At 62.8% G+C, this 57671-nt stretch carries 47 protein-coding genes (1 of these 47 running past the window's edge); 28 read left to right on the top strand and 19 right to left on the bottom strand.

All coding sequences use genetic code 11. The features are described from left to right. Positions 1 to 53: 53 nt before the first annotated feature. From A477_RS0110040 to A477_RS0110060, 5 genes are all read right to left on the bottom strand, one after another. Positions 54 to 482, bottom strand: a complete 429-nt coding sequence (locus tag A477_RS0110040) for an OsmC family protein (protein WP_026005506.1) — start codon at positions 480 to 482, stop codon at positions 54 to 56. 158 nt (positions 483 to 640) lie between these two features. Next, the gene (locus A477_RS0110045; RefSeq protein WP_017198875.1) at positions 641 to 994 is read right to left on the bottom strand and encodes a hypothetical protein; all 354 of its coding nucleotides are present in this window, start codon (positions 992 to 994) and stop codon (positions 641 to 643) included. A gap of 158 nt (positions 995 to 1152) precedes the next feature. Then, entirely contained in the window at positions 1153 to 2910 is a 1758-nt protein-coding gene (gene sucB, locus A477_RS0110050; protein WP_026005507.1) for a 2-oxoglutarate dehydrogenase, E2 component, dihydrolipoamide succinyltransferase, read from the bottom strand. Between the two features lie 111 nt (positions 2911 to 3021). Beyond that, on the bottom strand, positions 3022 to 4404 hold the full coding sequence (gene lpdA, locus A477_RS0110055) for a dihydrolipoyl dehydrogenase (protein WP_026005508.1): 1383 nt from the start codon (positions 4402 to 4404) through the stop codon (positions 3022 to 3024). Positions 4405 to 4700: 296 nt separating this feature from the next. After that, entirely contained in the window at positions 4701 to 6224 is a 1524-nt protein-coding gene (locus A477_RS0110060) for a leucyl aminopeptidase (RefSeq protein WP_017198877.1), read from the bottom strand. Positions 6225 to 6575: 351 nt separating this feature from the next. Here A477_RS0110060 and A477_RS0110065 point away from each other — a divergent pair, with 351 nt between their 5' ends. From A477_RS0110065 to A477_RS0110080, 4 genes are all read left to right on the top strand, one after another. Then, positions 6576 to 7514, top strand: coding sequence for a proteasome assembly chaperone family protein (locus tag A477_RS0110065; protein ID WP_026005509.1), 939 nt, complete (start codon positions 6576 to 6578; stop codon positions 7512 to 7514). 35 nt (positions 7515 to 7549) lie between these two features. Further along, positions 7550 to 8905 (top strand): MFS transporter, encoded by a 1356-nt coding sequence (locus tag A477_RS0110070; RefSeq protein WP_017198879.1) that lies wholly within the window; start codon positions 7550 to 7552, stop codon positions 8903 to 8905. Between the two features lie 83 nt (positions 8906 to 8988). Further along, entirely contained in the window at positions 8989 to 10242 is a 1254-nt protein-coding gene (locus tag A477_RS0110075; RefSeq protein WP_017198880.1) for a DUF4192 domain-containing protein, read from the top strand. 245 nt (positions 10243 to 10487) lie between these two features. Further along, on the top strand, positions 10488 to 11801 hold the full coding sequence (locus tag A477_RS0110080) for an RNA polymerase sigma factor (RefSeq protein ID WP_017198881.1): 1314 nt from the start codon (positions 10488 to 10490) through the stop codon (positions 11799 to 11801). A 239-nt stretch (positions 11802 to 12040) separates the two neighbouring features. Here A477_RS0110080 and A477_RS0110085 read toward each other — a convergent pair whose 3' ends face one another. Beyond that, complete coding sequence (locus A477_RS0110085; protein WP_018778705.1) at positions 12041 to 12262, bottom strand: DUF7455 domain-containing protein; 222 nt, start codon at positions 12260 to 12262, stop codon at positions 12041 to 12043. A gap of 254 nt (positions 12263 to 12516) precedes the next feature. On the opposite strand from A477_RS0110085, the gene A477_RS0110090 reads away from it, so the two are divergent. After that, positions 12517 to 14625: a DNA gyrase/topoisomerase IV subunit B gene (locus tag A477_RS0110090; RefSeq protein ID WP_017198883.1), complete on the top strand. Its 2109-nt coding sequence runs from the start codon at positions 12517 to 12519 to the stop codon at positions 14623 to 14625. Here the strand turns inward: A477_RS0110090 and A477_RS0110095 are convergent. Continuing rightward, the gene (locus A477_RS0110095; protein ID WP_044568668.1) at positions 14622 to 15839 is read right to left on the bottom strand and encodes an MFS transporter; all 1218 of its coding nucleotides are present in this window, start codon (positions 15837 to 15839) and stop codon (positions 14622 to 14624) included. The two genes, A477_RS0110090 and A477_RS0110095, sit on opposite strands and share 4 nt — an antisense overlap. 28 nt (positions 15840 to 15867) lie before the next feature. Between A477_RS0110095 and A477_RS0110100 the strand changes: the two genes are divergently transcribed. Continuing rightward, the gene (locus A477_RS0110100) at positions 15868 to 16404 is read left to right on the top strand and encodes a Chromate resistance protein ChrB (RefSeq protein WP_017198885.1); all 537 of its coding nucleotides are present in this window, start codon (positions 15868 to 15870) and stop codon (positions 16402 to 16404) included. Positions 16405 to 16417: 13 nt separating this feature from the next. Here A477_RS0110100 and A477_RS0110105 read toward each other — a convergent pair whose 3' ends face one another. Both A477_RS0110105 and A477_RS0110110 read right to left on the bottom strand, forming a co-directional pair. After that, positions 16418 to 17440, bottom strand: coding sequence for a M56 family metallopeptidase (locus A477_RS0110105; protein ID WP_017198886.1), 1023 nt, complete (start codon positions 17438 to 17440; stop codon positions 16418 to 16420). A 5-nt stretch (positions 17441 to 17445) separates the two neighbouring features. Continuing rightward, the gene (locus A477_RS0110110) at positions 17446 to 17832 is read right to left on the bottom strand and encodes a BlaI/MecI/CopY family transcriptional regulator (RefSeq protein ID WP_011774471.1); all 387 of its coding nucleotides are present in this window, start codon (positions 17830 to 17832) and stop codon (positions 17446 to 17448) included. A gap of 278 nt (positions 17833 to 18110) precedes the next feature. Between A477_RS0110110 and A477_RS0110115 the strand changes: the two genes are divergently transcribed. The 4 genes from A477_RS0110115 to A477_RS0110130 are packed head-to-tail and all read left to right on the top strand — an operon-like array spanning position 18111 to position 25281. Beyond that, positions 18111 to 19709: a cytochrome ubiquinol oxidase subunit I gene (locus tag A477_RS0110115; RefSeq protein WP_017198887.1), complete on the top strand. Its 1599-nt coding sequence runs from the start codon at positions 18111 to 18113 to the stop codon at positions 19707 to 19709. A gap of 18 nt (positions 19710 to 19727) precedes the next feature. Next, positions 19728 to 20810, top strand: a complete 1083-nt coding sequence (cydB, locus tag A477_RS0110120) for a cytochrome d ubiquinol oxidase subunit II (RefSeq protein WP_017198888.1) — start codon at positions 19728 to 19730, stop codon at positions 20808 to 20810. A gap of 7 nt (positions 20811 to 20817) precedes the next feature. Further along, on the top strand, positions 20818 to 24261 hold the full coding sequence (cydD, locus tag A477_RS0110125; RefSeq protein WP_017198889.1) for a thiol reductant ABC exporter subunit CydD: 3444 nt from the start codon (positions 20818 to 20820) through the stop codon (positions 24259 to 24261). Between the two features lie 9 nt (positions 24262 to 24270). Then, the gene (locus A477_RS0110130; protein ID WP_017198890.1) at positions 24271 to 25281 is read left to right on the top strand and encodes a GNAT family N-acetyltransferase; all 1011 of its coding nucleotides are present in this window, start codon (positions 24271 to 24273) and stop codon (positions 25279 to 25281) included. A gap of 3 nt (positions 25282 to 25284) precedes the next feature. Here the strand turns inward: A477_RS0110130 and A477_RS0110135 are convergent, their stop codons facing one another. Beyond that, complete coding sequence (locus A477_RS0110135; protein ID WP_017198891.1) at positions 25285 to 25803, bottom strand: DinB family protein; 519 nt, start codon at positions 25801 to 25803, stop codon at positions 25285 to 25287. Positions 25804 to 25933: 130 nt separating this feature from the next. On the opposite strand from A477_RS0110135, the gene A477_RS0110140 reads away from it, so the two are divergent. Beyond that, positions 25934 to 26317, top strand: a complete 384-nt coding sequence (locus tag A477_RS0110140; protein WP_017198892.1) for a VOC family protein — start codon at positions 25934 to 25936, stop codon at positions 26315 to 26317. Positions 26318 to 26426: 109 nt separating this feature from the next. Here the strand turns inward: A477_RS0110140 and A477_RS0110145 are convergent, their stop codons facing one another. Then, positions 26427 to 28952: a DNA gyrase/topoisomerase IV subunit A gene (locus A477_RS0110145; RefSeq protein WP_017198893.1), complete on the bottom strand. Its 2526-nt coding sequence runs from the start codon at positions 28950 to 28952 to the stop codon at positions 26427 to 26429. Positions 28953 to 29006: 54 nt separating this feature from the next. Here A477_RS0110145 and A477_RS0110150 point away from each other — a divergent pair, with 54 nt between their 5' ends. Genes A477_RS0110150 through A477_RS0110165 form a run of 4 tightly spaced genes read left to right on the top strand, consistent with a single transcriptional unit; the run spans position 29007 to position 34457 of the window. Beyond that, complete coding sequence (locus A477_RS0110150) at positions 29007 to 31694, top strand: bifunctional acetate--CoA ligase family protein/GNAT family N-acetyltransferase (protein ID WP_017198894.1); 2688 nt, start codon at positions 29007 to 29009, stop codon at positions 31692 to 31694. Positions 31695 to 31751: 57 nt separating this feature from the next. Further along, positions 31752 to 32477: a DUF5998 family protein gene (locus tag A477_RS0110155; RefSeq protein WP_017198895.1), complete on the top strand. Its 726-nt coding sequence runs from the start codon at positions 31752 to 31754 to the stop codon at positions 32475 to 32477. Then, a complete protein-coding gene (locus A477_RS0110160; RefSeq protein WP_017198896.1) occupies positions 32474 to 33703 on the top strand; it encodes an alkaline phosphatase family protein in 1230 nt (409 codons plus the stop codon). The genes A477_RS0110155 and A477_RS0110160 overlap by 4 nt, the downstream gene beginning before the upstream one ends. Continuing rightward, positions 33696 to 34457: a thymidine kinase gene (locus A477_RS0110165; protein ID WP_017198897.1), complete on the top strand. Its 762-nt coding sequence runs from the start codon at positions 33696 to 33698 to the stop codon at positions 34455 to 34457. Before A477_RS0110160 ends, A477_RS0110165 begins: the two co-directional genes overlap by 8 nt. A gap of 54 nt (positions 34458 to 34511) precedes the next feature. On the opposite strand, the gene sepH is transcribed toward A477_RS0110165, so the two are convergent. Continuing rightward, entirely contained in the window at positions 34512 to 35852 is a 1341-nt protein-coding gene (sepH, locus tag A477_RS0110170; RefSeq protein WP_026005510.1) for a septation protein SepH, read from the bottom strand. A 316-nt stretch (positions 35853 to 36168) separates the two neighbouring features. Here sepH and A477_RS0110175 point away from each other — a divergent pair, with 316 nt between their 5' ends. Continuing rightward, positions 36169 to 36468, top strand: a complete 300-nt coding sequence (locus A477_RS0110175) for a DUF4193 domain-containing protein (protein ID WP_017198899.1) — start codon at positions 36169 to 36171, stop codon at positions 36466 to 36468. 16 nt (positions 36469 to 36484) lie between these two features. On the opposite strand, the gene A477_RS0110180 is transcribed toward A477_RS0110175, so the two are convergent. After that, positions 36485 to 36982: a DUF3093 domain-containing protein gene (locus tag A477_RS0110180; protein ID WP_044568675.1), complete on the bottom strand. Its 498-nt coding sequence runs from the start codon at positions 36980 to 36982 to the stop codon at positions 36485 to 36487. Positions 36983 to 37067: 85 nt separating this feature from the next. On the opposite strand from A477_RS0110180, the gene dut reads away from it, so the two are divergent. The 4 genes from dut (at position 37068) to A477_RS0110200 (ending at position 39654) form a co-directional block, all read left to right on the top strand. Then, positions 37068 to 37607 (top strand): dUTP diphosphatase, encoded by a 540-nt coding sequence (dut, locus tag A477_RS0110185; protein ID WP_026005511.1) that lies wholly within the window; start codon positions 37068 to 37070, stop codon positions 37605 to 37607. 115 nt (positions 37608 to 37722) lie between these two features. Further along, the gene (locus A477_RS0110190; protein WP_017198901.1) at positions 37723 to 38481 is read left to right on the top strand and encodes a DUF3710 domain-containing protein; all 759 of its coding nucleotides are present in this window, start codon (positions 37723 to 37725) and stop codon (positions 38479 to 38481) included. A gap of 103 nt (positions 38482 to 38584) precedes the next feature. Further along, positions 38585 to 38845, top strand: a complete 261-nt coding sequence (locus A477_RS23495; protein ID WP_017198902.1) for a hypothetical protein — start codon at positions 38585 to 38587, stop codon at positions 38843 to 38845. Continuing rightward, complete coding sequence (locus tag A477_RS0110200) at positions 38842 to 39654, top strand: DUF3159 domain-containing protein (protein ID WP_017198903.1); 813 nt, start codon at positions 38842 to 38844, stop codon at positions 39652 to 39654. The genes A477_RS23495 and A477_RS0110200 overlap by 4 nt, the downstream gene beginning before the upstream one ends. On the opposite strand, the gene A477_RS0110205 is transcribed toward A477_RS0110200, so the two are convergent. Continuing rightward, complete coding sequence (locus A477_RS0110205; RefSeq protein WP_017198904.1) at positions 39621 to 40358, bottom strand: potassium channel family protein; 738 nt, start codon at positions 40356 to 40358, stop codon at positions 39621 to 39623. The two genes, A477_RS0110200 and A477_RS0110205, sit on opposite strands and share 34 nt — an antisense overlap. Further along, on the bottom strand, positions 40358 to 41029 hold the full coding sequence (locus tag A477_RS0110210; RefSeq protein ID WP_017198905.1) for a potassium channel family protein: 672 nt from the start codon (positions 41027 to 41029) through the stop codon (positions 40358 to 40360). The genes A477_RS0110205 and A477_RS0110210 overlap by 1 nt, the downstream gene beginning before the upstream one ends. A 115-nt stretch (positions 41030 to 41144) precedes the next feature. On the opposite strand from A477_RS0110210, the gene A477_RS0110215 reads away from it, so the two are divergent. The 8 genes from A477_RS0110215 to A477_RS0110250 all read left to right on the top strand — a co-directional run bounded on the left by A477_RS0110215 (position 41145) and on the right by A477_RS0110250 (position 52113). After that, positions 41145 to 43121 (top strand): APC family permease, encoded by a 1977-nt coding sequence (locus A477_RS0110215; RefSeq protein WP_017198906.1) that lies wholly within the window; start codon positions 41145 to 41147, stop codon positions 43119 to 43121. Continuing rightward, positions 43118 to 44485, top strand: coding sequence for a class I SAM-dependent RNA methyltransferase (locus A477_RS0110220; protein ID WP_017198907.1), 1368 nt, complete (start codon positions 43118 to 43120; stop codon positions 44483 to 44485). The genes A477_RS0110215 and A477_RS0110220 overlap by 4 nt, the downstream gene beginning before the upstream one ends. A gap of 244 nt (positions 44486 to 44729) precedes the next feature. Continuing rightward, complete coding sequence (gene acnA / locus A477_RS0110225; RefSeq protein WP_017198908.1) at positions 44730 to 47537, top strand: aconitate hydratase AcnA; 2808 nt, start codon at positions 44730 to 44732, stop codon at positions 47535 to 47537. A gap of 187 nt (positions 47538 to 47724) precedes the next feature. Further along, positions 47725 to 49698, top strand: a complete 1974-nt coding sequence (dxs, locus tag A477_RS0110230) for a 1-deoxy-D-xylulose-5-phosphate synthase (RefSeq protein ID WP_017198909.1) — start codon at positions 47725 to 47727, stop codon at positions 49696 to 49698. Beyond that, positions 49695 to 50264: a DUF402 domain-containing protein gene (locus tag A477_RS0110235; protein ID WP_017198910.1), complete on the top strand. Its 570-nt coding sequence runs from the start codon at positions 49695 to 49697 to the stop codon at positions 50262 to 50264. Before dxs ends, A477_RS0110235 begins: the two co-directional genes overlap by 4 nt. Continuing rightward, positions 50261 to 50821 (top strand): hypothetical protein, encoded by a 561-nt coding sequence (locus tag A477_RS0110240; RefSeq protein WP_017198911.1) that lies wholly within the window; start codon positions 50261 to 50263, stop codon positions 50819 to 50821. The genes A477_RS0110235 and A477_RS0110240 overlap by 4 nt, the downstream gene beginning before the upstream one ends. A gap of 31 nt (positions 50822 to 50852) precedes the next feature. Next, a complete protein-coding gene (locus tag A477_RS0110245) occupies positions 50853 to 51071 on the top strand; it encodes a helix-hairpin-helix domain-containing protein (protein ID WP_017198912.1) in 219 nt (72 codons plus the stop codon). A gap of 64 nt (positions 51072 to 51135) precedes the next feature. Next, positions 51136 to 52113 (top strand): aldo/keto reductase, encoded by a 978-nt coding sequence (locus tag A477_RS0110250; RefSeq protein WP_017198913.1) that lies wholly within the window; start codon positions 51136 to 51138, stop codon positions 52111 to 52113. Positions 52114 to 52228: 115 nt separating this feature from the next. Here A477_RS0110250 and A477_RS0110255 read toward each other — a convergent pair whose 3' ends face one another. The 4 genes from A477_RS0110255 to A477_RS0110270 all read right to left on the bottom strand — a co-directional run. Continuing rightward, the gene (locus A477_RS0110255; RefSeq protein WP_017198914.1) at positions 52229 to 54373 is read right to left on the bottom strand and encodes a 3-hydroxyacyl-CoA dehydrogenase NAD-binding domain-containing protein; all 2145 of its coding nucleotides are present in this window, start codon (positions 54371 to 54373) and stop codon (positions 52229 to 52231) included. Next, the gene (locus tag A477_RS0110260; RefSeq protein WP_017198915.1) at positions 54370 to 55656 is read right to left on the bottom strand and encodes a thiolase family protein; all 1287 of its coding nucleotides are present in this window, start codon (positions 55654 to 55656) and stop codon (positions 54370 to 54372) included. Before A477_RS0110260 ends, A477_RS0110255 begins: the two co-directional genes overlap by 4 nt. Before the next feature lie 197 nt (positions 55657 to 55853). After that, on the bottom strand, positions 55854 to 57215 hold the full coding sequence (locus tag A477_RS0110265; RefSeq protein WP_017198916.1) for an HRDC domain-containing protein: 1362 nt from the start codon (positions 57213 to 57215) through the stop codon (positions 55854 to 55856). 80 nt (positions 57216 to 57295) lie between these two features. Continuing rightward, a protein-coding gene (locus A477_RS0110270) for a DUF3000 domain-containing protein (RefSeq protein ID WP_017198917.1) crosses the window boundary here: on the bottom strand, positions 57296 to 57671 show its 3' portion. It continues 284 nt past the right edge of the window; 376 of the gene's 660 nt are visible here — the last part of the coding sequence; the start codon falls outside the window, past its right edge; the stop codon is at positions 57296 to 57298.

Raw genomic sequence — 57671 nt, forward strand, 5'->3', positions numbered from 1 at the left:
CCCCGCCACTTCCTCAGGGAGTGGCGGGGCTCTTCTGCGCTTTGAAGCTGGTATTACTGCGCGAGCGTGGCATCCAAGGTGATCTCGATGCTGGCCAGAGCGCCGGAGACGGGGCAGCCCGTTTTTGCGTCTTCCGAAATACGGCGGAAGTCCTCTTCGGACAGGCCCGGAACCTTCGCGGTCATGGTCAGGTGGCTGCCAGTGATGCCTGTGCCGGGAACGAAGGTAACGTCAGCTTTGGTCTGAACTTCTTCAGCCGTGAATCCTTCGCCGGCAAGAGCGTGGCTGAAAGCCATGGAGAAGCAAGCGGAGTGGGCAGCGGCAATCAGCTCTTCGGGGCTGGTTTTGCCTCCGGACTGCTCCGTGCGTGCCTTCCATGTGACATCGAACGTGCCCAGTCCTGAACTGTCCAGCGTAGTGTTGCCGGCGCCTTCAATCAGGTTGCCGTTCCAAACCGTGTGTGCGGTGCGTGTTGCTGCCATGTCCACTCCTTGGGGTCGTTGTGAGTCGGCAACCAGCCGTCGGCAGGTGCCATCGGATCAATCCTATGGATTTGCCTGCCGGACCGCACCGCCATTCCGCTGACAGTGGATTGTGACCCTGGACTGGCGAAATGGATACCGAAGTACCCGGGCCAGTTCTAGTTCCACAGCGTGGCGATAGCGATGTTGATCAAAGCCAGGCCACCAACGCCGTGGGCCAGGCCCGTTGACACCGGTTCGCCCTTCTTCACTTTGCGCGTTCCGATAACTGCGAGAACGGCTACTGCCACGCCGATGGCGAACTTCACGCCGAGCTTGAAATAGTTTGGATCGGCATCGGGCAGCAAGGGAATCACACCCATCATGGCGATGCCCGTGAGGAGCTGGAGGAAGGCGCCGTCACGCTGGCGCGGGTGGACGGTTGGTTCCTTGAGGGTGGCGATCCAGTAGCCCACAATCATGGCTGCGCCGACGATGTGCAAGAACACCAGAATGTTGAAGAGAATACTCATGGCCCAAGCTTATCCAGTGGGTTCTACGTCCCGTAGCAAAGCCACGCGGACACGGCTAGGTGCGTTGATGCCTGTGGCCAGGCAAAGCAGAAGGGCAGGCTACCGGTTTCCCGGCAACCTGCCCTTCTGCTTCCAGGCGTGCTTAGTGACGCAGGGTCCTAGAGACCGAGGTCTGCTTCGAAAGCGCCTTCTTCAAGGCGGGCCTTGAGGGTCTGCAGGAAGCGGCCGGCGTCCGCGCCGTCCACCAAGCGGTGGTCGTACGTGAGCGACAGGTACATCATGGAGCGGATAGCGATCGAGTCGTCGCCGTTTTCGTCGGCAACCACGACGGCGCGCTTGACGATGGCGCCGGTTCCGAGGATGCCTACCTGGGGCTGGTTGATGATCGGGGTATCGAACAGTGCACCAACGGAACCGATGTTGGTGATGCTGAATGTGCCACCGGACAGCTCATCCGGGCCGATCTTGCCGTCGCGGGTACGGCCTGCGACATCGGCGATCTTGCTCGCCAAGCCGGCGAGGTTCAGGTTGCCGGCGTCGGAAATGACTGGTACCAGAAGGCCCTTGTCAGTATCCACGGCAATCGCCAGGTGCTCGGCGTTGTGGTACGTGATTTCCTGCTTGGATTCGTCGTAGGCAGCATTCAGCTTGGGGTGCTGCTTCAAGGCTTCGGCTACAGCCTTGGCGATGAACGGGAGGAAGGTCAGCTTGACGCCGTTCTGGGCCTGGAACGAGTTCTTGGCCTTGAGGCGGAGCTTGGCGATCTTGGTCATGTCGACCTCGTGCACCTGGGTCAGCTGAGTGGAGACCTCAAGGGACTCGCGCATACGGCGGGCAATGACCTGTCGGATGCGAGGGGCCTTCTCGGTGGTTCCACGCAGGGAGGATGCAACCACGGGGGCAGCAGCCTTGGCGGCGGGAGTTGCAGCCGGAGCAGCTGCAGCGGGGGCTGCGGCCGCCTGCTTTGCTTCTGCGGCGGCCAGAACATCCTGCTTGCGGATGCGGCCACCGACGCCGGTGCCGGAGACCGACGCGATGTCCACGCCGTGCTGGTTGGCAAGCTTGCGTACCAGGGGGGTGACATAGCCGGATTCCGAAGAACCTTCAGCGGCTGGAGCAGCTGCGGTTGCCGGAGCAGCAGCGGGTGCCGGGGCGGCGGGCGCGGCGGCAGGTGCCGGTGCAGCAGCGGGAGCAGCCGGAGCCTCGGCGGCAGGCGCTGCGGCCGGAGCGGGGGCAGCGGGAGCCTCGGCGGATGGCGCTGCAGCCGGAGCGGGAGCCGATGCGGGAGCAGCTGCGCCGGAACCGATGATGGCAAGAACGGAGCCAACCTCTGCTGTTTCGTCCTCGCTGACGCGGATTTCCTGCAGGGTGCCGGCAACCGGGGAAGGAATTTCGGTGTCTACCTTGTCGGTGGAAACCTCGAGGAGGGGTTCGTCCACCTCAACGGTGTCGCCAACAGCCTTGAGCCAGCGGGTGACGGTACCTTCGGTGACGCTCTCACCCAACGCAGGGAGGGTTACTTCGTGGCCTTCGCCCGAAGCAGCGGGTGCTTCAGCCGCAGGTGCTTCTTCAGGAGCGGGTGCGGCAGGAGCTTCTTCGGCCGGTGCTGCCTGCTCTGCGGGTGCGGCAGGGGCTTCCTCGGCCGGTGCGGACTCAGCGGCCGGAGCAGCGGAGCCGGAACCGTCGCCGATTCGGACCAAGGGGGCGCCTACTTCGGCCGTCTCGTCTTCAGCGACGAGGATTTCTTCGATGACGCCTGAGATCGGAGAAGGGATTTCGGTGTCTACTTTGTCGGTTGAAACCTCGAGCAACGGCTCGTCGATCTCCACCCGGTCACCAACCTGCTTGAGCCAGCGGGTGACGGTTCCTTCGGTGACACTCTCACCGAGGGCGGGCAAGTTAACGGATTCAGACATGTCGTCCCCGTTCTCCTTATTGATCTTTGTGCGGATGAATTCTGCTGGTTCGGATCGGGTGCAGGCGGCATATTCCGCTGCATGCACCCGATCCGTGGGTCTTGGTAAGACTTAGCCGTGGAGAGCCTTGCCCGCGAGGGCAAGGTGGGCTTCGCCCAGGCTTTCGTTCTGGGTGGGGTGGGCGTGGACCAGCTGGGCCACGTCCTCAGGGTAGGCTTCCCAGTTCACGATCAGCTGGGCCTCACCGATCTGCTCACCCATGCGGGAGCCGATCATGTGGATGCCCACCACGGGGCCATCCTTCTGGCGAACAAGCTTGACGATGCCACCGGTGCCGAGGATTGAGCTCTTGCCGTTGCCGGCAAGGTTGTATTCCTGGGTCTGCACCTGGTCGTCGCCGAACTTTTCCTTGGCGGCCTTTTCCGTGTAGCCCACCGTTGCGATTTCAGGCTCGCAGTAGGTGACCTTGGGGATGTTGATGTCCTCGACGATTGCCGGGTTCAGGCCGGCGATTTCCTCGGCGACGAAGATGCCCTGCTGGTAGCCGCGGTGTGCGAGCTGGACGCCAGGGACGATGTCGCCGACGGCATAGATGTTGCCGACGCCGGTGTGGAGGCGTTCGTTGGTGATGACGAAGCCACGGTCGATGGTGATGCCGGCTTCTTCGTAGCCAAGGTTGGCGGTCACCGGACCGCGGCCAACGGCTACGAGCAGGAGGTCGGCTTCGAACGTTTGGCCGTCAACCAAGGTGACCTTGACGCCGTCGTCGTTCTGCTCAACGCCCTGGAAGAAGATGCCGGTGGTGAACTTGATGCCGCGCTTCTTGAAGGCACGCTCAAGGTTCTTGACGATCGAGGCGTCCTCGTTCGGAACCAGGGAGGGGAGGCCTTCAATGATGGTGACATCCACGCCGAAGGACTTCCAGACGGAAGCAAACTCGACACCGATGACGCCGCCGCCCAAGACGATGGCGCTCTTGGGGATGTAGTCCATGGTGAGGGCCTGGTCCGAGGTGATGACCTTGCCGCCGATTTCCAGGCCGGGGAGTGAACGGGAGTAGGAACCCGTGGCCAGGACAATGTTCTTGCCCGTGTAGGAAGTGCCGTTCACGACGACGGTGTTGTTGCCCTGGAGCTTGCCTTCACCCTCGATGACGGTGATGCCCTTGGACTTGATAAGTCCCTGGAGGCCCTTGAACTTACCGGCGATGATGCCGTCCTTGTACGCGTTCACGGCAGACATGTCGATGCTGTCCAGCGTGACGTTCACGCCATACTTGGCGGAATCGCGTGCATGGTCGGCCAGCTCGGCCGAGTGCAGGAGTGCCTTGGTGGGGATACAGCCGTTGTGCAGGCAGGTTCCGCCAAGCTTTGCCTTTTCCACAAGGCCAACGGTGAACCCAAGCTGTACGGCCCGCAGGGCAGTGGCGTAGCCGCCGCTGCCGCCACCGAGTACCAGGATGTCGAATTCTTGCGCAGTTGCCTGATCGGCCACTAAAACGCTCCCTCGCGTGAATGATGACACGGGACTGCGTGCCATCTGGTCTTTGGAACTTGTTCTGCCGTGATTATGCCAGCACCTAAGTTCTCTTGCATTTGTGACTATCGAGTTCACCTTAGCGAACCACCTACCCATGCTCCACCCTCTGCGGGCGTTTGTGGAGCGCTTGTGTCGAGACTCACGTTCACTTGTGACACAGCGCTACACCCCGCATAATTCCGGGGTTGCGCGGGCCCCGGACGACGATCGTCAGGGACCTGCGCAACCAGGAAGGGCGTGGGGGAGTGGAGCTAGGCGGAGACCGCCAGGAGATCCTCGGCGTAGGCAACCAAGGTACGGACGGTGCATCCGGTCCCCTGCTTGGGCGTGTAACCATACGGGGCGCCGTTGTTGAACGAGGGACCGGCGATGTCCACGTGGGCCCACGGGATCTGCTGGCCGTCGCCGTTCTTGCCCACGAACTCACGAAGGAAGACTGCTGCGGTCATCATGCCACCGTTGCGCTCACCGATGTTGGCAAGGTCTGCCACCTGCGAGTCAAGGCTCGGGCGGAGTTCTTCGGGCAGCGGCATGGGCCAAACCAGCTCGCCCGCCCTGTCGGCCGCTGACTTCAGTGCTGCCGTGACGGAATCGGATCCCATGACGCCGGCAGTACGCAAGCCCAGTGCAATCAGCTGTGCGCCGGTCAGTGTTGCCACGTCAATGATGGCGTCCGGCTTCTCCATGCTGGCGGCGACAATGCCGTCGGCCATCACCAAACGGCCCTCGGCGTCCGTGTTCAGAACCTCAACAGTCTTCCCGCCGTAGATGGTGAACACGTCAGCAGGCCGCGCTGCGGCACCTGAGGGCATGTTCTCCGCGATGCAGAGCCAGGCGGTTGCCTTCAGTGGCAGGCCCAGCGAGGCGATGGCCAGGACGGTGTTAAGTACGACGGCGGCGCCCGCCATGTCGCTCTTCATGTCGCCCATGCCGAGGGCCGGCTTAATGGAGATGCCTCCGGTGTCGAACGTGATGCCTTTGCCAACGAGGGCAATCTTCTTCGTGGCTTTCGCGGGAGCGTATTCCACTTTCACGAGGCGGGGCTGGCGGGTAGAGCCCTTGCCGACGCCGAGGATGCCCCCGAAGCCTTCCTTTTCCAGACGCTTTTCGTCCCACACTGTGATCTTGACCGGGAGGCCTTTGGCGAGTTCCTTGGCGGACTCGGCGAACGACTCGGGGTACAGGTGGCTTGGGGGCTGGTTGACCAAGGTGCGGGTCGCGTTGACCGCGCGGGCGAGCACAATTGCCCGGTCCAGTGCGGGCTGGGCGGACTTTGCGTCGACATCCGAGAAAATCAGGGCCTTGGCCACCGGAGCCTTCAGCCCATCCTTGCTGGATCGGTGCTCCGTGTATGAGTAAGCGCCCAAGGCGGCTCCTTCGGCGACCGCAGCGACATCGGCGAGGGTCGCCGTCGGGAAGGCCAAAGTGACTGAGGAGGCTCCGGCAAGCTGGCGAACAGCGGATCCTGCGGCGCGCCGTAGGGCTTCTTCGCTGAGGCTGCCGACATCGGACAGCTTTCCTACGCCTGCAAGGACAAGAATCCCCGAGCCTGTTTCCGGCAGGCCCGGAAGCCGGTGAACCTGGTCCGCGGCGCCGGTGATCCCCAAAAGCTGCAGGGAGCCCGCAACGGATTCGGCGGCTTTCGCGCTCAACGGGTTGGACAGCAGTACCGGCCCGTCCGCTCCTTGGGCAACACCGATCACAAGTGCGTCGCTGGGCGACTTTTTCAGGTCCTTGGCGATGATGCCCAGGATGATGTCAGTAGTCTTGACCACGAGGATGTGTCCTCACTTCTCTCTGCATTGCATGGCGGGGCCGCATGTTTGGCGGCCTGCCCCGGTACGCGCCCGACGTCTTCTTGCGACGGCGGCCTTGGTCTTCAGGGCCGCCGGGGCGGCCCGTTTCGATCGTAGTCTCTTGAACGCTGCGGACGGCAATTAAATGAGAGCTGCGGCACATCGGGGGCAGGAATGCCTGCACGGCGTGGAGCGTTGTATGGATTAATAGAGTCCCGCGGCCAATCAATGGTGCCCGGTGTCGTCATGCCGCCGGGTGTCAGGAGCTTGCTGCCCTGTGGTTGGCGCCCGGGACTTCCCCCAACTTTGTCATTGCGAAAGGAACACGCCGTGTTTGAACGGATATCCGGCTCCCTCCTGGACCCCGAATCGCTGTACGCGCGAAACATTGAGACCTTCCACAGCCCCGGGCTTCGCGGGCTGAACATGGTCATGGGATTCACGGGCTTTGCCGATGCCGGTCACGTGGTCCGGCAGATCAACGCGGAACTGTTGGACGAACTGGGCGCCGAGGTGGTGGCCATGTTCGACGCCGACCAACTCATCGACTACCGTTCGAGGCGGCCCCACATCAGCTTCGTGGAAGACCATCTGCAGGACTACCAAGCGCCAAAGCTCGGCCTGTACAAGCTGAATGACGGCCTCGGCCAGCCGTTCCTGCTGCTTGCCGGCTTCGAACCCGACCTCCAGTGGGAGCGCTTCTCGAGGGCCGTCGTCGGAATTGTCGAAGAGCTCGACGTCAACCTGGTGACCTGGATCCATTCCATCCCCATGCCCGTCCCGCACACACGGCCTGTTGGAGTGACGGTCCATGGCAACATGCCGGAGCTCATTGACGGAATTTCAAGTTGGAAACCCACGGTGGATGTTCCTGCTGCCATTGGACACATTCTGGAACTCCGGCTCACCGAAGCGGAACGCCATGTGGCCGGCTACGTCATCCATGTCCCGCATTACCTGTCTGAAGCTGAGTACCCGCCGGCCGCCGTCGCCGGTTTGGAATACCTGGGGGCGGCAACGTCGCTCATGCTGCCAACGGACAGGCTCCGGGAAGCCGGGCGTGAAGTGGGCCGCCAGATCGCGGAACAGATCGAGGCTTCCGAAGAAGTCCAGGCAGTAGTGACGAATCTCGAGACGCGCTACGACGAGAAATCCGAGGGCATCGTCCGCCGGTCGTTGCTGGCAGATGAGAATGACGAGCTGCCCAACGCCGAGGATATCGGAGCTGCCGTGGAGGCGTACTTGGCGCGTAAAGACTCGCCTCAATAAATCAGCTTTGAGTTGCCTGCAGGCATAATTGGTGGGTGAATGCTCCCCGCGCCTGGCTCATCTGGACGATCGGCGTGTTCGCCTACCTTGTTGCCGTGGCGCAGCGAACCTCGTTCGGCGTAGCAGGGCTGGAAGCCACTGAGAGATTCCATGCCAGTGCGGCTGCCGTCTCATTTTTCACGGTGCTTCAACTCCTGGTTTATGCCGGGCTGCAGATCCCCGTCGGCGTCCTGGTAGACAGGTTCGGTTCACGGGCCATGGTCGCCGGTGGTGCCGTGCTCATGGGGCTGGGGCAGTTGCAGTTGGCCTTTGCGGACAGTGTTCCCGGGGGAGTCCTGGGCCGCGTCCTGGTGGGAGCCGGCGATGCGATGACCTTCATTTCGGTGATCCGTCTGGTCCCGTTGTGGTTCGCTCCTTCCAAGGTTCCACTGGTCACGCAGCTGACTGGCATGTGTGGCCAACTCGGCCAACTCTTCAGTGTTGTTCCGTTCGCGTTGCTTCTCCACACTGCCGGATGGACACCGGCGTTCCTTACCCTGGCAGCTATGTCAGTCTTGGCAGTGGTCCTCGTGCTCGCTGTGCTTCGGGACGCACCACCCGGGCACCCGCCGAGGGACACCGGCCAAGGTCTCCGTGCCACCGGTATCTCGCTGTCCCGCGCGTGGAAACAGCCCGGAACCCGGTTGGGCCTCTGGAGCCATTTCACTGTGCAGTTCAGCGGGAACCTTTTTGCCATGACCTGGGGCTATCCCTTCCTGCTGTCTGCCCAGGGACTCGATGCTGGGACGGTCTCAGGCCTCATGGCACTGTTTGTGGCCACAGCGATTGTTGCCGGCCCCGGTTTTGGCCGCTTCGTCTCCAAACATCCCATGCGAAGATCGGCCATGGTCCTGCTGATTGCCCTGGCTACAGCCTTGGCTTGGGCTGCTGTGCTTATCCTTCCGGAACGCGCCCCGCTGTGGCTCCTGGCCGTTCTGGTGGTGGTGCTTGCTGTCGGCGGGCCCGGGTCAATGATTGGATTCGATTTCGCCAGGACATTCAACCCCTCGCACCGGATCGGCACGGCAACGGGGATAGTCAACGTTGGCGGTTTTATTGCGGCGCTCGTCGCCATTTACCTCATCGGTTTGGTACTCGACCTCCTGTACGCCAGTGGGTTCTCCGGTGGTGATCTTTACGGGCTTGCGCCGTTCCGGATTGCCCTCAGCGTCCAGTTCGTTCTGCTGGGCCTTGGAACCGTGCTCATCCTCGTGACACGGCGGAAAGTGCGTCGGCAGATGGCATCCCAGGGGATCCACGTGCAGCCGTTGATGGCCGCCCTCGCCAGGCAGCGTCAGGAACGGATCGAGCGGCGTCGAGCCGCACGGCCAGTTTCTCCGGACGAGCACTAGGAAGCCTGCGCTGCTGCAGCAGCTTTTCCACATAGTCATGATGGTTACTGTCTCCTCCGGCAGGAGTTGAGCAGGGTGGAACCATGACTTCCAACAGAACACTCAGCATCCACCAACCCGAAGACATTCTTGGCTACATTCCCCATATGTTGGGTTACTGGCCCGAGGACAGCCTTGTGGCCATCACCATGCAAGGGAAAGTCCTTGGAGCCACATTGCGAGTGGATCTGCCGAGCCTTGATTCACTCCAAGCCCGCTCGGGTTTCGCAGACCGGATCCGCAGCTTCCTGATTGCGGATGAGGAAGCCAATGGGGTGGTACTTGCCCTCTACACTGACACGGGATGGGCTGACGGCAGCGTGGTCCGCCAGGCAATTCCGATGCTCGAGGCCCTCCAGCTAAGCCTCGATGAGGTTGATCTGTCCGTGAGGGATGCGTGGCTGGTAGGCACCGAGTATTGGCGTAGCGCTTACTGCGCGAACCTGGAATGTTGCCCGTTGCCGGGACTGCCTGTTGATCGCATCAAGAACAGCAGGTTGAGCGCTGAACTGGTGTATAGGGGGAGCTCCATAGGGCCGTCGCCGAAGAGCGGATCCGGAAAGCCGCAGCTTACTAGCCCAGGGGCGTTTAATCCCCTGGTGCTGGCGGCGGAGGCACGCTATGGGAAGCAGATTCTCGGTGGGTGGCGGAGTGAACGTTGTCTCGACTCCGTCCTCGACGTGTGGGATCACGTGCTCAAAAGGTGCCAAGCAGACGACCCGCTGCAGCCGGGGGCTGACGCAGAAATAATGGGCTTCCTCAGAACCACCCTTAGAGTCCCTGCGTGGCGGGACGCCGTGGTTGTCATGGCGGCGGCAGGCATGGAATCTGCCAAGTCCGGTGCTGCAGCGTTCGGACTTTTCATCGAAGACGACGCAGGCACGCCTTTCGACCCTCAGGAACTTGGGATACCGGCCCCGGCCCTTCCAGCCGCCAAAGTGCCTCATGAGCCCAATACGTCCGGGGACGTCTTCACCTACGGAGATGTCCTGCTGGGCATGCAACCGCACATGCCTTGTTGGAGCAGCCTTGACGCGTTGCAACAAGTTCTTGCCGGGCTTTGTGTCGACGACGAATCCGGCGTGGTGCCGGCAGCTGCGCTGACCCTTCAGGGCTGGATTTCCTGGTGCAAGGGGCGTGGGTCCGTCGCGCATGCCTGCCTGAGCCGGGCGGAGGCTGCGGAACCGGGATACCGACTGGCTGAACTGCTCATGGAACTTCTGGGGCGGGGGACCATCTGCACGTGGGCGCGGAGCTCCGAGACCGCATGGCGCGGGTTCAGGGACACGGTGGCGTAGGGGGTTTGAAATTCTTTAGGTATGCGTTTCGCAAAACCGTGAGACAATGGATGCCGAGACCCGGTTGGGTCCGCGTTCGAATGCCTGAATTGGCCCCTTTGCCGGGAACAATACAGTGTCGTCGGGAGTTCTCTATAGAGACTCTGCAGACGGCGATCGCATTTGAAATTGATCGCGGACTTGACAGGGTCATAGTGGTGTTGCCCGTATGGTGATTCCACAGACCGCCGCTAGAAAGGTTTTCTGTGACCCCGTCTTCCGTCGAGAAGGAACCCGCCGCCCAGGCCGAATTGTCCGCTGAGGAAAAGAAGGCGGCAACATCGGCTAAGCGCGCAGCGACACGTGCTGCCAACAAGGCCTCAGAGGGCGACTCTGACAAGCCGGCACCCAAGAAGCGTGGACCCAAGCCCGGTGCGAAGGCCGCCGCTGAAGCCGCGAACAAGTCCTCAGGCTCCGACGCTGAGGATTCCAACGGCGAGGATGAAGACTTTGATCCCGCAGCTGCCGAAGAAGTCGAAGTCGGAGAAGATGACGTCGAGGACGGCGCCACGGCCGCTAAGGACAAGGCTGCTCCCTCAGGTACGGGATTCGTCTACTCTGATGCCGACGACGACGACGCCCCTGTCCAGCAGGTCATGTCGGCCGGCGCAACTGCCGACCCCGTCAAGGATTACCTGAAGCAGATCGGCAAGGTCGCCCTGCTGAACGCAGAGCAGGAAGTTGACCTCGCCCTTCGGATCGAGGCAGGCCTCTTTGCCGAGGAAAAGATCAACGCTGACGACGGATCCATGGATCCCAAGCTCAAGCGTGAGCTTGAATTCGTCATTCACGACGGCAAGCGTGCCAAGAACCACCTGCTCGAAGCCAACTTGCGCCTCGTCGTTTCCTTGGCCAAGCGCTACACCGGTCGTGGCATGCTCTTCCTGGACCTGATCCAGGAAGGCAACCTGGGCCTTATCCGTGCAGTGGAAAAGTTCGACTACACCAAGGGCTTCAAGTTCTCCACCTACGCAACCTGGTGGATCCGTCAGGCAATTACCCGCGCCATGGCAGACCAGGCCCGTACCATCCGTATTCCGGTGCACATGGTGGAAGTCATCAACAAGCTGGCCCGTGTACAGCGTCAAATGCTTCAGGACCTCGGCCGCGAACCGACCCCTGAAGAGCTGGCACTCGAGCTGGACATGACGCCCGAGAAGGTTGTCGAGGTCCAGAAGTACGGCCGTGAGCCGATTTCGCTGCACACCCCGCTGGGTGAGGACGGTGACTCGGAGTTCGGTGACCTGATTGAGGACTCCGAGGCTGTTGTCCCCGCCGACGCCGTGAGCTTCACGCTCCTGCAGGAGCAGTTGCACTCGGTTCTGGACACCCTGTCCGAGCGCGAAGCCGGAGTTGTTGCAATGCGCTTCGGCCTGACCGATGGCCAGCCGAAGACTTTAGACGAAATCGGCAAGGTCTACGGCGTCACGCGTGAGCGCATCCGCCAGATCGAATCCAAGACCATGTCCAAGCTGCGGCACCCGTCCCGCTCGCAGGTCCTCCGGGATTACCTGGACTAAAACACACGCACCGTGGGTGTTGAAAGCGGCCCAGTCGGACTTCCGGCTGGGCCGCTTCTTCATGTTGCGCACAAAGGTAGAACGCAACAAACCCAAAACAGCAAGCTCAACGCAACAGGCTCAACGCAACAGGCTCAACGCAACAGGCTCAACGCAACAGGCTCAACGCAACAAGGCCCCTCCCGTTCGGGAGGAGCCTTGTTGCGTGATCAAAAAGGGTTTCCGGATAACCGGACTGCCTAGTCGACGGGGACGGGAGCCTTCTCGTTGAGGCGCTCGGTCTCATCGTGCCAGTCAGAAGTCATGGGCCGAAGCGTAGCTTCAACTGCACGTGCGTGGTGGCCGCAGAAGAGCAGCTCACCGCCGGAGGACTCGAGTACAACGCGGACGTACGCCTGGGCTCCGCAACGGTCACAGCGGTCAGCTGCGTTCAGCGTGCGGTCTGCAACTGCTGTTGTCATGTCGGCCTCCTTAGTAGTTCTGTACATCCATATAACCAGCATTCGGGGCAGATCCATGGCAAGGATGGGTCACTTTCGCTGTCCGCGTATCACATGTGCGTAACGTAACCAGGCAGGCTGCGTCCGTGCTGGAGTGGCAAACGGTGCGTGACGACTTCCCCGGCTACGCTTGTACGGGCAGTGTTTGCCTTGAATTACCAGTCAACACACGGCTGGGAAGTACCCGGAGATATACCCGAAGGAGCACACCGCGAGTGGCACCGAGTTCTGAATACAACGCCCGGCATCTGTCTGTCCTTGAGGGCCTGGAAGCCGTTCGCAAGCGCCCGGGTATGTACATCGGCTCCACTGACTCCCGCGGCCTCATGCACTGTCTCTGGGAAATCATCGACAACGCCGTGGATGAGGCCCTGGCCGGCTTCGGGCATGACATCAAAGTCATCCTGCATGCCGACAACTCCGTGGAAATCCACGACGACGGACGCGGTATCCCTGTGGACGTAGAGCCCAAGACCGGCCTCTCCGGAGTTGAAGTTGTTTTCACCAAACTGCACGCAGGTGGCAAGTTCGGCGGCGGTTCCTACACTGCTTCGGGTGGTTTGCATGGCGTTGGAGCTTCGGTGGTAAACGCTTTGTCCAGCCGCCTTGATGTCCAAGTGGACCGCGGCAGCAAGACCTACCAGATGTCGTTCCGCCGGGGCGAGCCGGGACGCTTCGTGGATTCCGGTGCAAAGCCGAGCCCCAATGCACCGTTCGAGCCGTTCGTGGAGAACTCGGTCCTGGATGTTGTGGGCAAGGCAAAACGTGGCGTCACCGGAACCCGTGTGCGTTATTGGGCAGACCGCCAAATTTTCACTCCTGACGCCAAGTTCTCCTATGACGACCTGGCAGCACGGGCACGCCAAACATCGTTCCTTGTGCCCGGCCTGAAAATCACCGTGCGCGACGAGCGCAAGCTGGCCGGAACACCGGGGGAGGCCGGTGTCCATGAGGAAGTGTTCCACCACGATGGCGGCATCTCCGAGTTTGTTGAGTTCCTCGCGGCCGATTCCGGAGTGACGGATGTTTGGCGCCTCCACGGTTCAGGAAAATTCAAGGAAACGGTCCCCGTCCTCGATGAGAACGGGCACAGCAAGATCGCGGAAGTTGAACGCGACTGTGAGGTGGACATAGCCCTGCGTTGGGGCATTGGTTATGAGACCACTATGCGCAGCTTCGTCAACATCATCGCCACGCCCAAGGGCGGCACGCACCAGTCCGGCTTTGAAGCCGCCCTGCTGAAGACCTTCCGCAAGGCCGTGGAGACCAACGCGCGCAAGCTCAAAGCCGGCAACGACAAGATCGAGAAAGACGACATTCTCGCCGGGCTGACTGCCGTCCTGACTGTCCGGCTTGCGGAGCCGCAGTTCGAGGGACAGACCAAGGAAATCCTTGGTACCTCGGCGGTTCGTGCCATTGTGGCCAAAGTAGTTGAAAAGGAAATAACTACACGGCTGAACTCGGCCAACCGCAACGATAAAGCCCAGTCGGCGCTCCTGCTGGAGAAGATGGTCGCCGAGATGAAGTCTCGCATCTCGGCACGTGTGCATAAAGAAACCCAGCGCCGCAAGAACGCCCTGGAAACTTCGTCGATGCCCACCAAGCTTGCGGACTGCCGAACTGATGACGTCGCACGCTCTGAACTGTTCATCGTGGAGGGTGACTCGGCACTCGGGACCGCCAAACTTGCCCGCTCATCCGACTTCCAAGCCCTGCTGCCCATCCGCGGCAAGATCTTGAACGTCCAGAAAGCATCAGTAGGCGACATGTTGTCCAACGCTGAGTGCGCAGCGTTGATTCAAGTTGTGGGCGCCGGCTCGGGTCGAAGCTTCGATATTGACGCTGCCCGTTACGGCAAGGTCATCCTCATGACCGACGCCGACGTTGACGGTGCGCACATCCGGACCCTGCTGCTCACCCTGTTCTTCCGATACATGCGTCCCATGGTCGAGGCCGGCCGCGTGTTTGCCGCTGTCCCGCCCCTGCATCGTGTGGAAGTGATCAACCCCGGCCAGAAGGCCAACGAGATGATCTACACCTACTCCGAGGCCGAGCTTCACGTGCTTCTCTCCAACCTTGCCAAGGAAGGCAAACGCTACAAGGAGCCTATCCAGCGGTATAAGGGTTTGGGCGAAATGGACGCACAGCAACTGGCGGAGACCACTATGGATCCACGACACCGGACTCTCCGGAAGGTGGGCATCGATAGCGCCCAACGTGCCGAGGAAGTCTTCGATCTTTTGATGGGCTCGGACGTGGCACCGCGCAAGGAGTTCATTATTGCTGGTGCGGCTACCCTGGACCGGGAGCGCATCGACGCCTAGCTCTGCTTTGGCGGAACCGGCGCACCATCAGTGGCCGGTGGTGTGCGGGCGCCCGGGGCGGCGAACGTAGCCGCTCCCACTGCCAAGGCCAAGGCGCCCAGACCCCAGGGGAGCCCGGCCGCTACGGCAACGCCGCCCACCAGCAGCGGCCCTCCGGCGTCGCCAAGTTCACGTCCCAGCTCGGCTGAGCCCATGGTCCTGCCGAGGCGTTCGGCCGGCGTCGCATCGGCCAGGTGGGCGAAGGCGAGAGGCGTGGAGACGCCGATTCCCGCGCCGATGAGCACTGCTGTGCAGTAGATCCATCCAGCTCCCGGCAATAGACCGGCCATGAGGGTGCCTACCGAGATAGCTAGCAGGCCGGCCACCATGCCGGGCCTGTCGGCGATTCTTCCCTGGTCCCTCAGCCTGCCGACCCGGGGTTGTATCAGCGCCGATGCTATGGCCAGCACTGTGACTACGGCAACGCTGCCCGCCGTGCCAAGCCCTTCCCGTGCTGCCAGCGCAGGGAGAAAGCCGACGGCGGCACCCAGTGCCCCCGTGGCAGCGGCCAACACCAGGGTTGGTCCGAGAAATGACCGTTCAGTGCTTTGGCGCCACACATCGACGATGGTGTATCTGGGACGGGGAAGCGGCTGCAGGCGAGGCACTGAAACGAGGGTCCAAAGGGCCACAGCCAAGCCCAGGGCCGCTAGAATCCCGAACAGGAGGCCGAACCCGCCGATAATGATGGCCAGGGCTCCCAGTAACGGGCCAATAGCGTAGCCGAGTCCTTTCCAAGAGCCGTAGCGGCCGAAGTAGTGCCCCGTCCTGCCGTCTGCGAGCCGGGCAACGCTGGCGGATGAGGCCGGTGAGAAGGCGGAAGCGGCCATCCCTTGACCAAGGCGGGCGGCCGCGAGCATGGCGGGCTGATCCGCCCATAGTCCAATCAGGGAGGCAGCGGAGAAAGCAACAAGCCCACCCACGATGACCGGCTTGGGTCCGATGTGATCGCTCAGGGCGCCGAAAATGGGTTTGAGGAACACTTCCGCTAGGTCGTACAAAGCCAGCAGAACGCCCAGAGCAAGCAAACTCAAACCGATGTCCGCGCTTTCTGCCCCTAGGCCCGCTGCCACCGCATGGGCGCCAAAGGCGGTGGTAAAGCCTGCGGCGTAGAGGGGCCAACGCTGGCTGGCTGCAACGGAACCGGGGGACGTGTCCAGGGCTTTCACACTCATGAATGTAACAGCTGCTACATTCAGGAGTGTGATTGATGAACGTTGGTTGTTGATTTTGGTACAGGTTCCTGCGCAGCCATCCCGGCACCGGGTGGCAGTGTGGCGGGAGTTGCGTCGGCTTGGTGCCGTTCCCCTATCGCCGGGTACGTGGGTTCTCCCCGCCCATCCGGCCTTCGATGAGGGTCTTGCGCGGGCCCAGGCGCTGGTGGCAAAGGGTGATGGCTCCTGGACCTTGGTGGACGCTGCGCCCCGCGACAAGGGCGCGGACACTTTCCGTAGCGTTTTCGAAGCTGCACGGTTGGAGGAATGGAACGAGTTTACGGCCGATTGCGGCAAATTTGAGCAGGAGATAGCGAAAGAGATCTCAAGGGAGAAGCTCACTTTCGCCGAACTGGAGGAAGAAGAACAAAGCCTGGAGCGGTTGAGGCGCTGGTACAGGGAGTTGAAGTCGCGGGATGTGCTTCATTTGCCGCAGGCGACGGTCGCTGCAGAGCACCTGGCTCGCTGTGCCGAGGCCTTGGAAGGCTACGCGTCCTTGGTGTACGACGCGACGCTGCCCCAATAGTCGGTCAAGCCCTTCAACCTAGTAGTCCCGGGACGATCAACAGGGCAGTCGGCACCGCAAGCAGCAACGCTGAGGCCGCCAGGACCAGTACCCGCGCGGCCTTGGTGAGTGGAGGCTTGGGTGAGAGCAGGCGGCTGACGCGTGACGCCGTCGTCCGTGGGGAGTCAGCACCGCCGGTAGCGCTGACGGCATTGCCCTCGACGACGGCGCCACCAACGCTGAGTGCCTGGCCGCCGGCCAGTGCTTTGCTGCCGCTGACCGCCTGCCCGTCCAAAGCGGGCTGTGTGGAGCCGCTGGCAACAATCGCGATGGCCTTGATCAAGGTGCCTTTGCTCTCGGTGCGGAGAGCGACGTCGTCGGCCAGCATTTCGATCAGTGAATTAACCGCTGTCTGGGCCAGCCGGGTGGTGGGGAACCATGGCAGGGCCTGACGCCAGGCAGCAAAGGCCCAAAGTAGGAGATCGTGGCGCTGGGACAGGTGCGCGTTCTCGTGAATAAGCACGGCCCTGAGTTCAGCTGGTTCCAGTGCTGCCATCAGGCCGTCGGAGAGTACCGTTACGGACCGGGCACCGCCAGGCAGGCAGTATGCGACGGGGGAGTCGTGGTTGATCACCACAGTGCCGGGCCCGTCGTCTGACGGTGATGCCAGCAGGGCCAGCAGTTCGCGGTGGCGTCGCCGCTGGCGTTCAATCCTGTAATAGGTCAGCAGCAGGGTGAAGACCAGGTGGGCGGTCAGCAGTGCTGCTGCGGAGAGAGCGAAAAGGTGCCAAAAACCCAGCGCGGTGGTGGGTTCGTTGTTGAAAACCATCCCGGCCAGGCTCTTGAGTCCTGCGATGAGGTTGTCCCCGATGGGCTCGAGTCCGTAAACGAGCATGGCCCCGATCATGGACAAGCCACCAGCGAGGGCGATCGCCTGCCACAGCACCATGGCGGTGAAGGGGGACCGTGCCGGCCACTGCGCGCGGGAAAGCAGCACGGGTACTGGCCACGCCAGAATGATTGCCAGGACCGCAAGCAGGTATGAGGTCCAGAACATAGTGGCTAATTGTAGCCGAGCAGTTTGCGCAGGGTAGCGGCTTCACTTTCGGTGACGGAACCAATGAAGCGGGCCAGGACGGCCTCGCGGTCCGGAGCTGAGCCCAGGACTTCGTGCATAAGTTCGGCGGTGTGATCTGCGCGGCTGGAAACGGCTTGGTAGCGGTGCGGCCGCGTTCCGCGTTCGCGCTCCACCAAGCCCTTCTTTTCCAGGCGCGAGAGCACAGTGAGGACCGTGGTGACGGCCAGATCCTTGCCTTGGTGACCCGCGGTGCCGTCACCAGCCTCGGAATCCTGCGCCAGCAGATCCCGCAGTGTGTTGGCAGTTGCAGCCTCCTGGCCTGCCCAGAGCAGATCCATCACTGCCCGTTCCAGTTCCCCAAGACTTGCCATTGATACGTCCCTACCTTCCGCTCCTGGTGCAGAGTGCCTGCTGCCGGAGCGATGATCCAACATTCCACAATAAATCTACCGCTTTTCCTACCTTCATTCTACGTGAGGTAGAACTATCGGCGCGCCGCACCTGAAGCCAAACCCTTGTGCGTGGGTTACGCCACTTGAAGAATGGGTTTCGGCGGTGGCCATTTGTTCTACACTGTGTAGAAGAGAAGTTTTCTACGTGACGTAGAAGTAAGGTCATCGTACTTCGGTCCACCGCACAAAGGACAGCCATGGACGCCTTGGAAATCGCACGCTGGCAGTTTGGTATCACTACCGTCTACCACTTCATGATGGTGCCACTCACTATCGGCCTCGGCCTGGTAGTGGCCATCATCCAGACCATTTGGTACCGCACCGGCAAGCCCGAGTACCTGCGAATGACCAAGTTCTGGGGAAAGCTTTTCCTCATCAACTTCATCATGGGCGTAGCCACGGGCATCGTCCAGGAATTCCAATTCGGCATGGCGTGGAGTGAGTACAGCCGTTTCGTTGGAGATGTTTTTGGTGCGCCGTTGGCCCTCGAAGCACTGTTGGCCTTCTTCGTTGAATCCACGTTCCTGGGGCTATGGATCTTTGGCTGGAAGCAACTCAAGCGCGGCGTCCACCTGGCGTGCTTGTGGATCGCCGTGATTGGTTCAGTTTTCTCCGCATACTTCATCATCGTGGCGAACTCCTGGATGCAGCACCCCGTAGGTGTCGAGATGGTTGATGGCCGACCCGTGATGACCGATGCCTGGGCTGTGTTCACCAACAACACGGCGCTGGTTGCGGTGCCCCACACACTGTTCGGTGCACTGGCTGTCGCGGGCGCCTTCCTGTTGGGTATCGCCTGGTATCACCTCTGGCGTCGCCGCCATGATGGCATTGACGTAGTGGGCAAGGACGGCAAGCTGGTTCCCGGCGAGGCCGCAATCCCTGGCCGTGACAAGGCCGATTACACCGTGTGGATGACATCCTTGCGAATTGGTGCAGTGGTGGCCATGATCTCCTTCGCGGGAACGGCCATCACGGGTGACCTGCAGGGCAAGCTGATGTTCGAGCAGCAACCCATGAAGATGGCCGCAGCGGAAGCTGCCTGCCATGACGGCACGGGCTTCTCGGTCCTGAGCGTCGGGAACCTTGGTGCCAGCAACTGCGATGACATTGTGGCCGTCATCGAAGTGCCCGGCATCCTCTCCTTCCTTGCCAAGGGTGACTTCACCACCGAGGTCAAGGGCGTGAACAGCCTGCTGGGTGAGTACAAGGAGAAGTACGGCACCCACTTGCCGGACAACCCCCTGTATGGTGAGCGCGCCGGACAGGAAATCCAGTACGTGCCCGTGATGGAAGTGACCTACTGGGGTTTCCGCATGATGATCGGCTTCGGTGGCCTGGCCGCCTTCGCCGCGCTGTTGGCCCTCTGGGTGACCCGCAAGGGCGTGGTTCCTGAGTCCACATGGCTCATGCGGCTGGCAGTCCTGGGGATCCTTGCACCGTTCGGCGCCAACGCCGCAGGCTGGATCTTCACCGAAATGGGCAGGCAGCCGTTCGTGGTGGCCCCGAACCCGGACATGAACGGAATCGACCAGGTCTTCATGTTCACCGCTGCCGCGGTTTCCCCGGGGGTCAGCGCAGGAGAGCTCATGACCTCGCTGGTTGTCCTCACCGCCATCTACGCCGTGCTGTTGGTGGTGGAGGTGAAGCTCTTGGTCAAGTACATCCGCGGTGGCGTGGCCTCGGCGATGCCCGAACTGGGCCACGCGCAGGACGCAGACGACCAACGTGACAAGAACGACGACGGCACCGGACCGGACAAGTCCGGCGACGACGTCCTGGCATTCGCCTACTAAAGCCGAGGGGTACTGACAATGGAACTGTTGCCAACCATCTGGTTCGTGGCCATCGCCGTTTTGTGGACCGGTTATCTCTTCCTGGAGGGTTTCGACCTCGGCGTCGGCATGCTCATGAAGCTGTTTGCCCACCACAACACTGACCGCCGGGTACTGCTGAACACCATCGGCCCCGTATGGGACGGCAATGAGGTGTGGCTGCTCACCGCAGCCGGTGCCACCTTCGCAGCCTTCCCCCTCTGGTACGCCTCGCTGTTCTCCAGCCTCTACCTCCCGCTCCTGGCAGTCCTGGCCGCCTTGATCTTCCGGGCAGTCGCTTTCGAGTACAGGGGCAAGGTGGACTCCGAGCGGTGGCGCAACCGCTGGGACTGGGCGATCGCCGTCGGGTCCTTCGTGGCCGCCTTCGGCATCGGCGCAGCCTTGGCGCTCACCACCACGGGCCTGCCCTTGAATGCCAACGGAGACCGCGTCGGGGGCCCAATGTCCTGGTTCAGCGGCTACGCTCTCCTTGGCGGTTTCGGGGTGGTGGCGTTTGCCCTGGTGCACGCGTTGGCGTTCCTTGCCCTTAAGACCGACGGCGATGTGCGGCATCGCGCCCGCCGCTGGTTCATTCGCCTGGTGCCGTTCGCGGTGTTGCCGATGTTCGGCTGGATGGTGGCCGTCCAGTTCCTGAGCGGCAAGCCATGGACCTGGGCATTGGTGGCAGCGGCTATCGTCGCAGTCGTCCTGGCTTGGCGGCTGGCCCGTACGGGGTCTGAAGGGCGCGCCTTCAGCGCCCTCGGCGCGTTCATTGTGTGCGCCACTGCCTCGATCTTCGGAGCCGCATTCCCTGTGGTCATACCCTCAACGATCGATCCCGCCTTCAACTTGACCGTCTCCAATGCCTCGTCCTCCGATTACACGCTGGGCCTCATGAGCATCGTTGCAGCCGTTGGCCTGCCGCTCGTGATTGCCTACCAGTCATGGACGTACTGGGTGTTCCGGAGGCGCGTAAGCGCGGCCCACATCCCCGAAGCCCACGGGTTCCTGCCGGCAATTGCCGCAAAGGTGATGATCCCCAAGGGCAGCTCACCATCCACGCCAAGCAAATCGGGAGACTAGTCGCCCCATGAAACCCGTGTTCCCTTCCGGTTCCGCCACACGATCGGCGCTGTACTCCATTGGCCTGATGTCCGCCCTCAAAGCCTTGTCCCTGGTGCTCATGGCCCAGGCTGTGGCGGAGATGCTGGCCGGACTCGCGTCCGGGGCAGGGAACTCCGGCTCAGCGGACTGGAACAACGGGCTGGTCTGGGGCGCCGTAGGAGCGGTCCTCAGGTCGCTGACGGTGTGGGGCCAAGGCATTGCCTCCAGGCGGGCTGCCCTGGGCGTCAAAGAGGAACTGCGGGCACGGCTGCTGAGGCGCTCGCTGTCCGACGGCGTTTCATCGCCCGCAGCGGGAATGAACGACGGCGGCCTGGCGATCCTTGCCACCCGGGGCTTGGACGCGCTGGACGACTACTACACCCAATACCTGCCTGCGATCGTGAACTGCGCTACGGTCCCGCTCCTGATCGGAGCCCGGATCCTCTTCGCCGACTGGGTGAGTGCTGTGGTGATCGTCCTGACGGTTCCACTGGTGCCGCTGTTCATGGTCCTCATCGGCAGGCACACCGAAGACACCGTCCGGGAGGCGCAAAGCACGCTCCGGAAACTGTCCGGCCACATCCTTGAACTTGCCAAAGGCCTTCCCGTCCTGGTGGGCCTGGGACGTGCCACCGAACAGCGCGCAGCCCTGGAAGATATCTCCGAGCAATACCGGAGCCGGACCATGGGCACGCTTCGCACGGCGTTCCTTTCCGCGCTGGCCTTGGAACTCATTGCGACGATCTCCGTGGCCGTAGTGGCTGTGTTCATCGGCGTACGGCTGGTGCATGGCGACATGGCCCTTGAAGCCGGCCTCCTGGCGCTGATCCTGGCCCCGGATTGCTACCTTCCGCTCCGGGAACTCGGCACCGCCCACCACGCAAGCGATGACGGCAGGGCAGCCCTGGAAACCACCAATGCCGTACTGGATGCCCCCTCACACGAGCGCCTGCAGGATCATGGGCCTTCCAACACCGGGCAGGACGGCATGGAGCAGGCCGGCGTAGTGGTGAGCGGATTGTCGGTGACCTACCACGGAAGGTCCGCGGCCGCCGTCGGGCCCCTCAGCTTCACTGCCGCGCCCGGGCGCGTTACGGCCCTCGACGGCGACAGCGGCTGCGGAAAGAGCACAGTCCTGGGTGTCCTTGCCGGGCTCATCGGCCAAGGGCCGGGAGCCTCGGTCGCCGGGACCATCACCGGTGCGGACCCGGGGACAGTGGCGTGGGTTCCGCAACACCCGGTCATGGCCACCGAAACTGTGCAGCAAGAGATCGAACTCTATCTTGACGGGTACAAGGGGAACGCCTCCGAGGCTGTCACCCGTGTCCTGCGGAAGGCCTCCGCAGAGCACCTGGCTGCCAAGAACCCGGCGGAACTAAGTCCCGGAGAGTTGCGGCGGATCGCACTCGCCCGCGGACTGGCCCGCGTGGAAGCAGGCGCTACGGTCCTGTTGCTCGACGAGCCCACCGCCCATCTTGACCAGTACTCCGCAAGCGTGGTTCGTCGTGCCATCGAGTCGCTTCGTGGCAACGTCACCGTGATCCTGGTGGCCCATGACGCTGCCACCCGGGCGCTCGCCGACTACCTGGTACCCGTAGGGCACCGGCTCCAACACCGGAACTTGGCGGCCGTGGCCACCGGGGCGAGCAGTCCACGCGACAACCGTCCCGGGGTTGATACGGTCCCAGCGAAGGAAGCCAACCCCCACAGCGGCCTCCCTCCCGCTCCCACGCCCAGCATTCTGCATGGCCTCCTGCGGACTCTGCGACCCGTACGTTGGAAGTTCCTTGCCGCAGGTGTCGTGGCCGTCCTGGCCGCCCTCTTCGCGGTGGCACTGTCAGGTCTGTCCGGGTGGCTGATCATCCGCGCCAGCGAACAGCCGCCCATTCTCTACCTCCTCGGTGCGATCGTCGGAGTCAGGTTCTTCGGTATAGGAAGGGCCGTTCTGCGTTATTGCGAGCGGCTCTTGACCCATGATGCCGTGTTCGCTGCCATGACCCGCCTCCGCGGTGCGCTGTGGGCATCGCTGAGCCGCAGGGCCTTGTCCCTCAGGCGCCTCCTCCAAGGCGGCAACGTGTTGGGCTCCGTTGTTGACGACGTGGACACCCTCCGCGACCTTCTGCCCAGGGTTGTCCTGCCTCCCGTGACTGCCATGGGAGTCGGGGCCGCGGCGATCCTCGCCACCGCCATCGTTTTGCCAGCGGCCCTGCCGGCAGTGGTGGCAGCCGCAGTCGTCGGTCTGGTGGTTGCCCCGACCCTGGCGGTCCTGGCTGACAGGAACGCAGCCAAAGCCGAACAGCAGATGCGTTCAGTCGTGCTTCGGGGGGTGGCCGCCGCCCTGGACGCCCGTGCGGAACTAAGCGCCAACGGGGTGGGAGAGCCGGTCCTCGGTGCGCTGCGCGACAAAGACCGCGCCGCTACACTCTCTGCACAACGCTCCGCATGGGCTGAAGGACTCGGCCAATCGGTGATTGTCCTTGCGTGCTCCATGGCCGCACTGTGGGCCGGCGCCCTGAGTGCACCCTCCGTGCTGAACGGCACCGTTGCCCCGGAACTGGCAGCCGTCATTGTCCTGATGCAACTCGCCTTGGTGGAACCCTTTGGGGGCATCGTGTCCGCTGTGCGCCAGGCCCCGGCACTCGCAGCCGTCCTCGGGCGGGTGGCAGCATCCGGCGCTTTGGACACCGCCACGCCAAAGAGCCACGCGGAAGAGCACGACGGCGGCACGCGGCGCCTGCCTGATCTGCCCGGCCGGGCGGGACTCGAGTTGCGGGATGCTTCAGCGTCCTGGCCCGGTGGTCCGAAGGTCTTTTCCGGTGTAAATGCTGTTGCCGGGCCAGGCCGCTGGCTTGCCGTGACCGGCCCCTCCGGAGCAGGGAAATCCACGCTCCTCTCGGTACTGCTCGGATTCCTGCCCCTGGCGGAGGGAACTGTGAAGCTCTCCGGCAAAGCTGCGTGGTGCCCCCAGGAAGCACACCTGTTCGACTCCACTATCCGAGGCAACCTCCTGCTGAGCCGCCCGGCTGCAGCCAAGCCCAGTGAGGCAGAGATGCACAAGGCACTGGCCGACGTCGGACTTGATTCAGTGGTGCGAGCGCTGCCCGGTGGGCTCGATGCCCGTATCGGCCCCGGTGGTTCGTTCCTGAGCGGTGGCGAACGTCAGCGGCTTGCCATGGCGAGGACGCTTCTGACCGGAGCCTCCGTGCTGTTGCTGGATGAACCCACTGCCCACCTGGATGCGGGCTCGGCGCGGGAAATGATGGCCATTCTGCGCAACGGACTCGAGGACGTCACCGTTGTCCTGGTTACGCATAATCCGGACGATATTGATCCGGCAGATGTGCGGCTGGAACTCCCCGCCGCCAAGGATGCTGCAACGCGAAGCAGCGAAGGCGCGGCGGAACTGGTGGGAAGGCCTACTCCTCAGTAGCCTGTTGGCATGCCTTTCAAAGACGCAAGCCAAGTCATGCCAGATGCCGGTGCTACCGGCCTGAACTGGCGACCAGCCACCATGGAAGATGTCGACAACTGGGCAGGCCTGATTGCACGGACGGCTGCCGTCGAAAACCCTGTTTGGTATGAGAAGCACGGCGACCTGGTCCACGTCCTGGAGTCCACCAAGAATCCGCCGGAGACGAGCACGCTCCTTGGCCTGGATTCCGACGGCGTGGCGCGTGCCTATGGCCGCATTACCAAGAACCCCGCCGGCGACAAAGCCACCGGAATGGCGTGCGTTGACCCGGAATGGCAACAGCGGGGCATCGGCTCCGCAGTCCTGGTGTGGCAGGAAGGACAAGTACGCACCCGATTCCAGTCGGATCAGGCCATGGGCCACACCACGGCACCGCCCCGTCTCCGCATCCAGACGGAGGAACAGCACGAGCATCAGGCAACACTTTTGATGGGTCACGGATACGGTGCCGTGCGCTGGTTCAACGAAATGCACCGGCCCCTGTCCCAGCAACTGCCCGAGGCACCACTGAGTGCAGGACTCGAGCTCCGGACGCTGGATCCATCGCTCTTTGAACCCGTGCGCCAAGCCCATAACGATGCGTTCAGGGACCACTGGGGGAGTGAGCCACGGGATGAAGAATCATGGCGCTTCACCCTTGAGGAACCGACGGCCAGACATGACCTCAGTGCTGTGGTTATTGATTCGGACACGGGGGAGGTGGCCGGATATCAGCTAACCAGCTTTGATCCCGACTCTGCCGCCAATCGCGGTTTCAAGGAAGGCTACACAGAGCTCCTTGGTGTGCGGCGTGCCTATCGCGGCCGGGGCATAGCCCAAGCACTGCTCGCCGATGCCATGCAGCGCTACGCCTCGGCGGGTATGAACGTGGCCTCATTGGACGTGGACTCGGCCAACCCCACCGGGGCGTTGCAACTCTACTTGGGCATGGGTTATGCGCCAGTGAACCGCAGTATGACGTGGGAGAAGATGCTCTAGTTACTAGCCGTCCACATCATGGAGGTGATGCACAACGTCGTGGAGGAAGTACTGGGAGAACGTCAGCACGGTGAATGAGGATCCGTTGCTGCGCGTACCGGTGCGTTGCCAGTCATCCTCGGTGACCCTGGCGAAGGACTCGGCAATTTCCTTGCCCTCGGCCTCCAGTTCGTCGGCCACCGTGCGCGGATCAGCGGAACCGTACTCGCCGTCGATCGCGGCCTGGTCCTGGTCCCAGTTGGCGAACCGGGCGTCGTCCTCGGTGAGCATCAGGTTCAGCCGCTGGTCGAAGAGGCTGAAGACGTCCCGGACATGGCAGGCGTATTCCAGGTTGGACCACGTGTGGTCGTTGGGACGTGTTGCTACGTCCTCCCGACGCAGGACGGCCCGCCACCGAGGAAGCATGTTCAGAACGGTGCCGGGCACCGTGGAAGGAGTCACCGTTGCGGGGTCGAATCCGCATTCGGGGCAGGGCACTGACAGCACCCAGGTCCAGTCTTTTTCATCGGGGATGATCGGCATGCGGCCAGTCTAAGCTGATCCTGCCCGCACCCCCTCTACAGCCCATGAAATATGGTGTCGTTTTCCAATTACTTACGGACCCTGCCAAGAGTAAAGTTCGTTCCGGGGGGAGAGCCGGAAAGAGAAAACAATGCTCAAGGATCAGCAGGTTGGTGCCGTCCTACCGGCACAGGACATAGCCCGGGCACGCGCGTACTACAGCGAAAAACTCGGACTGGAACCCGAAAATCCGGACGCCGACGACAACCTTCAGTACAGGTGTGGCGACGGAACCGGATTCTTTGTCTATCAAACGTCCAATGCAGGGACTGCGAAGAACACCCAGATGGGTTGGACGGTCAGCGATGTCCGGGCCACGGTGCAGGAGTTGCGTGGCAAGGGAGTCAAGTTCGAAGACTACGACTTTCCGGGCCTGAAGACTGAAGACGGCATCGCTACGATGCCCGATGGAAGCGCCGCAGCATGGTTCCTTGACAGTGAGGGAAACATACTGAGCATCAACCAAACCGGCTAGCCCGTGCGGTGGCTTCACAGCCACGGCAGCACGAAGGCCGGAGGTCTGTAACCCCCGGCCTTTGCCGTGCTGTTCGACGACCTCGCGGTGCTGCTCGGGTACCCGCGAATTATTCCGCGTATTCCGAGGCGTCGGCCCATGCCATGCTCGGGCCGATGGCTTCCACGGGCTGGGACAACGGAACGCCGGATCCATCCCTGCGGCCGTGTTCGTGGGGGAGTGCCCTTGCGACGCCCGCCGTCGAGGAAGCCTTCGCCGGACCATGACCTGCCCAAGCCAGGAGCAGTGTGTCCTCGCCCTTGAGGAAACGGTGGACCCGCACGCCGCCGGTGGCCCGGCCCTTGACGGGATACTCCTCGAAAGCGGTCACCTTCGCAGTCCCCGGGGCCGTCCCCGGCAAGGCACCGTTGGTTCCGGCAATGGTCACCACGACGGCGGCAGGATCGTCTGCGCGAACGGTACCGAAGTGAATTACTTCGTCGCCGGCCGCAAGCTTGATGCCGGCCATGCCGCCGGCCGTACGTCCCTGCGGACGGACGTTGGAAGCACTGAATCGAAGCAATTGGGCCTGCCGTGTCACGAAGACAAGGTCAACGTTGTCCTCCTGCGCCGGTTCCACCGCGAGCACCGAGTCCTTGTCTTTCAGGGCGATGATCTCCCAGTCTTCACGGTTCAGCGGGTAGTCCGGTTGAACGCGCTTGACCACGCCCTGGACCGTACCAATGGCGAGGACGGCGTCCAGGGGGACGAAAGCAACCAAGGTTTCGCCCTTGAGCAGGGTGATGAAGTCCTTGGCGGGGACGCCGCCGGCCAGGTTGGGGAGACCGGAGACCGGAGGCAACACGGGCATGTCCATCACTTGGAGCCGGAGCATGCGGCCCTGGGATGTGACCGCACCGATTTCTCCCCGGGCGGTGGTCTTGACCACTGAGCGGAAGACATCGTGCTTGGTCCGGGGACCCGATTCGGCCAGCGGTTCCTGGTTGGACGTCCTGGCGATCTGTCCGGACACACTCAGCAAGGCCCAGCAGGGGTCGTCCGGAATTTCCAAGGGCAGCGCTGCGGCTTTGCCCTTTGGCCCCGGTACTGACGCTGCCAAGGCCGCAGCCGCCGTGGGAGAGACAGCTTCCGATTCCAAGAGCACTGTGCGGCGGGGCGTGCCGTACTTTTCGGCGACCACGGCCAACTCGCCCGAGACAAGATCGCGGAGCAGTTCATCCGAAGCCAGGATGGCCTCCAGGGCCTCGATCTCGCGGCGGAGTTCGTCCTGTTCCTTCTCCAGCTCAAGGCGGGAGTACTTGGTCAACTGCCGCAGGCGCAGTTCCAGGATGTAGTTGGCCTGGATTTCGGTGAGGTCGTAGATGGACATGAGGCGTTCACGCGCGGCCGAAGCCTCGTCCGAAGAACGGATGATCTGGATGACTTCGTCGATGTCCACAATCGCGATCAACAAGCCCTCCACCAAGTGGAGGCGGTCCTTCTTCTTGCCGAGGCGGAAGGACGTGCGGCGGCGCACCACATTGAGGCGGTGTTCAACGTACACCTGCAGCAGCTGCAGGAGGCCCAGCGTCTGCGGCTGGCCGTCAACCAAGGTGACGTTGTTGATGCCGAAGGAATCTTCCATGGGCGAGTAGCGGTACAGCTGCTGGAGCACGGCGTTGGGATTGAAGCCGTTCTTCAACTCGATGACCAGGCGGAGGCCGTGATTCCGGTCCGTGAGGTCAACGACGTCGCTGATGCCGGTCAGCTTCTTGGCGTTGACGGCATCCTTGATCTTCTCGATGACCTTTTCGGGGCCCACCATGTAGGGGAGCTCAGTGACCACCAGGCCGGTGCGACGGGCGGACAGCTGTTCCACTTCAACCTTGGCCCGGGTCTTGAAGGATCCACGCCCCGTGGCGTAAGCGTCGCGGATTCCGTCCAGTCCCACGATGCGGCCACCCGTGGGGAGATCGGGCCCCGGGATGAACCGCATGATCTCGTCCAGCGTGGCACCTGGGTTGGCGATCAGGTGACGAGCAGCGGCGATGACCTCCACCAGGTTGTGTGGAGGCATATTCGTGGCCATGCCCACAGCGATGCCCGTGGTGCCGTTGACCAGCAGGTTGGGGAAAGCGGCGGGGAGCACATCCGGCTGCGTCAGCTGGTTGTCGTAGTTGGGGACAAAGTCCACTACGTCTTCGTCCAGGTGGTCCGTCATGGTCAACGCGGCGGCCGCCAAGCGCGCCTCTGTGTAACGCGGTGCTGCCGGGCCGTCGTCGAGCGATCCGAAGTTGCCGTGACCATCGATGAGCGGCAGGCGCAGGGAAAAATCCTGCGCCATACGCACCATGGCGTCGTATATGGCAGTGTCGCCGTGCGGGTGGAGCTTACCCATGACTTCGCCCACCACGCGGGCGCTCTTGACGTGACCCCGATCCGGGCGGAGACCCATATCGGACATCATGTACAGGATGCGCCGTTGAACGGGCTTCAGTCCGTCGCGGGCGTCCGGGAGGGCACGCGAGTAAATCACCGAGTAGGCGTACTCCAGGAAGGAGCCTTCCATCTCGGACGTGACGTCGATGTCGACGATGTTCTCGGTGAAATCACCGAGGGGCTCGGCTGTGCGTGCGGATTTTTGGCTGCGGGCCATGGGGTCGGTGGATCCTTAAAGATGTACTGCGGATGTTTTAGCTAGGCTAAGCCTATGGTGGATCAGCCCGGCGTCGGCATTTATCCGGAATATTGGGAAGCTGATGTCGTGCTGCGCGACGGCGGGACAGCCCACCTTCGTCCCATACGACCCGAAGATGCCGATGCTTTGCAGGCGTTCCATGCGGGTCAGTCGCAGGCCTCCATCTACATGAGGTTCTTCTCCTTCAAACCAAAGCTCTCCGGCAAGGAAGTCCGGCGCTTCACGGAAGTGGACCACATCAACCGTGTGGCATTCGTTATCACTATCGGCGGTGAAATCATGGGGATCGGCCGCTACGACAGGCTTGATGATCCCGCCGAGGCCGAAGTCGCCTTTAACATTTCCGACGCGCACCAGGGTCGTGGCATCGGCTCAATCCTCCTGGAGCATTTGGCGGTTGCCGCCCGGGAAAACGGCATCCGCCGCTTCACAGCCGAGGTCCTGCCGGATAACCGCAAGATGCTGATGGTCTTTGCCGACGCCGGCTACGACGTCAAACGACAATTCGATGACGGCGTTGTGAGCGTCGAATTCAACATCGACCCCACGGAGAAATCGCGGGCCGTCATGGAGTCACGCGAGCACCGCGCGGAGGCGCGCAGCGTGCGGGACCTGTTGTCGCCGTCGTCGGTAGCCGTCATTGGTGCCAGCCGAAAGTGGGGGACGGTAGGCTACCAGCTGCTGGAGCACATTATTGAAGGCGGCTTCAAAGGTCCTGTCTACGCCGTCAACCCGGAGGCGTTCGAACTTGCCGGGATGATCTCCTTTGGAAAGTTGTCCGAGATCCCGGGGCCGGTGCAGCTGGCCATCGTCGCTGTTCCCTACGAGGAAGTGCCCAAGGTAGTGGACGACTGCGCGGCTGCTGGCGTCAAAGGCATCGTGGTGGCCACCGCCGGATTTGCCGACGACGGCGAGCGGGGACTCGCTCGCCAGCACGAGTTGGTGCGGCGGGCCAGGGCGAACGGAATGCGCGTCATTGGTCCGGAATCCCTCGGGATCCTGAATACACACCCGGCGGTGTCTTTGAACGCTTCGATGGCGCCCACGATGCCCCCGCGAGGCAGCTTGGGTTTGTTCAGCCAGTCGGCTGCCGTAGGTGTTGCGGTTTACGCAGCCGCCAGCCGCCGCCGGCTCGGGTTGTCATCGTTTCTCTCCGCCGGAAACCGTGCCGACGTTTCCGGCAACGACGTCATGCAGTACTGGGAGGACGACGCCGATACCTCAGCCGTGGGCCTCTACCTTGAGTCGATCGGCAATCCCCGCAAGTTCTCCCGCCTGGCGCGCAGGTTGTCCCGCAGCAAACCGGTGATCGTTGCCAAGTCCGACGTCACCGGCCTCAGCCTTCCACCCGGACACGAGGTTCGCACCACCCAGGCGCCGTCCGCTGCAGTGGACGCAATGATGCGACAGGCCGGCGTGATCCGTGTCGAGACCATCGAGCAACTCATGGACATCGCCCAGATCGCGTCCACGCAGGCGCTGCCCAAGGGACCGGGCGTAGCCGTGTACTCAAATTCCGTCGCGTTGGCCAAAGTGGTTGCCGACAGCGCCGGACCCCTTGGGTTGGATGTGGGCCGCCTTGTGACGGATATTGACCTGGACGCTGGTATGTCACTGGCGCTTCCTGCCCTTCGGGCAAGTCTCCAGGAAAGCCTCGCGGACGACTCCGTGCATGCCGTTGTGGCGGCCCTTCTCCCGGCCCGCGGACTTACCGTGCAGTCACTCGCGGGAGTCCTGGCCGAATGCGCTGCCGAGGCCGGAAAGCCTGTTGTGGCTGCATTCACTGGAATCCTGGACCCCTCCGTGCACGTGGAAGGCATGGTGGGCGCAACGGGCAAGCCTGTGCTGCCGTGCTACTCCAATGCCGGTGCCGCCGTGGCAGCCTTGGCGGCGATCGTCCGTTACGCGCAGTGGCGCGACCGTGACCAAGGGCTTTTCGTGGAGCCTGACGGTTGCGATGTCGACGGTACCAGGGAAACGTTGAACGCGATGCTGGCTGGCGTCACGGGAGAAAAGATCAGGAAACTCGACGCCGGTGCCGCCGCCGCACTGCTTTCCGGCTACGGAATCGATGTGGTGCCGACTCTCGGATTTGGTACCGCTGATGAGGCCGTGCAGGCCGCGGAGCTTGTGGGATGGCCCGTGGTCCTCAAGACCACCGATCCTGCGTTGCGGCACCGGCTGGACCTCGGAGGCGTTCGGCTGGATATTCAGGACGCCGAATCCCTCCGTCAAAACATCGCCCAAATGCGCCGTGCTTTGGAACCCTATGGGTCGCCCTCGCTTGAAGTACAGGCCATGGCGCCTGTGGGACAGGCCTGCACCTTTCGTGCCATGGAGGACCCCCTGCTGGGGCCGGTCCTGTCGTTCGGCCTGGCCGGGGATGCGGTGAACCTGCTGGACGACTGGGCGCATCGGGTCCCGCCGCTATCAGCTGCGGACCTGCACGATGTCATCCGCTCGCCACGGGCGTCCCGGAAACTGTTCGGCTACCAGGGCCTGCCCGCCGTGGATGTGAAAGCTCTCGAGGATATAGCTGCCCGTCTCGCCAAGCTGAAAGATGACCATCCAGGAATCGCGTTGGTGGAATTCAACCCTGTCCTGGCGGGGCCCTCGGGTGCCACCATCCTTGGCGCGGATGTGTGGATCGGCAATGCGGCGCAGCGTACGGACAGTGCCCGACGTGCGATGCGGGGTTAGCCACAGGACTGGACCGCGCGGTTAGGTAGTCATCAAGCGATCTGTGAAAATGGGGGAATGAGCACCCAGTCTCCGACGCCTCAATCCCGTCCGTCCAACGCCGGGCACCACACCTCCCATCATCACAGCTCGCAGGGACAGAGCCTGGATCAGGCGCTGCAGCAGGCAGGTTTCTACCCTCGGTTGGTGGCCGACGTCGTCGATGACGCCTTGGATGGCCGGGAGTGCCTCTCCCACCTGGTCCACTTGGAGACCCATTTCGACCGTGCCGAGGTCCGCAGGCACATCACAGTGCTGGTGCTCACGGAGGACATGCTGGTGATCACCCACGTTGATGACCAGCAGCTGGATGAGGCCGGAGAGCAGATCGTTGCCCAAGTCTCCACTGAGTCCGTACCTGTGGCCCAAATCCGCTCGGTGGTCCTCAGCTACATGTATTCGCAGCCCCAGGACTACAAGCCGTCCGATCCTGTCCGGGAGATGACATTGTCCATCGCGTGGTCCGGCGGGCAGCGCCTGGACATGGGCCCGGCGAGCTGCGGGGATCCCCAGTGCGAAGCCGATCACGGCTACAGCGGAACCATCGCCCAGGAAGACATCGTCCTGCGGATCAGTGCAGAGGCGGACGGACTACAAGCGGTCCAGGATGCCAAGATTTTTGCCCGTGCACTGCGTGCGGTCAACACGGGCAATCCTTCCCCTGCCCAACATGCCAGCATCCCTGCACCGAGGCCGCGTTCGGGCGTCTTCAGCAACCGCCTCAGCCGCGGACACCAACGTTGAGGGAAACCGCACAGAACCCGGTGAGCACGTCGTCTGGGACCAACCCGGCCGCTGATCTTCCATCGCCGCCGCTATACGGAAGCAAGTCCATAGCGGAAGTCCTTACCAGCGCTGCCGCATCCCTGGGCATGCCGGGCTTCGCCAACCACCTCCAGCTGCCATCAGCGCAGCGTGTCTGCGTGGTCCTTGCCGATGGGCTCGGCCGTAGCCTCTTGAAGCAGAAGTCCTCCCACACGCCCTTCCTCCGGTCGGTCGTGGCCGGGGGACAACGCAACGTCCCCACGTGGATAGACGCCGCCTTCCCCAGCACCACGGCGGCATCCCTCGCGAGCCTCGGCACAGGTTTACCGGCCGGCCAGCACGGAATGGTGGGCTACGACGTCCTCGATCCCGATCAGGACAAGGTAGTCAACCTCCTGGGTAACTGGGATTCCCAAGTGGATCCCGCGCAGTGGCAGCCCCACGCCACGGTTTTTGAACGGCTTGCCGGAGAATTGGATGTCGTGACCGTTAGCCTGCCTCAGTTCGGAAACTCCCCGATGACTCAGGCTGCCCTCCGCGGAAGCCGCTTTGTTGGCGGCACCACGCTGCATGCCAGGACCGCTGCGGCCGCTGAGGCAATGTCCGGTGGTGGACGTTCCCTCATGTACTTTTACGCCAACGAGCTCGACAAAGCCGGTCACCGCTACGGCTGCCAGTCGGACCGTTGGGAGCACCAACTCGAAGAACTCGACTCGACGGTCAAGAGACTCTCCGCCACGCTGCCTGCCGGCACCACCATTCTGGTGACCGGCGATCACGGCATGTTGGACGTCCCGGAATCCCAGAGGATCGACTACTCCGCTGATGAAGCGCTGGTTGCAGGGGTCCGCCACACTGCCGGGGAGCCACGCATGGTGCACCTCTATCTTGAACCGGACGCGACTCCGGCCCACCGGGAATCCCTGATTGAGGCGTGGCATCACCGCTTTGGCGAACGGATCTGGGCCTTTACACGGGAACAGGCCGTGGATGCAGGCTTGTTTGGCTCAGTGAGTCCTGGGGTGTCCGCGCGCATCGGCGACGTCATGATCGCAGCGCGTGACACCTTGGCTCTCTATGACACGCGGAGGGCCCGCCCGGCATCCTTGGAAGTGGTGGGGCAGCATGGTTCACTGACCAAGGCGGAACGCGAAGTACCCCTGCTGTGCTTCGCCGCTGCCGGCAAGAAGGGCAAACGTGGCTGAGCTGGTCTTCTTCTCAGGCACCATGGACTGTGGCAAATCCACCCTGGCCCTCCAAATGGACCATAACCACCGTGCACGCGGCCGCGGAGGTGTTCGGTTCAGCTGTAACGACCGCGCAGGTGATTCCAGGATCTCCAGCAGGCTGGGCCTGCAAACCGACGCGGTGGAGGTTGTGGGTGACACCGATTTCTGGGACGAAGTGGTGGCCCGGCGAACCAACGGACTGCGGGTGGACTACCTCATCTGTGATGAGGCCCAGTTCTACTCACCCACCCAGGTGGAGCAATTGGCACGGCTTGTGGATGAGATGGAGGTGGACGTCTTTGCGTTCGGCATCACTTCCGACTTCCGCACCAGACTGTTTCCTGGCTCGCAGCGACTCATTGAACTCGCCGACAAAGTGCAGGTCCTACAGGTCGAAGCCTTGTGCTGGTGCGGCCGCCGGGCAACGCAGAACGCCCGCACCGTCAACGGCATCATGGTGGTGGAGGGCGACCAAGTGATGGTGGGAGACGTCGCACCGCAAAACAGCGGCGAGGAAGCCGGGCCCACGGAGGGTGCATCCGCCGCTGGGAATCCGTCCCCTGTGGCTGGACCCGCTGACGCAGTGGGCTATGAGACGTTGTGCCGCCGGCACTACATGAGACGCGTCACGGCTCACGGCGCAAACTTGATGGCAGGCGCAGACCAACCGCTGCCGTTCGACGTCGATGCCTGCCTCTGGCCCGGCGCAGGGGCCCTTGGGCGCAGCTAGCCGATGCAGCTGGCCGGTGCACGTCCAGGGCGCGTTGCACGTCCAGGGCGGCGGTTAGTCGCCTCTGGCCCCGAAGACGATCTCGTCCCAGCTTGGGATGCTGGACCGCTTGGGGCGTGACGGCTGGCGTTCGGCAGGGGAGTCCACGTCTTTACGCACGTCAGCGTCTTTCTGGTCCTCCACCGGCACTTCGTCCTGATGGGCGTCATGGGAAGATTGCGCCTCGTCGGCTTCGTCCGCTCCGCGGGGTTGCGGGTTTCCGCTGCCGCCGAGGAGTTCGTCAAGTCCTGCAGGCTTGCGTCCTGCCAAGGAAGTCACAGGTCGAAGCGGGCTGGCTACCACCGTTATTTCACGTGTGTCTGTGCTGACACCATTGTGGAGCTTCAGTGAGTCGTCGCCGTCGTCATCGTGCGACTCGAAGTGCCGTGGAGCGAGGCTGAGCCTGGACAGCATCGAAGGGCGTCCGTCTTTGCGTGCGTGCTCTTCGGCTGCAGGAGCCACCGGCTCGACATCCGGGACGCCGGGTTCTTCAGCCTCTTCTATCTCCTCGCCGGGGCGCGGGTGCGCTGCGGGAACGTTGCTCAAGAGGACTGCCAAGGCGTCGTCGCCGTCTTCATCCACGCCAAGGCGCTGGCCGCGCCGCGAACGGAGCATTTCCAGCAGGCTGTCGGATTCCTTCGCGGACGCCCGTGCTGCCGTTTCGGCGTCGGTCTCAAAATCGAACGGCCTGTCCGAGACGGCAGCAAGCCGCCGGGCCGGGACCGGGCCGTCCATCGGCTCAAGTTCGCTGAGTTGCTGGGCCCAACGGTTGGCATTCTGAAGCGACTTGCGCTGGGGACTAAAGGTCCACATGGCAGGCGGCTCTTCGCCGATGCTTCCGTGAGCGCCGGGGACGGCTTCGAAGCGTGCGACGACGGTCCAGGTACCGTCGGGTCGGCGCCATGAATCCCAATCCACCGAGGAGGCATCAATGCCGTGCGCTGAGAGTCGGTAGTCAACCATTTCGCCCAGAGTGGCCGGGTTGTCGCCAAAAGCGGAGCGGTAGATGTCATGCCCGGGAGCAGGGGAGGCAACTTCGATGTTTCGGGCCTGTCGCACTACGTACTCACGCTCTGCAAGCACAGGGCCTTCATAGCGTTGCACGTTGGCGAGGGGGAGACCTGAAAGCTCTGCAACTTCCATGGCCGTAGCTCCGCTGCGGATCCGGGCCTGGATGTCGCGGGGCGACATGGAAATCGGCGTATTGGAGGCGCGAGCGGCCACCTGGGCAGGGGTGCGGCTCGCCGCGGCCCTCAAGGCCTCGTCGATCGGAAGCTGGAACATCGCACCACCGGGGCCGCTCAAGAGCAGATGCCCGCCGTCGTCGTGGACGCCTACCAGTCGTAGATCCTGCATAACACCCTCCACCACATGGCATAACTGACATTCGAAACTCTGCCACCCGCGGGGGGCTTTTCCTACTAGGGCAAAGGGCGTGCCGTGATATTCCGCTGAAAGCCGGTTCAATCCGGAAGGGTTTTCAGCCGATTCCCCGGCAAAAGTGGGCCTATGGACTTTTCGGGCCCGCGGGAGGACAATCTGGCCGGGATCGGGCACAAATCCGGGGCGTCCGGCGTTTGCACCCTTAAGCCGGCGGCAGGGAGGTTCCTGCGCTCCGGTTTCCAACCCGGAACAGGTATCCCCGGACAGGGATGGAGGACGAAGAAGGACCATGGCCACGGACTACGATGCCCCTCGAAAGACCGAGGAAGACGTCAGCGAGGATTCGCTGGAAGAGCTCAAGACGCGCCAGTCGGGGAAGCAGTCCTCCGCAGTGGACGTCGATGAGACCGACCTTGCCGATGGCTTTGAGTTGCCGGGCGCGGATCTTTCCGGCGAAGAGCTGCTCATTCAGGTCATGCCGCCCCAGCCTGACGAATTTACGTGTTTCAACTGTTTCCTGGTGAAGCACAGGTCCCAGATCGCAGCGGAACGGGACGGGCACCAGTACTGCACCGAGTGCGAAAGCTAACCGCAGCGTCCGGGTGTCAGGGCCGTGGCGTGGTGAGTGCCGAAACGAGCTCATCGGGCTGGCGCGAGGATGCCAGCCAGTAGGGGGTCCGGTCTGCAGGGTCCGTGATCTCAATCTTGACCACCGGATCGATCCAACCGCGGAAGCACATGTAAGCGAGTCCATTCAAGCGTGGACCCCGCTCAGCGGTGGCCTCGCCCTTTGTGAACGCTTGGACGGAGCCTACGTATTTCCTGTCGATGCTCGCACGGCCCACCCTGACGGTGTCAGTGGTGACAGTAATGGTTGGCGTAGAGAGCACCAACATGATTGTCATGATGGCCAGAAGCACCAAGGCGGCGATGATTCCGGCGGCTGCGCTGATGGGACCAAACATCAGGACGCCTGCGCCGGAGAGGCCTACAACCACAACCCAGATCCATACGGACGGCCACAGCTTCTCGGTGTACAGGACCTCGGAGGCCGATGGGGTGTTCCGGGCAGGCACAGGGGAAGACTGGTCAGGCGTAGGCATGGGTCCAGCTTATCGGGCATTGGCTACGGGCTTCGCCCCGGACGTATCGGCCTTGTGCCGGCAGGTCCCAGTAGAATGAACCATTGTGAGCAACGAGACCGCAGTATTCAGTACAGAGGCAAACTCCGCAGTCGCGGACAACAGCGAAACCACGGCAGCGTACGGCGCCCCCACCTTGGAGGTGCAGCTGAAAATGCTCGACGCCGGGCTGGAGGCCCCGTCGTACGCGCACCCTGGCGATGCGGGTGCCGATCTCCGTGCCCGCGAAGACGTGCACCTTGCCCCCGGCGAACGAAAACTGGTTCCAACCGGTGTCTCCATAGCGCTTCCCGACGGTTTTGTGGCCCTGATCCATCCCCGCTCCGGACTGGCCACCAAGCATGGCCTTACGGTGGTCAATGCTCCCGGCACTGTGGACGCGGGTTACCGCGGCGAAATCGCTGTCACGCTCCTGAACACTGACCAAAAAAATGCCATTGACCTCAAACGCGGCGATAGAATTGCACAAATGGTGATTCAGCGCGTCGAATACGCGCGGTTCGTGGCTGTTGACCAACTGTCCGATTCCATTCGGGGGACCGGGGGCTTCGGATCCACGGGCGGCTTCAACGCACCGAAGGCCTGAGAAACTACTGAACCCCGTGAGCCGTAGACCAACGCCTGATGCATTGGCGCGGTTTAGCGCGGTTTAACGTGGTTGCGGTTTACTTGGGGATAGACCACTACTAAGGAGAAACCCAATGCTTTTTGGGCGCGGCAAGAAGTCCAAGGACGAGCGGTCGGAAACCGCCGGCACCGTCGATGAGTCTGGTGCCGAGGCACTACATACCGAATCAGGCGGGTCCGGCACGCCTGGTGACTTCCGGCTTGGCAAAGGTCCCTTGGACATAGAGGAGATCGAGAGCCGCGATGGCTACGTTGACCTTGGTGCTCTGCTGATCGAACCGGCCGAAGGTCTCCAGCTGCGGCTCGAGGTGGAAGAAGCCACCCAACGCGTGGTCGCCGTGACCATGGACCTCAACGGTTCCAGCTTGCAGCTCCAAGCGTTTGCGGCACCGCGTTCGGAAGGTCTTTGGGACGAGATCCGTGAACAGATTAACCAATCCGTGGCGAGCCAAGGCGGAGAGACCGAAGAGGTTTCCGGAGCTTTCGGTACTGAACTTGTAGCCAAACTGCCCGCCGAAGCTACTGACGGCAGCCGTGGCTTCCGTGCTGCCCGCTTCATGGGCGTGGACGGGCCACGATGGTTCCTCCGTGGTGTCCTTGGCGGGCAGGCTGCCTTGGAACGCGATGCCGCAGCAGGACTGGAAGATCTGTTCCGCAAGGTCGTAGTGGTCCGTGGCGATAATCCGATGCCTCCCCGCGAATTGCTGCAGCTGCGCCTGCCCAAGGATGCTGCGGTACCGGGCCAGGCCGGCGCTCCCCAAGGCGCCGTTCCCCCGGAAGAGCCCGCCATGCAGCAGCCGGAGCGAGGGCCGGAGATCACCCAGATTGGTTGATTCCTCCGGGCACCGCGGAACATCCGGCCAGAGGCCCCCTGAGCAGGGAGTTCGGGATCTTCCTGCGCGGGGCAGGGCCATATGTACCGGTTTTATCGAGTCTGTGACCCATCAGCCGCCCACCCAACAGCCGTTCTTCTCGGCTGTGGTGGTCGATACCCTGGGGCCGGGAGACCAGCGCGCTTCCGGGGGAGCAAAAAAGCCCTATGACCGCCTCCGCGTGATCTGGCTGGGCAGGACAAGGGTCCCCGGCATTGAAGCCGGCGTGGAACTTCGCTTGAACGGCATGGTGACCCAGGTTGATGGCCTTCCGGCCATGTTCAATCCCCGATACGAAATACTTTCCCGTCAGGAGCACCTATGACCGTGGCCAACGGATCAGAACCGAAGGACACAGGGCGCCCGACGCCCCCGCAGAACGACGTTGCGCTGCCCGCCGCGGCCAAACCAGGTGCGGCGCGCCCCGCTGCTGAATCACCCAGTGTGTCTGGCCTTGCTGCCGGTTATGCCGAAAAAGCCGGTCTGCACCGGAACAGCGCGGGGCACGTGGACATGCTGAAGTCGGCGGGCGGGGTCCAAGGTATCGCTGAGAGCATCCTTCCCGGACTTGTCTTCCTGGTCGCTTTCACCATCACCCGCGATCTCACGCTGTCCCTTATCGCAGCGCTGGCTGCCGCCGCCGTCTTCACGGTGGTGCGCCTGATCCAGCGGCGCCCCTTGACGCAGGCGCTGGCAGGCGTAGTGGGCGTGGGCATTTCCGCTTGGCTGGCCAACACCACAGGTAAGGCGGAGGACTTCTACGTCCTCGGATTCTTCACCAACATCGCTTATATCGCGGGCATGGTGCTCTCCATCGTGCTCAAGTGGCCGGTTGCGGGGCTGTTGTTCGGTTTCGTGCGCAACGAGGGACTTGAGTGGCGAAAGGACGCCGAAAGGCTCCGCGCCTACAGCTTGGGTACGTGGATCGTAGTGGCGGTGCTTGCCCTCCGCCTGGTGGTTCAGGTGCCGTTGTACTTCATGGGAGAGCCAGGACTGCCGGCGCTGGCTACCACCAGGCTGTTGATGGGAGCTCCGCTGTACATCCTGGGCCTCTGGGTGGCTTGGCTCGTCACTAAGCCTGCCGTTGGCGAGCCGGCACCTCAGCCGTCGAAACCGTCGTCCTCAGCTGATTGATCGGCTGCTTCGGCAGCATCATCACGGGGTTCCCGGCCGTCGTCGGAACCCGGTGACAACAGCGCCCGCAGGCCGTCCTCGGCTGCGATGGTGGTGACGAAGAAGAGTTCGTCGCCGCCATCCAGGACGTCATCACGCGTAGGCGTGATGGGGGCGTGGTCGCGCAGGATGGCCACCAACGTCGCGTCTTCAGGCCAGTCGATACCGCCTACCGTGCTGCCAATGACGTGGGAATCATGCGGAACAGTGAACTCCACGATTGAGGCCACTCCTGTCTGCAGGGTCAACAGACGCACGATGTCGCCAATCTCAACAGCCTCTTCCACCAAGGCCGTCATGAGCTGCGGGGTGTTGACGGCCACATCCACACCCCAGGAGTCATTGAACATCCAGTCGTTCTTGGGGTTGTTGACGCGCCCCACGGTCCGCCCTACGCCGAATTCGGTCTTGGCAAGCAGCGATACCACCAGATTGACTTTGTCGTCACCAGTGGCAGAAACCACGACGTCGGCATCCTCGAGTTTGGCATCCTGCAGGGTGCTGAGTTCGCAGGCATCGCCCACAAGCCAGCGGGCACCCCGAAGCCCGCTGCGCCCAATGACTTCGGGCTTCAGGTCGATAAGGAGAATCTCGTGTTTGTGGGCCAGGAGCTCACGCGCGATGGACGAGCCGACGCTGCCTGCGCCAACAATGACAACTTTCACTAAGACTCCTTGGCGGGTGCTTTGGCGAGAATCCGGCTGATCTCGGAGGTTCTATCCAGGCTCACCATCGCGTGGACAGTATCACCCTCCTGGTACGCGGTTCCGGCCTGGGGCAACAGGCCCTCACCAAATCGGGTGAGGAAAGCGATGCGGATTCCGGCGGCGGACTCGATGGAGTCCATGCTGTGTCCGATCCAATCCTCGTGCAGATCTACTTCAGCAAGTACCAGGCGGCCTGAGGGCTCGCGATAATCACCGGCGAGGTGCTGCTCGGGAAGTATGCGGCGCAATACCTGGTCAGCACTCCAGCGGACGGCTGCCACGGTGGGGATGCCGAGCCGCTGGTAGATTTCGGCGCGGCCGGGATCGTAGATGCGTGCCACCACATGGGCAACATGGAACGTTTCCCGGGCCACACGAGTGGCAAGGATGTTCGAATTGTCGCCGCTGGAAACTGCGGCGAAGGCGTAGGCCTCTTCCACGCCGGCTTGCTTAAGGGTGTCCCGGTCGAAGCCGACCCCGGTGACTTTGCGCCCCGTGAAGGTGTTGCGGAGCCGGCGGAAGGCCCGCTCGTCCTGGTCGATGATGGCCACCGAGTGGCCGGCATCCTCCAAAGTGTGTGCCAGGGTCGCGCCAACACGGCCGCAACCCATGATCACGAAGTGAGCCACCGTGTCTCCTTAAGTGTGTTCTCTATCCCGCTCGGTACGACTTTACCGGTGCAGGGCGGGTAAGCAGGCGACCAACCGTCATGACATCCCTGGGGATTCAGAGTAGCTTTGCGGAGTGCTGACAATTCTGAATGCCGCGAAGCGGGTGTTGGTGGGCCGGCCAGTCAGGAACGACCGCCTGTCCCACACCCTGTTGCCCAAACGCATCGCTTTGCCGATCTTCGCCTCGGACGCCCTGTCCTCAGTGGCTTATGCCCCGGACGAAATCCTGCTGACGCTCGCCCTTGCAGGCGTGAGCGCCGTGGCCTTTTCCCCGTTGGTGGGTCTCGCCGTCATGGTGGTGTTGCTCACAGTGGTGGCATCCTACCGTCAGAACGTGCACGCCTATCCGTCCGGGGGTGGCGACTACGAGATTGCCAACGTCAACCTTGGTAAGTATGCCGGGCTCACCGTAGCCTCCGCCCTACTGGTGGATTATGTTCTGACGGTTGCTGTGTCCATGTCGTCAGCCGCTACGTACTTGACCACGGCCATCCCGGCACTGCATGGACAGCAGGCACTTATTGCCACCATCGGTGTGATCATCCTGGCTCTGGTCAATCTTCGCGGAGTCAAGGAAGCCGGGACGCTTTTCGCCGTCCCCACGTACATCTTCATGGCGTCCATCCTGGGCATGACCGCGGTGGGCATCTTCCAAGCAGCCACCGGCACCTTGGGCGAGGCGCCGTCCGCCAACTTCACCATTGTCCCTGAGCCCGGATTCGACGAAGGCCTGGTAGGGCTGGCCGGAGCTTTCTTGCTCCTACGTGCCTTTTCATCGGGAGCCGCCGCGCTGACCGGCGTCGAAGCCATCAGCAATGGCGTCCCGAACTTCCAGAAGCCCAAAAGCAAAAACGCGGCCACCACGTTGCTGCTGCTCGGCGTCATTGCAGCGTCCATGCTGGCCGGCATCCTCTACCTTGCCAACGCCACCAAGGTGCACATCGTCCTGGACCCGGCCCGGGAATTCCTGGTGAACGGAAAGCCGCTTCCCGAGGGTTACATCCAGACTCCTGCTATCAGCCAGATTGCCGACACCATCTTTGGGTCCGGTTCCATTCTTTTTTACGTCGTAGTTGCGGCCACGGGCATCATCCTGGTGTTCGCCTCCAACACGGCGTTCAACGGCTTCCCCGTGCTGGGTTCAATCCTGGCCCAGGACGGCTACCTGCCCCGACAACTCCGCACAAGAGGCGACAGGCTTGCGTTCAGCAACGGCGTCCTTGCGCTGGCAGCCGGGGCGCTGGTGCTGATTCTTGCGTTCAACGCAGATGTCACCAAGCTGATCCAGCTGTACATTGTGGGCGTCTTCATCTCGTTCACAGCCAGCCAGCTCGGCATGATCCGGCACTGGGGCCGCGAACTGAAACTGGCCCGGGACAAAGCTGTCCGCCGGCGCATCATCAAGTCGCGGACCATCAACATGCTGGGTTTCGGGATGACTGCTTTGGTCCTGGTCATCGTCCTCATCACCAAGTTCGAACAGGGCGCCTGGATCGCCCTGCTCGCCATGTTCGTCCTCTTCCTCATCATGTGGAGCATCCGGGCCCACTATGACAACGTGGCCAGGGAGTTGGCTGTGGACGAGGACTCCTCTCCGCGTGCACTTCCCACCAGGGTTCATGCGGTTCTCCTCGTTTCCCACGTGCGGAAGCCGGTCCTCCGGGCACTGGCCTACGCGCGGGCTTCCAGGCCCTCGCGCTTGGACGCCGTCACCGTGGACATCAGCCCTGAGGAGACAGCACAGACCGTCAAGGATTGGGAGAAGCTGGAGATTCCGGTTCCCCTGACCGTGTTGGCCAGTCCCTACCGCGAGACCGTGACGCCCATCATGGACTACATCAAGAACATGCGCCGCGACTCACCGCGGGACCTGATTGTGGTGTACATCCCCGAATATGTGGTGGGCAAATGGTGGGAACAACTCGTCCATAACCAAACAGCACTCAGAATCAAGACAAGGCTCCATTTCGAACCCGGAGTCATGGTTGCCAGCGTTCCGTGGCAGCTGAAGTCGTCCGAAGAAGCAAAGGCACTGCAGGATACCCAATGACCTCCCAGAACAATTCCCATAACGCAGGACACGGCGGAGGCCAGGGCGAGCCCGGCACCGAACTGGTGGTTGGCGTTGGCCCCATCGCCCACGGCGGGCACTTCGTCGCCCGGCACGAAGGGCGCGTCATCTTCGTCAGGCACGCGATCCCGGGGGAGAAGGTCCGTATCCGCTTGACGGACTCCGGCGACTCGTCGCGCTTCTGGCGTGCCGACGTCGTCGAGGTCCTGGAGGCTTCACCGGACCGCGTTCCGCATTTTTGGAAGCAGGCCGATTCGTTGGGCTCATGGAGCCGCGGAGCTCCGCCGGTAGGTGGAGCCGAGCTCGGCCATATTTCCCTGCAGCGCCAGCGGGCCCTGAAAGCGGAAGTACTTGCCGAACAGCTCAAGCGGCTTGCCGGCTTGGACCTCGCCACCGAGGTGGAAGGCGTGGGAGACAATCACGACGACGGACTTGGCTGGCGCACGCGCGCCAGCTTCGCGGTGACCCCCAAGGGCCGTTTGGGCATGCATGCGCACCGTTCGGACGTTGTGCTTCCCATCAAGGAGATGCCGTTGGCGCTTGCGGGCGTCAACGGGCTGAAGCTTTGGGATCTTGACCTGTCGGGCATCGCCCGTGTGGAGGTCGCGGTGCCTGCCAACGGTTCGCGACCCCTGATCCTGCTGGCTCCGGAAGAATCAACAAGCCCCAAGAGATTGCACAGCATCGTGTCCCAGTTGCCGCATGACGTTTCAGTTGCGAGCTTCGATCCCAGCAAAGGGGAAGTCCTGCAGCTGCGGGGGAGGACCTGGGTGCAGGAAAGTGCAGCCGGCCATGAATACCGTGTGACCGGTGAGGGGTTTTGGCAGATTCACAAGGACGCCCCGGACACGCTGGTAGACGCTGTAACGGGCTATCTTTCCAACGGCGGGTACTTGCAGCCCGGCGCCGCAGTTGCCGACCTCTACGCAGGCGCCGGCCTGTTCACGGCACCTTTGGCGGACGCAGTCGGAGTGACCGGCTCGGTACTTTCCGTGGAGGGCGCGCCGGGCACCAGTCGCGACGCCCGCAAGAACCTGCACGGGGAAACCCAGGTGGAAATCGTTCAAGGGCGTGTTGAGCGGGTCCTGCACCAACGCGCCCGCAGCTTCGACTCACTGGTGCTGGATCCGCCCCGCGCCGGAGCAGGCAAGGCGGTGGTCAAGCAACTGATGGCCACCGGGCCCCGTGCAATCGCCTATGTGTCGTGCGATCCGGCATCCTTTGCGCGTGATCTGGGTTACTTCCATCAAGGAGGTTGGCGACTTGAGTCGCTGCGGGCCTTCGACCTGTACCCGAACACCCATCACCTGGAAACGGTAGGGCTGATCGTCCCCGCCGCGTAGCCGGGAGGCCGCCCGGCGTCCATAGTGGAGAAGGAGTAATTGCCGGTTTCCATCGCGATGCCTGATCAGTGACGCAATGCCGGAGTATGCCACTACGATGGCTGTAGTAGCCCCGGTCCGCAGTCTTCAACGCCGCGGACCCGGGGTGACCACGAGAGATGCCGCCCGGCTAAGTAAGGTGCGCCTAACTGGCTAGCGGCCAACCACGCGACAAAGATGAAACTGTTGCGAGAGGAGTCCTGCCATGAGCACTGTGGACAGCTTCGGTTCCAAAGGCGTACTGAATGTAGCCGGCACCGACTATGAAATTTTCCGGTTGAACTCCGTAGAGGGCGCAGACAGCCTTCCGTTCAGCCTTAAGGTATTGCTTGAAAACCTCCTGCGGACTGAGGATGGCGCCAATATAACGGCTGACCATGTCCGCGCCCTGGCCGGTTGGGATCCCAATGCGGAGCCCGACACGGAAATCCAGTTCACCCCCGCCCGCGTCATCATGCAGGACTTCACTGGCGTTCCCTGCGTCGTGGACCTGGCTACCATGCGTGAAGCCGTCAAGGAGCTTGGCGGTGACCCCAAGCGGGTCAACCCGTTGGCACCTGCAGAAATGGTCATCGACCACTCCGTCCAGATCGACGCCTTCGGAAACTCCGGCGCACTGGAGCGCAACATGGAGATCGAATACCAGCGCAACGGTGAGCGCTACCAGTTCCTTCGCTGGGGCCAGACCGCATTCGATGACTTCAAGGTTGTTCCCCCGGGAACCGGCATCGTCCACCAGGTCAACATCGAGTACTTGGCCCGCACTGTCATGACCCGCGAGGTAGACGGCGTTGTCCGCGCCTACCCCGACACCTGTGTTGGCACCGACTCGCACACCACCATGGTCAACGGCCTGGGCATCCTGGGTTGGGGCGTTGGCGGTATCGAAGCCGAAGCAGCGATGCTCGGCCAGCCCGTCTCCATGCTGATTCCCCGCGTTGTGGGCTTCAAGCTCAAGGGCAGCATCCCCGCTGGCGCCACCGCTACTGACGTGGTGCTGACCATCACCGAGATGCTGCGCAAGCACGGTGTTGTTGGCAAGTTCGTTGAGTTCTACGGTGAAGGCGTTGCCGCTGTGCCGTTGGCCAACCGCGCCACCATCGGCAACATGAGCCCGGAATTCGGTTCCACGGCTGCCATGTTCCCGATCGACGACGTCACCTTGGACTACCTGCGCCTGACCGGCCGTTCCGAAGCAAACGTCGCCCTCGTGGAGGCATACAGCAAGGAACAGGGCCTCTGGCACGATCCGTCCCGTGAACTGCGTTTCTCCGAGTTCCTCGAGCTGGACCTGTCCACGGTTGTCCCTTCCATCTCCGGCCCCAAGCGTCCGCAGGACCGCATCGAGCTCACGGATGCCAAGGAACAGTTCCGCAAGGACATCCACAACTACGTCGCCATCGAAGACGGCAGCGTGGATGAGTCCTTGGACGAATCGTTCCCGGCTTCGGATGCGCCGTCCTTCACGCACGCTGATTCGCACACCACGGAGACGGAACGCGTTTACTCCGCCGCCAACGGTGCGCATGGCCGCCCCTCTTCGCCGGTCAAGGTCACCACTGCCGACGGCCGCGAGTTCGAGCTGGACCACGGTGCCGTGTCGATCGCTTCGATCACGTCCTGCACCAACACCTCCAACCCGTCCGTCATGCTGGCTGCGGCCCTCCTTGCACGCAACGCCGTTGACAAGGGCCTGACCTCCAAGCCGTGGGTCAAGACCTCCGTTGCCCCGGGCTCGAAGGTCGTCACGGACTACTACGAAAAGTCCGGCCTTACCCCTTACCTTGAGAAGCTTGGCTTCTACATCGTGGGTTACGGCTGCGCCACCTGCATCGGTAACTCCGGCCCCCTTGAGCCGGAAATCTCCGAGGCAATCCAGGCCAACGACCTCTCCGTCACCGCGGTCCTCTCCGGTAACCGCAACTTCGAAGGCCGCATCAACCCGGACGTGAAGATGAACTACCTGGCGTCACCGCCGTTGGTCATCGCTTACGCCCTGGCCGGCACCATGGACTTCGACTTCGATACCGATGCCCTGGGCACCGACTCCGAAGGCAACGAGGTCTTCCTGAAGGACATTTGGCCGAACCCCACCGAGGTGCAGGAAGTCATCGACTCCTCCATCGACGAGGCTATGTTCGCCAAGGGTTACGAGGGCGTCTTCGATGGCGACGAGCGCTGGAAGGCACTTGACACCCCTGCCGGTGACACCTTCGCATGGGCCGAAGACTCCACCTACGTGCGGAAGCCCCCATACTTCGAGGGCATGAAGGCCCAGCCGGATCCCGTCCAGGACATCTCGGGCGCCCGTGTGCTCTTGAAGCTTGGCGATTCCGTCACCACGGACCACATCTCCCCGGCCGGTTCCTTCAAGTCGGACACCCCTGCGGGCCAGTACCTCCTGGCCAACGGTGTGGAGCGCAAGGACTTCAACTCCTACGGTTCACGCCGTGGTAACCACGAAGTCATGATCCGCGGTACGTTTGCCAACATCCGCATCAAGAACCAGCTCCTGGACAACGTCGAAGGTGGCTTCACCCGTGACTTCAGCCAGGAAGGTGCGCCCCAGGCTTACGTTTACGACGCAGCCCAGAACTACCAGGCCGCAGGAACGCCCCTGGTTGTCCTGGCCGGCAAGGAATACGGTTCGGGTTCCTCCCGTGACTGGGCGGCCAAGGGCACGGCGCTCCTGGGCGTCAAGGCCGTCATCGCCGAAAGCTACGAGCGCATCCACCGCTCCAACCTCATCGGCATGGGCGTCCTTCCGTTGCAGTACCCTGCCGGAGAGTCCGCAGCAACGCTGGGCCTAACCGGTACGGAAACCTTCGCAGTTGAAGGCGTCACCGAGCTCAACAACGGCACTACGCCGAAGACGCTCAAGGTAACTGCCACGGCTGAAGACGGTACCGCCAAGTCCTTCGACGCAGTTCTGCGCATCGATACCCCGGGTGAAGCGGACTACTACCGCAACGGCGGCATCCTGCAGTACGTTCTGCGCCAGATCTCGGCATAACGGACCGGCTGGTTTCCAGCTGATCCAGAAGCCGGACAGCCCCGGCTGGTCGCCCGACCAGCCGGGGCTGTTGGCGTCCCGGCAGTAGCCCGGGATGCCTATCCCAGGACTCGTAACCACGGCGCAACGCGTGGGTCCGGGTACGCGCTAGAGTTAACAAGCACGTCATTCACCCTAAGGAGGGCCGTTGGGACTTTTGGAAACCGTCAAGGATCCACGGGACCTGGCCAAACTGTCCGGCACGGAGCTGGAACAACTGGCCGGCGAAATCAGGGAGTTCCTGATCACCAACGTAGCCGCAACGGGTGGACATCTTGGTCCCAACCTGGGCGTTGTTGAACTCACGCTTGCTGTCCACCGGAACTTTGAGTCACCGCGCGACAGTGTCGTCTTCGATACCGGGCACCAGTCCTACGTGCACAAGCTGCTCACCGGGCGCCAGGACTTCACGACGCTGCGCCAGCAAGGCGGACTGTCCGGTTATCCGGACCGTGCGGAGTCCGAGCACGACATCGTGGAAAGTTCACATGCGTCCTCCTCCCTGTCCTGGGCAGACGGCATTTCGCGTGCCCGGCAGCTGACCGGCGAGGGCGACCGGTTCGTCGTCGCCGTTGTTGGCGATGGTGCGCTTACCGGAGGAATGGCATGGGAAGCCATCAACAACATTGCCGCGGATAAGCGGCGTCGCGTGGTGATTGTTGTCAACGACAATGGGCGCTCCTATGCTCCCACCGTGGGCGGTTTTGCTGACTACCTTGCGTCATTGCGTCCCACCATCGACTCCCTCCGCACCACCCCGGCCTACGAACGGATGCTGGACTGGTGGAAGAAGAAACTCCAGGACGGCGGCCCGGCTGGCCAGTTCACATATAAGAGCCTTCATGCCATGAAGAAGGGCATCAAGGACTGGTGGGCTCCGCAGGGCATGTTCGAGGACCTTGGCATGAAGTACATTGGCCCGGTTGACGGGCATAACCTCCAAGCCATGGAGCATGCGCTTAACACCGCCAAGGCCTACGGCGGACCTGTCATTGTTCACGCCATGACGGAAAAGGGCCACGGCTATGCCCCCGCCCTCGCCAATGAAGCAGACCAATTCCACGCCGTAGGAATCATTGACCCTGAAACGGGCGAGCCCACCGAAATGCCTGGAGCCAGATCCTGGACCTCGGTTTTTGCTGAAGAAATTGCGGACATCGCTGACGAACGCCCCGACATCGTGGGGATCACCGGCGCCATGCTTATCCCTGTGGGATTGCACAAGTTCGCTGAGCGCCATCCGGAGCGGGTGATCGACGTCGGCATCGCGGAGCAGCATGCGCTAACGTCCGCTGCAGGCATGGCGTTCGGTGGCCTCCACCCCGTGGTGGCCGTTTACGCCACGTTCTTGAACCGCGCCTTTGACCAGCTCCTCATGGACGTCGCCTTGCACAAAGCCGGTGTCACTATCGTCCTGGACCGTGCCGGCGTGACGGGCCCGGACGGACCCAGCCACCACGGGATGTGGGATATGGCGATGGTCCAGATCGTGCCCGGGCTCCACTTGGCTGCTCCCCGCGATGCCACCCGGCTCCGCGAAGAACTGCGCGAGGCGGTGGCGATCAACGATGCCCCCACCGTGGTTCGGTTCTCCAAGGGCAGTGTCGGTTCCGAGGTTGAAGCCATCGAAAGGCTTCATGACGGCGTGGACATCCTCGCGCGGCGCCCGGAAGGCTCCACGGAGAACGATGTCCTGATTGTCAGCGTCGGTGCCATGTCCGAACTCTCACTTGATGTCGCTACCCGCTTGGGTGCCCAAGGCATCAGCTCCACTGTGGTGGATCCCCGGTGGGTACTTCCTGTCCGGAAATCGATCATCGCCCTTGCCGCCCGTCACCGCCTGGTGATCTGCATTGAAGACGGCGTCCGGGCGGGTGGCGTGGGTTCGCGCATACGGCAGGAGATGCGGGCCGCAGGTGTGGACACCGCGCTGAACGAGGTGGGCTTGCCGGTTGAATTCCTGGTACACGGCTCCCGCAGCCAGGTCCTGGAGCGCGTGGGCCTCACCGCCCAGAAAATAACCCACGACGTCGTTGCCCAGGTTTTGGGGACGAAGGTCCCGTTTGCCAGGCCCCTCCCGGGCCAGGAACACCCCACCACCGGCAGCCTGCCAACCCTGTGACGGACGAGCGCGTGCCGGGCGCATTGCAGCCCGGTGACCTCGTGGTGTCGAGGAACAGGAAATGGGACGGCAAAGCCCACTGGGTGGTGCCTGGCCGCTACCTGGGTGAGGACATTCACGGCTGGTGGATATTTCAGGGAGCGGGGGAGTTTTGCGCGCGCCCGGGCGCGGCTTTCTACACGGCGTCAGATGCCGTCCTACTGGTCCCGCGGACCGGCGAGTTCGTGGCCACGTTCTACGACGACAGCTATCCGGGCGACTTCAGGATTTACGTCGACCTCGCCACAGCCCACGCTTGGAACCCCCTCAAGCCCGGTGTAACAGAGTTCCACATGATCGACATGGACCTGGACGTCATCCGTTCCACCAGGCACGGGGTGTTCGTTGATGACGAAGATGAGTTTGAGCATCATCGGATGGCCATGGGCTATCCGCAACAGACGGTGGACGCAATGCGCGCGGAATGCGCGGCCCTCTTCGAGGCAGTGGACACCATGAAAGCACCTTTCGACGTCAATGGAGCCACCAGCACCAGCGCCGAGTGGTTCGGGAAAGGACGAGCATGAGCGGCATCATCCGCGCCTATAAGCGCGACGACGAAGGAGTACTTCACTTCCGGGAGGCCTGGTACGACGACGAAGACCAGCAGTTCGTGGTCAACCACGGTGTGGTGGGGCACCAAAGCAAGACTGACGAAGCAAACGTTGACGACGAATCTGCCGTGGAAGGCCTGATGGCCGCCTTTGCCGCGCAATGCGAGGAAGACGGCTACGCCGAGATTCCCGAGACCGAACAGTTCTGGGTAGTTGCCCAAATTGCGTTGAAAACCAAGGACGGCACCGAACGTGACCGGCATCTTGAGCGGAAAGCCAAAGCCGCCCTCACCGGTGAGCTGGCGTGGCGTGGGCTGGGCGTGGTGGACCGTTCGGAAATCGGCAACGGGCACTTGAACATCTTCTGCCTCTGCCCGGACGTCAACAAAGCCGTAAACGCCATCAAGATCTGTGTCCGTGGTGAGGATCTGGACTTCACCAAGCTCACTGTTGCAGCAGCACCGCACAGCGACCTCACCGCATTCCGGGTGAAGCACTCGCCCAAGCAGGGCGCGGGCTTTACTCTCTAAGTAGCACCCCAACGCATCAGGAGGGATCTCCATGTCGTCCAAGAGCAACTGGCCCGGACATACGCCGCTGCCCAAAGGTCTCTCTGCGCCTGCGAAACGGGCCCTGGCCCACGAAGGGATAGAGACGCTGGAGCAGCTGGCCGAGTTCGGCGAGCTGGAACTTTCCAAGCTCCACGGCATGGGCCCGGTGGCCATAGCGCAGCTTGAGGATGCCATGGAGGAATCAGGGATCTCTTACGGCACCCGTTAGCTCGGGGTGCTCTTTGTTGCCTCGGGTGACCAACTGGTCCGTGCGCCCCGTATAGGCTGAATTCATGACTGAATACCGACGCCTTGGCCATTCCGGACTGACCGTCTCAGCTGTGGGGCTGGGCTGCAACAACCTGGGCCGCGCCAATACTCCCACTGAGTCGCAGGAAGGTACGGACGCTGTAGTCCATGCCGCGATTGATGCCGGCGTGACCTTCTTTGACGTAGCCGATGTTTACGGTCGTGAGCCCGGCCTGAGCGAGGCCATGTTGGGCAAAGCGCTGAAAGGCCGCCGTGATGACGTGGTCATCGGAACCAAGTTCGGTATGGACATGCGCGGAGCCAACGGCAAAGACTTCGATGCCCGGGGTTCGCGGCGGTATATCGTAAAAGCCGTAGAAGCTTCACTCCGCCGCCTGGGCACCGAGTGGATCGACCTCTACCAGTTCCATACCCCGGATCCGCGCACTCCCATAGAGGAGACCCTTGCGGCCCTGGATGACGTGGTTTCGAGCGGCAAGGTGCGCTACATCGGCCATTCGAACTTTGCCGGCTGGCAGATCGCCGAAGCGGAGTACGTAGGCCGCCAGTCAGCAGGCGTCCGCTTCATCTCGACGCAGAACCATTACAACCTTCTGGATCGGCGCGCGGAACTGGAAGTGCTTCCCGCAGCCGGGGCCTTCTCCTTGGGCGTCCTGCCGTACTTCCCTTTGGCCAACGGGCTGCTCACCGGAAAGTACTCCGCCGGGAAAGCCCCGGAAGGTTCACGATTGAGCCACACCCGCACCAACCTGGTACACGACGCCGACTGGGAGCAGCTTGGCCGCTTCGGCCAGTTCGCCAAGGAAAGGGACATCAGCGAGCTTCAGTTGGCGTTCTCCTGGTTGGCCGCGCAGCCCGGCGTCAGCAGTGTCATCGCGGGTGCCACCCGTCCGGAGCAGATCCGTGAGAACGCCGCAGCCGTGAGCTGGGTCCCCACGCAGGAAGATCGCGACGAACTGGACGAGATCTTCCCAAGGGCGCCGAAGGTGGCACTCTTCTAACGCCACGCACTAGCCAAGGCTCACGCCCAACGCATATGCCCACTAAGGAAGACGGACCGTGGCCGGAACATTCGCTCCGGCCACGGCCCGTCCTTCTGTACGCCTACCCTAGGGCCTAGGCCGGTGCCGATGCGACGCCGGGGGCGAGGAACCGCTTGCCGTTGACCCGCTCCGATGCGCCCACCCGGTCCAGGTACGGCGTTATGCCGCCCAGGAACATCGGCCATCCTGCGCCCATGATGACGCAAAGATCGATGTCTTCGGGTCCGGCCACGACACCTTCTTCGAGCATCAGTCCGATCTCCTCGGCCAAGGCATCCTGGGTGCGCCGGAGGACTTCTTCGCCAGTGGACGGGGTGTTGCCGAAGGACATGATGGCCAGCGTCTCGGCCGGGATGACAGGATTTCCGTCAGGGCCCGGGACCCAGAGGCTCTTCACTCCGTTGTCGATGAGTTTCTGGAGGTTTTGCGAGACCGGGAAGCGGTCGCCGAACGCGGCGTGCAGTGACTCCTGGACATGCTGGGCCACTGGTAGGCCAACCATGGCACTCAGGGTGAACGGCGACATTGGCAGCCCCATGGGACGCAGCGCGCTGTCTGCCACCTCCGCCGGGGTTCCTTCGTCGAACGCCGCGATGACCTCGCCCATGAGGCGAAGCAGGATGCGGTTGACCACAAAGGCTGCGGCATCCTTGACCAGTACGGCGGTCTTTTTGAGTCCCTTGGCGAGTTCGAACGCGGTGGCCAGGACGGCGTCGTCGGTCTTTGGGGCCCGAACGATCTCCAAGAGCGGCATGACAGCCACCGGGTTGAAGAAGTGGAAGCCCACCAGGCGTTCGGGGTGCTTCAAATCTTCGGCCATGGCAGTCACCGATAGGGAGGACGTGTTGGTGGCCAGGATGCACTCGGGAGAAACGATCGCTTCAACCTCGGCAAAGACTTGCTTCTTGATGTGCAGTTCTTCGAAGACGGCTTCGATGACGAAGTCGGCGTCGGCGAAGGCTTCCTTGGAGACGGAACCCGTAACGAGGGCTTTGGTCCGGTTGGCGGCGTCCTGCTTGATCCGCTTCTTGGCAAGCATCTTGTCGACTTCGGCGTGGACGTACCCGACGCCCTTGTCCACCCGTGCCTGATCGATGTCGGTCATGACCACCGGGACTTTCAGCTGCCGGGCAAACAGCAGTGCCAGCTGGCTTGCCATGAGCCCTGCACCTACCACGCCGATCTTGGTGACCGGGCGGGCAAGCTTGCGATCGGGGGCGCCCGCGGGACGCTTGGAGCGCTTTTGGACGAGATCCAGGAACGCGTAGACGGTGGAGCGGAATTCGTCGGTTTGCATGAGGCCTGCGAGGGTCTCGCACTCGAGTTCAGCTGACTCGGCTTGGGTCATGGTGCGGTTGGCCTCCATGACGTCCAGGACCTTACCCGGGGCGGGGGAGGCGTTGGAGGTCTTGGACTCCACGAAAGCCCGTCCTGCGGTTACCGCAGCTGCCCAACGGGCGGCGACTGTGTCATCGGCAGCCTCAACGGAGTTCTTCCGCTCAGGCGTCACCTCGCCGGCAATGACCCGCGCCGCCCATGCGAGCGACTGCTCCACGAAGTCGGCCGGTTCGAACATGGCATCGGCCACGCCGAGCTCGAACGCCTGCGGTCCGGTGAGGGTGCGGTTGTTGCTGAGGGGATTCTCGATCATCACCTTGACGGCGTTCTCCGGACCAATGAGGCGCGGCAGGATGTAGACGCCACCCCAGCCGGGTACGAGGCCGATGAAGGCCTCAGGCAAGGCCAGGGCGCCGGCACCTGTGGAGACGGTCCGATATGTGGACTGCAGGGCGATCTCCAACCCGCCGCCCAAGGCAAGGCCATTGATGAACGCGAAGCTCGGAACACCCAGGTTGGCGAGGGTGCTGTAGACGGCGTGGCCAAGCTGCGCCATCCAGAGCCCGTGCTCGCGTTCCTTGAGTGTTTTTACGGCAGAAAGGTCGGCGCCTGCCACCAGGAAGTACGGCTTTCCCGTCACGCCGACGCCAACAATTTCTCCGCGCGAGGCGCGCTCCTTGAGCTTCTCCAGAACGTCGCCGAGTTCAACGAGCGTGTTGGGCCCCAGCGTGGTGGGCTTGGAGTGGTCAAGGCCGTTGTCCAAGGTGATCAGTGCGAAGGTCCCGGCGCCCCCCGGCAGCTGGATGTCCTGCACATAGGAGTGTGTGACAACCTCGTCAGGGAAAAGTGCGGCGAGCTTTTGGAATTCGGCGGCGCTCATGCGGCGGCTCCTTCGGTGGTGGCTGCGGTGGCCTGGTCAGTGGTGCCCTGATCGGCGGTGAACGATTCGTAGGCTGCATGGTGCGGGTTTTCCCAGATCACCGTGGCGCCCATACCCAATCCAATGCACATGGTGGTAATGCCATATCGGACAGAGTGGTCTTCCTCGAACTGCCGCGCGAGCTGGTTCATCAGGCGGACGCCCGAGGAGGCAAGCGGGTGTCCTACGGCAATCGCACCGCCATAGCGGTTGACCCGGGGATCGTCATCGGCGATGCCGAAGTGGTCCAGGAAACTGAGGACCTGGACGGCGAAGGCCTCGTTGATTTCGAAGAGTCCAATGTCCTCGATGCCCAGCCCTGCGTTCTTCAAGGCCTTTTCCGTGGCGGGAACCGGTCCAATGCCCATAACTTCGGGTTCGACGCCGGCAAAGGCATAGGAGACGAGGCGCATCTTGACTGAGAGGCCCAGTTCTTCAGCGGCTTCCGCCGAAGCGAGAACCGCCGCTGTGGCGCCGTCGTTCAGACCTGCAGCGTTTCCCGCAGTGACGCGACCATGGGCGCGGAACGGGGTCCGCAGTTCGGCCAAATCGGCAACAGTGGTGCCGGGCCGCGGCGGCTCGTCCGCGGTGTGCAGGGCCCAGCCCTGGCCGGGCTTCATGGTGGCTACCGGCACCAGGTCATGCTGGATTTGTTCGTTCGAGTAGGCTGCGGCGAGCTTGGCCTGGGAGGCCGCCGCATAGGTGTCCGTGCGGTCCTTGGTGATCGCGGGGAAGCGGTCATGCAGGTTCTCGGCCGTGTTGCCCATGTTCAGCGCCGCGGGGTCCACCAGGCGTTCGGACATGAACCGCGGATTGGGATCGGCGCCTGCACCCATGGGGTGGTTGCCCATGTGCTCCACGCCGCCTGCAATGACGACGTCGTAGGCACCGAAACCGATGCCGCTCGCCGTCGTCGTTACTGCAGTCATGGCACCTGCGCACATGCGGTCGATGGCGAAGCCGGGTACCGTGCGGGGGAGCCCGGCCAACAGTGCCGCTGTGCGGCCGATAGTGAGGCCTTGATCCCCGGTCTGGGTAGTGGCGGCGATGGCGACCTCGTCGATCCGGTCGGCGGGCAGTGAGGGATTCCGACGCATCAGTTCCCGGATGCATTTCACCACGAGGTCATCGGCGCGGGTGCCCGCATATATGCCTTTTTCGCCGGCCTTGCCGAAGGGGGTGCGCACACCGTCCACGAACACGACGTCGCGGACGTTTCTCTGAGCACTGCGTGATGGACTCATGTAATAACTCCTCGTTGAGACATGGCGCCGAATCCCGCGTCACGGGGGCTTCGGCTGGCATTGGGTCCAATGTTACTCGTGGGTAACTTAGCTTGCAAGGCCCGCGACGCAGGCGCTGCCCTCCTGTCCTCGGGGACGCGAAAGGCCTGCCACCACGAACTTCGGTTCGGATGACAGGCCTCAAAGCGGGTAGGAGCTCAGCCGGCATTGCTGGAAGGTTGCGCGTCCTTGGACGTGGGAACTTCCTTCCCCTTGGACTCTTTGCCGGGAAGCGGAGCCGGGTTCAGGCACGCTTCAGTGAGTATCGGAGCGGCGAAGGAGATTTGCCACTCGCGCGCACCCAAGGAGCGCAACTCCGCAGCGACGGACTCCAGGGAAACATCAGCCGGAGGACGCCAGGCAACTCGTCGCAAATAGTCCGGTGTCAACAGGTTCTCCACTGGCAGCTTTAGCTCATCTGCCTTTGCCTGCAGGGCAGGCCTGGCGGTGGCCAGGCGTGCTGCGGCCTCGGGATCCCTGTCCGCCCAGACCCGTGGCGGAGGCGGGGCGTTGGTGGGTAAGTGCAGCGGTGGGAGATCCGTGAGTGTGCGGGCGTTGGTGATGCAGCGGAGCCAGCGCGGGGCTTCCCTCTGGGCGGACCGGCCGTGGAATCCTTTGGTGGCCAGCAGCTGCGGCACGGTGGTGGGCATGGCTTTGGCTGCAGCCACCAGCGCCGAGTCAGGGATGAGCCGGCCGGGAGCTACGTCCCGTTTGCGTGCCAGTTGGTCGCGCTCAAGCCACAGCTCGCGTACAGCTGCCAATTGGCGGCGGTCGCGTATCTGGTGGAGTCCGGAGGTCTTCCGCCAGGGATCCACGCGCGGGGCGGAAAGGCCCGCCGCGAGGATGCCTGCAAACTCCTGTTCGGCGTATTCAAGCTTGCCGTCAGCCTCCAGCAACTCGATGAGTTCCTCGCGGAGTTCTGCGAGGACTTCGACGTCGAGCGCTGCGTAACGCAGCCAGGGTTCGGGCAGGGGGCGGGTGGACCAGTCGGCAGCGGAGTGTTCTTTCGCGAGGCCGAATCCCAGAAGTTGTTCAATGACGGCGGCAAGTCCCACGCGGGGGAGTCCCGCGAGGCGGGCGGCAAGTTCGGTATCGAAGAGCTTGTCCGGCCACATGCCGAGCTCCGAGAGGCACGGGAGGTCCTGTGACGCAGCGTGGAGGATCCATTCGACGCCGCGGAGCGCGTCATTGATGATGTCCAGGTTCTCGAATGGTTCGGGATCGATCAGCCAGGTTCCAGCGCCCTCGCGTCGGATCTGTACCAGGAAAGCCCGCTGCCCGTAGCGGAACCCGGAAGCCCGTTCTGCGTCCACTCCGGCGGGTCCTGTTCCGGCGGCGATTGCGGCTGCGCACCGCTCCAGCCCGGACGGGGTGTCGATGACCAGGGGTACGCCCTCGCGGGGAGTATCGAGATCGATGATTTCAGGGACGTGGCTATCGAAGCCGTCTACCTTGATGTGGGTGGTGGGATCAGCAACCGGGTCGCCGGCCGTGGTGTTTTCCGGATTTTCAGGGGTCATGGTGGCTTAAGCTTACCGATTCCGGCCACAGTGGGTTTTTGCGCTCACTTTTTGCTTACCCGAGGACTCGATTCTCACCCTCAATTGAGCCTCCTGTTGGGCAATCCGGTAACGCCTGGCGGCAAGGGCGGCAGGCCAGCGAAGGTACAAACCATGTCAGACCACGCTTCGAGGTGCGCTTGAACATCCTGGCTTGCCGGCGTCCAGGATGCGCGGAGTTCTATGTCTATGGTGTCCGGTCGTTCAGCCAAGGTGCCGAAGCTTTCGGAAAGGATCCTGGTGGCAGTGCCACCGGCAGCGCGATAGGGTGCGGCGTGGTTCTCCAGGGCGTCAACGAGCCAGGTCCAGGCAACAGAGCCAAGCATGGAGTCGTTCCCCATCTCTGCGTCCATTTGAGCCCGAATGTAGGTGACGATGCGGAACTCTCCCTCCCAGACAGCAGAACCGTCGGGGTCA

This window comes from Arthrobacter sp. M2012083 (assembly GCF_000281065.1).
Lineage (GTDB): Bacteria > Actinomycetota > Actinomycetes > Actinomycetales > Micrococcaceae > Arthrobacter.

Coding starts and splice junctions, on each gene's coding strand:
- A477_RS0110040 (WP_026005506.1), bottom strand. CDS start 482: ATGGCAGCAACACGCACCGCACACACGGTTTGGAACGGCAACCTGATT.
- A477_RS0110045 (WP_017198875.1), bottom strand. CDS start 994: ATGAGTATTCTCTTCAACATTCTGGTGTTCTTGCACATCGTCGGCGCA.
- sucB (WP_026005507.1), bottom strand. CDS start 2,910: ATGTCTGAATCCGTTAACTTGCCCGCCCTCGGTGAGAGTGTCACCGAA.
- A477_RS0110075 (WP_017198880.1), top strand. CDS start 8,989: ATGACTTCCAACAGAACACTCAGCATCCACCAACCCGAAGACATTCTT.
- A477_RS0110085 (WP_018778705.1), bottom strand. CDS start 12,262: ATGACAACAGCAGTTGCAGACCGCACGCTGAACGCAGCTGACCGCTGT.
- A477_RS0110095 (WP_044568668.1), bottom strand. CDS start 15,839: ATGAGTGTGAAAGCCCTGGACACGTCCCCCGGTTCCGTTGCAGCCAGC.
- A477_RS0110105 (WP_017198886.1), bottom strand. CDS start 17,440: ATGTTCTGGACCTCATACCTGCTTGCGGTCCTGGCAATCATTCTGGCG.
- A477_RS0110110 (WP_011774471.1), bottom strand. CDS start 17,832: ATGGCAAGTCTTGGGGAACTGGAACGGGCAGTGATGGATCTGCTCTGG.
- A477_RS0110115 (WP_017198887.1), top strand. CDS start 18,111: ATGGACGCCTTGGAAATCGCACGCTGGCAGTTTGGTATCACTACCGTC.
- cydB (WP_017198888.1), top strand. CDS start 19,728: ATGGAACTGTTGCCAACCATCTGGTTCGTGGCCATCGCCGTTTTGTGG.
- cydD (WP_017198889.1), top strand. CDS start 20,818: ATGAAACCCGTGTTCCCTTCCGGTTCCGCCACACGATCGGCGCTGTAC.
- A477_RS0110130 (WP_017198890.1), top strand. CDS start 24,271: ATGCCTTTCAAAGACGCAAGCCAAGTCATGCCAGATGCCGGTGCTACC.
- A477_RS0110135 (WP_017198891.1), bottom strand. CDS start 25,803: ATGCCGATCATCCCCGATGAAAAAGACTGGACCTGGGTGCTGTCAGTG.
- A477_RS0110140 (WP_017198892.1), top strand. CDS start 25,934: ATGCTCAAGGATCAGCAGGTTGGTGCCGTCCTACCGGCACAGGACATA.
- A477_RS0110145 (WP_017198893.1), bottom strand. CDS start 28,952: ATGGCCCGCAGCCAAAAATCCGCACGCACAGCCGAGCCCCTCGGTGAT.
- A477_RS0110150 (WP_017198894.1), top strand. CDS start 29,007: ATGGTGGATCAGCCCGGCGTCGGCATTTATCCGGAATATTGGGAAGCT.
- A477_RS0110155 (WP_017198895.1), top strand. CDS start 31,752: ATGAGCACCCAGTCTCCGACGCCTCAATCCCGTCCGTCCAACGCCGGG.
- sepH (WP_026005510.1), bottom strand. CDS start 35,852: ATGCAGGATCTACGACTGGTAGGCGTCCACGACGACGGCGGGCATCTG.
- A477_RS0110175 (WP_017198899.1), top strand. CDS start 36,169: ATGGCCACGGACTACGATGCCCCTCGAAAGACCGAGGAAGACGTCAGC.
- A477_RS0110180 (WP_044568675.1), bottom strand. CDS start 36,982: ATGCCTACGCCTGACCAGTCTTCCCCTGTGCCTGCCCGGAACACCCCA.
- A477_RS0110190 (WP_017198901.1), top strand. CDS start 37,723: ATGCTTTTTGGGCGCGGCAAGAAGTCCAAGGACGAGCGGTCGGAAACC.
- A477_RS0110200 (WP_017198903.1), top strand. CDS start 38,842: ATGACCGTGGCCAACGGATCAGAACCGAAGGACACAGGGCGCCCGACG.
- A477_RS0110220 (WP_017198907.1), top strand. CDS start 43,118: ATGACCTCCCAGAACAATTCCCATAACGCAGGACACGGCGGAGGCCAG.
- acnA (WP_017198908.1), top strand. CDS start 44,730: ATGAGCACTGTGGACAGCTTCGGTTCCAAAGGCGTACTGAATGTAGCC.
- A477_RS0110240 (WP_017198911.1), top strand. CDS start 50,261: ATGAGCGGCATCATCCGCGCCTATAAGCGCGACGACGAAGGAGTACTT.
- A477_RS0110245 (WP_017198912.1), top strand. CDS start 50,853: ATGTCGTCCAAGAGCAACTGGCCCGGACATACGCCGCTGCCCAAAGGT.
- A477_RS0110250 (WP_017198913.1), top strand. CDS start 51,136: ATGACTGAATACCGACGCCTTGGCCATTCCGGACTGACCGTCTCAGCT.
- A477_RS0110255 (WP_017198914.1), bottom strand. CDS start 54,373: ATGAGCGCCGCCGAATTCCAAAAGCTCGCCGCACTTTTCCCTGACGAG.
- A477_RS0110260 (WP_017198915.1), bottom strand. CDS start 55,656: ATGAGTCCATCACGCAGTGCTCAGAGAAACGTCCGCGACGTCGTGTTC.
- A477_RS0110265 (WP_017198916.1), bottom strand. CDS start 57,215: ATGACCCCTGAAAATCCGGAAAACACCACGGCCGGCGACCCGGTTGCT.